General features: G+C 69.0%; 47 protein-coding genes (1 of these 47 running past the window's edge). 35 read left to right on the top strand and 12 right to left on the bottom strand.

From position 1 onward, the window contains the following. From ACILR4_RS13060 to prsR, 3 genes are all read left to right on the top strand, one after another. A protein-coding gene (locus ACILR4_RS13060) for a TIGR03013 family XrtA/PEP-CTERM system glycosyltransferase (protein WP_395701296.1) crosses the window boundary here: on the top strand, window positions 1-943 show its 3' portion. Its footprint begins 440 nt before the window's first position; 943 of the gene's 1,383 nt are visible here — the last part of the coding sequence; its start codon lies beyond the left edge, outside the window; it ends in the stop codon at window positions 941-943. Between the two features lie 85 nt (window positions 944-1,028). Further along, a complete protein-coding gene (gene prsK / locus ACILR4_RS13055) occupies window positions 1,029-3,116 on the top strand; it encodes an XrtA/PEP-CTERM system histidine kinase PrsK (protein ID WP_395701315.1) in 2,088 nt (695 codons plus the stop codon). Continuing rightward, window positions 3,113-4,492: a PEP-CTERM-box response regulator transcription factor gene (prsR, locus tag ACILR4_RS13050; RefSeq protein WP_395701295.1), complete on the top strand. Its 1,380-nt coding sequence runs from the start codon at window positions 3,113-3,115 to the stop codon at window positions 4,490-4,492. The genes prsK and prsR overlap by 4 nt, the downstream gene beginning before the upstream one ends. Window positions 4,493-4,508: 16 nt before the next feature. On the opposite strand, the gene prsT is transcribed toward prsR, so the two are convergent. Then, window positions 4,509-7,289 carry an XrtA/PEP-CTERM system TPR-repeat protein PrsT gene (prsT, locus tag ACILR4_RS13045; RefSeq protein WP_395701294.1) on the bottom strand — a complete coding sequence of 927 codons (2,781 nt, stop codon included), beginning with the start codon at window positions 7,287-7,289 and terminating at the stop codon, window positions 4,509-4,511. A gap of 437 nt (window positions 7,290-7,726) precedes the next feature. Between prsT and ACILR4_RS13040 the strand changes: the two genes are divergently transcribed. The 27 genes from ACILR4_RS13040 to ACILR4_RS12910 all read left to right on the top strand — a co-directional run bounded on the left by ACILR4_RS13040 (window position 7,727) and on the right by ACILR4_RS12910 (window position 38,537). Continuing rightward, on the top strand, window positions 7,727-8,707 hold the full coding sequence (locus tag ACILR4_RS13040; protein WP_395701293.1) for a PEP-CTERM sorting domain-containing protein: 981 nt from the start codon (window positions 7,727-7,729) through the stop codon (window positions 8,705-8,707). Between the two features lie 112 nt (window positions 8,708-8,819). Then, window positions 8,820-9,677: a ThiF family adenylyltransferase gene (locus ACILR4_RS13035; RefSeq protein ID WP_395701292.1), complete on the top strand. Its 858-nt coding sequence runs from the start codon at window positions 8,820-8,822 to the stop codon at window positions 9,675-9,677. A gap of 22 nt (window positions 9,678-9,699) precedes the next feature. Continuing rightward, entirely contained in the window at window positions 9,700-10,440 is a 741-nt protein-coding gene (locus ACILR4_RS13030) for an ABC transporter ATP-binding protein (RefSeq protein ID WP_395701291.1), read from the top strand. Continuing rightward, window positions 10,437-11,897 (top strand): ABC transporter permease, encoded by a 1,461-nt coding sequence (locus ACILR4_RS13025; protein ID WP_395701290.1) that lies wholly within the window; start codon window positions 10,437-10,439, stop codon window positions 11,895-11,897. The genes ACILR4_RS13030 and ACILR4_RS13025 overlap by 4 nt, the downstream gene beginning before the upstream one ends. After that, window positions 11,890-12,678 (top strand): outer membrane lipoprotein-sorting protein, encoded by a 789-nt coding sequence (locus tag ACILR4_RS13020; RefSeq protein WP_395701289.1) that lies wholly within the window; start codon window positions 11,890-11,892, stop codon window positions 12,676-12,678. Before ACILR4_RS13025 ends, ACILR4_RS13020 begins: the two co-directional genes overlap by 8 nt. After that, window positions 12,675-13,946: a hypothetical protein gene (locus ACILR4_RS13015; RefSeq protein WP_395701288.1), complete on the top strand. Its 1,272-nt coding sequence runs from the start codon at window positions 12,675-12,677 to the stop codon at window positions 13,944-13,946. Before ACILR4_RS13020 ends, ACILR4_RS13015 begins: the two co-directional genes overlap by 4 nt. A 269-nt stretch (window positions 13,947-14,215) precedes the next feature. Then, on the top strand, window positions 14,216-14,803 hold the full coding sequence (locus tag ACILR4_RS13010) for an XrtA/PEP-CTERM system exopolysaccharide export protein (protein ID WP_395701287.1): 588 nt from the start codon (window positions 14,216-14,218) through the stop codon (window positions 14,801-14,803). Between the two features lie 40 nt (window positions 14,804-14,843). Then, window positions 14,844-16,424 carry an XrtA system polysaccharide chain length determinant gene (locus tag ACILR4_RS13005; RefSeq protein WP_395701286.1) on the top strand — a complete coding sequence of 527 codons (1,581 nt, stop codon included), beginning with the start codon at window positions 14,844-14,846 and terminating at the stop codon, window positions 16,422-16,424. Between the two features lie 4 nt (window positions 16,425-16,428). Continuing rightward, window positions 16,429-17,418, top strand: a complete 990-nt coding sequence (locus tag ACILR4_RS13000) for an XrtA-associated tyrosine autokinase (protein WP_395701285.1) — start codon at window positions 16,429-16,431, stop codon at window positions 17,416-17,418. 12 nt (window positions 17,419-17,430) lie between these two features. Further along, window positions 17,431-18,990, top strand: a complete 1,560-nt coding sequence (locus ACILR4_RS12995) for a TIGR03016 family PEP-CTERM system-associated outer membrane protein (RefSeq protein ID WP_395701284.1) — start codon at window positions 17,431-17,433, stop codon at window positions 18,988-18,990. A 2-nt stretch (window positions 18,991-18,992) separates the two neighbouring features. Further along, a complete protein-coding gene (locus tag ACILR4_RS12990; protein WP_395701283.1) occupies window positions 18,993-20,117 on the top strand; it encodes an XrtA/PEP-CTERM system-associated ATPase in 1,125 nt (374 codons plus the stop codon). A gap of 59 nt (window positions 20,118-20,176) precedes the next feature. Continuing rightward, complete coding sequence (locus ACILR4_RS12985; RefSeq protein WP_395701314.1) at window positions 20,177-21,067, top strand: XrtA system polysaccharide deacetylase; 891 nt, start codon at window positions 20,177-20,179, stop codon at window positions 21,065-21,067. Window positions 21,068-21,115: 48 nt separating this feature from the next. Next, window positions 21,116-22,156, top strand: a complete 1,041-nt coding sequence (locus tag ACILR4_RS12980) for a FemAB family XrtA/PEP-CTERM system-associated protein (protein WP_395701282.1) — start codon at window positions 21,116-21,118, stop codon at window positions 22,154-22,156. Window positions 22,157-22,166: 10 nt separating this feature from the next. After that, window positions 22,167-23,369, top strand: a complete 1,203-nt coding sequence (locus ACILR4_RS12975; protein WP_395701281.1) for a TIGR03087 family PEP-CTERM/XrtA system glycosyltransferase — start codon at window positions 22,167-22,169, stop codon at window positions 23,367-23,369. A 13-nt stretch (window positions 23,370-23,382) separates the two neighbouring features. Next, on the top strand, window positions 23,383-24,978 hold the full coding sequence (xrtA, locus tag ACILR4_RS12970) for an exosortase A (RefSeq protein WP_395701280.1): 1,596 nt from the start codon (window positions 23,383-23,385) through the stop codon (window positions 24,976-24,978). 78 nt (window positions 24,979-25,056) lie between these two features. After that, complete coding sequence (locus ACILR4_RS12965) at window positions 25,057-26,337, top strand: nucleotide sugar dehydrogenase (RefSeq protein WP_395701279.1); 1,281 nt, start codon at window positions 25,057-25,059, stop codon at window positions 26,335-26,337. Next, window positions 26,334-27,167, top strand: coding sequence for a glycosyltransferase family 2 protein (locus tag ACILR4_RS12960; RefSeq protein WP_395701278.1), 834 nt, complete (start codon window positions 26,334-26,336; stop codon window positions 27,165-27,167). The genes ACILR4_RS12965 and ACILR4_RS12960 overlap by 4 nt, the downstream gene beginning before the upstream one ends. Beyond that, window positions 27,164-27,808: a class I SAM-dependent methyltransferase gene (locus tag ACILR4_RS12955; protein ID WP_395701277.1), complete on the top strand. Its 645-nt coding sequence runs from the start codon at window positions 27,164-27,166 to the stop codon at window positions 27,806-27,808. Before ACILR4_RS12960 ends, ACILR4_RS12955 begins: the two co-directional genes overlap by 4 nt. After that, window positions 27,805-28,218 (top strand): GtrA family protein, encoded by a 414-nt coding sequence (locus ACILR4_RS12950; RefSeq protein ID WP_395701276.1) that lies wholly within the window; start codon window positions 27,805-27,807, stop codon window positions 28,216-28,218. The genes ACILR4_RS12955 and ACILR4_RS12950 overlap by 4 nt, the downstream gene beginning before the upstream one ends. Beyond that, window positions 28,215-29,153 carry a glycosyltransferase family 2 protein gene (locus ACILR4_RS12945; protein ID WP_395701275.1) on the top strand — a complete coding sequence of 313 codons (939 nt, stop codon included), beginning with the start codon at window positions 28,215-28,217 and terminating at the stop codon, window positions 29,151-29,153. The genes ACILR4_RS12950 and ACILR4_RS12945 overlap by 4 nt, the downstream gene beginning before the upstream one ends. Before the next feature lie 5 nt (window positions 29,154-29,158). Beyond that, a complete protein-coding gene (locus tag ACILR4_RS12940; protein ID WP_395701274.1) occupies window positions 29,159-30,688 on the top strand; it encodes a hypothetical protein in 1,530 nt (509 codons plus the stop codon). Then, window positions 30,678-31,835: a TIGR03088 family PEP-CTERM/XrtA system glycosyltransferase gene (locus tag ACILR4_RS12935; protein ID WP_395701273.1), complete on the top strand. Its 1,158-nt coding sequence runs from the start codon at window positions 30,678-30,680 to the stop codon at window positions 31,833-31,835. Before ACILR4_RS12940 ends, ACILR4_RS12935 begins: the two co-directional genes overlap by 11 nt. A gap of 25 nt (window positions 31,836-31,860) precedes the next feature. Further along, on the top strand, window positions 31,861-33,789 hold the full coding sequence (locus tag ACILR4_RS12930; protein WP_395701272.1) for an XrtA/PEP-CTERM system amidotransferase: 1,929 nt from the start codon (window positions 31,861-31,863) through the stop codon (window positions 33,787-33,789). 11 nt (window positions 33,790-33,800) lie between these two features. Beyond that, on the top strand, window positions 33,801-35,006 hold the full coding sequence (locus ACILR4_RS12925) for a glycosyltransferase family 4 protein (protein ID WP_395701271.1): 1,206 nt from the start codon (window positions 33,801-33,803) through the stop codon (window positions 35,004-35,006). Beyond that, a complete protein-coding gene (locus ACILR4_RS12920) occupies window positions 35,003-36,202 on the top strand; it encodes a glycosyltransferase family 4 protein (protein WP_395701270.1) in 1,200 nt (399 codons plus the stop codon). Before ACILR4_RS12925 ends, ACILR4_RS12920 begins: the two co-directional genes overlap by 4 nt. Window positions 36,203-36,204: 2 nt before the next feature. Continuing rightward, complete coding sequence (locus ACILR4_RS12915; protein ID WP_395701269.1) at window positions 36,205-37,533, top strand: putative O-glycosylation ligase, exosortase A system-associated; 1,329 nt, start codon at window positions 36,205-36,207, stop codon at window positions 37,531-37,533. Then, complete coding sequence (locus ACILR4_RS12910; protein WP_395701268.1) at window positions 37,530-38,537, top strand: polysaccharide deacetylase family protein; 1,008 nt, start codon at window positions 37,530-37,532, stop codon at window positions 38,535-38,537. Before ACILR4_RS12915 ends, ACILR4_RS12910 begins: the two co-directional genes overlap by 4 nt. 22 nt (window positions 38,538-38,559) lie before the next feature. Here ACILR4_RS12910 and ACILR4_RS12905 read toward each other — a convergent pair whose 3' ends face one another. The 10 genes from ACILR4_RS12905 to ACILR4_RS12860 form a co-directional block, all read right to left on the bottom strand. Further along, a complete protein-coding gene (locus ACILR4_RS12905; protein ID WP_395701267.1) occupies window positions 38,560-40,353 on the bottom strand; it encodes a hypothetical protein in 1,794 nt (597 codons plus the stop codon). A gap of 60 nt (window positions 40,354-40,413) precedes the next feature. Continuing rightward, window positions 40,414-42,075: an asparagine synthetase B family protein gene (locus ACILR4_RS12900; RefSeq protein WP_395701266.1), complete on the bottom strand. Its 1,662-nt coding sequence runs from the start codon at window positions 42,073-42,075 to the stop codon at window positions 40,414-40,416. A 42-nt stretch (window positions 42,076-42,117) separates the two neighbouring features. Beyond that, on the bottom strand, window positions 42,118-43,584 hold the full coding sequence (locus ACILR4_RS12895) for an oligosaccharide flippase family protein (protein WP_395701265.1): 1,467 nt from the start codon (window positions 43,582-43,584) through the stop codon (window positions 42,118-42,120). 27 nt (window positions 43,585-43,611) lie between these two features. Beyond that, window positions 43,612-44,619 carry a glycosyltransferase family 2 protein gene (locus ACILR4_RS12890; RefSeq protein WP_395701264.1) on the bottom strand — a complete coding sequence of 336 codons (1,008 nt, stop codon included), beginning with the start codon at window positions 44,617-44,619 and terminating at the stop codon, window positions 43,612-43,614. Next, window positions 44,619-45,518 (bottom strand): hydrolase 1, exosortase A system-associated, encoded by a 900-nt coding sequence (locus ACILR4_RS12885; RefSeq protein WP_395701263.1) that lies wholly within the window; start codon window positions 45,516-45,518, stop codon window positions 44,619-44,621. Before ACILR4_RS12885 ends, ACILR4_RS12890 begins: the two co-directional genes overlap by 1 nt. After that, window positions 45,518-46,363: a hydrolase 2, exosortase A system-associated gene (locus ACILR4_RS12880; RefSeq protein ID WP_395701262.1), complete on the bottom strand. Its 846-nt coding sequence runs from the start codon at window positions 46,361-46,363 to the stop codon at window positions 45,518-45,520. The genes ACILR4_RS12885 and ACILR4_RS12880 overlap by 1 nt, the downstream gene beginning before the upstream one ends. 20 nt (window positions 46,364-46,383) lie before the next feature. Then, on the bottom strand, window positions 46,384-47,169 hold the full coding sequence (locus tag ACILR4_RS12875; RefSeq protein ID WP_395701261.1) for a sulfotransferase family protein: 786 nt from the start codon (window positions 47,167-47,169) through the stop codon (window positions 46,384-46,386). A 15-nt stretch (window positions 47,170-47,184) separates the two neighbouring features. After that, entirely contained in the window at window positions 47,185-48,945 is a 1,761-nt protein-coding gene (locus ACILR4_RS12870; RefSeq protein ID WP_395701260.1) for an ATP-grasp domain-containing protein, read from the bottom strand. A gap of 280 nt (window positions 48,946-49,225) precedes the next feature. Continuing rightward, window positions 49,226-49,876: an ABC transporter permease gene (locus ACILR4_RS12865; protein ID WP_395701259.1), complete on the bottom strand. Its 651-nt coding sequence runs from the start codon at window positions 49,874-49,876 to the stop codon at window positions 49,226-49,228. 48 nt (window positions 49,877-49,924) lie between these two features. After that, entirely contained in the window at window positions 49,925-50,176 is a 252-nt protein-coding gene (locus ACILR4_RS12860; RefSeq protein ID WP_395701258.1) for an acyl carrier protein, read from the bottom strand. A 211-nt stretch (window positions 50,177-50,387) separates the two neighbouring features. Between ACILR4_RS12860 and ACILR4_RS12855 the strand changes: the two genes are divergently transcribed. Next, window positions 50,388-52,028, top strand: a complete 1,641-nt coding sequence (locus ACILR4_RS12855) for an acyl-CoA ligase (AMP-forming), exosortase A system-associated (RefSeq protein ID WP_395701257.1) — start codon at window positions 50,388-50,390, stop codon at window positions 52,026-52,028. Window positions 52,029-52,031: 3 nt separating this feature from the next. On the opposite strand, the gene ACILR4_RS12850 is transcribed toward ACILR4_RS12855, so the two are convergent. After that, window positions 52,032-53,039 (bottom strand): NAD-dependent epimerase, encoded by a 1,008-nt coding sequence (locus tag ACILR4_RS12850; protein WP_395701256.1) that lies wholly within the window; start codon window positions 53,037-53,039, stop codon window positions 52,032-52,034. 176 nt (window positions 53,040-53,215) lie between these two features. Here ACILR4_RS12850 and ACILR4_RS12845 point away from each other — a divergent pair, with 176 nt between their 5' ends. The 4 genes from ACILR4_RS12845 to ACILR4_RS12830 form a co-directional block, all read left to right on the top strand. After that, window positions 53,216-54,574 carry a UDP-glucose dehydrogenase family protein gene (locus tag ACILR4_RS12845; protein WP_395701255.1) on the top strand — a complete coding sequence of 453 codons (1,359 nt, stop codon included), beginning with the start codon at window positions 53,216-53,218 and terminating at the stop codon, window positions 54,572-54,574. After that, complete coding sequence (locus tag ACILR4_RS12840) at window positions 54,574-55,830, top strand: pyridoxal-dependent decarboxylase, exosortase A system-associated (RefSeq protein ID WP_395701254.1); 1,257 nt, start codon at window positions 54,574-54,576, stop codon at window positions 55,828-55,830. Before ACILR4_RS12845 ends, ACILR4_RS12840 begins: the two co-directional genes overlap by 1 nt. A gap of 196 nt (window positions 55,831-56,026) precedes the next feature. Beyond that, window positions 56,027-56,575, top strand: a complete 549-nt coding sequence (locus ACILR4_RS12835; protein WP_395701253.1) for a hypothetical protein — start codon at window positions 56,027-56,029, stop codon at window positions 56,573-56,575. 266 nt (window positions 56,576-56,841) lie between these two features. Beyond that, window positions 56,842-57,149: (2Fe-2S)-binding protein (locus ACILR4_RS12830; RefSeq protein WP_395701252.1), on the top strand; the 308-nt coding region annotated here is incomplete at its 3' end.

Genomic DNA, 57,149 nt, shown 5'->3' with positions numbered 1-57,149 from the left:
CCAGGCCGCGCAGATGGTGGGGGCGACGCTGAAGAAGTCCGATCCGCTGTCCAAGATCGTCGGCTACTTCCCCGGACCGAACGAGAAGCAGCCCATGGTGCCCGAGGCAGAACGCCTGGGTGGCCAGCGCTCGCTGAGCGAGACCGCACGCCAGCTCGGCGTCGACGAGATCGTGGTGGCGCTCACCGAGCGCCGCTCCGGCAGCATGCCGATGCGCGAGCTGCTGGACTGCAAGCTGGCGGGCATCCGCGTCTTCGACATCACCACCTACTTCGAGCGCATGCTCGGCCAGATCCGCATCGACTACGTCAATGCCGGCTGGCTGATCTTCGGCGATGGCTTCAACCAGGGCCTGGCCCGCAGCCTGGTCAAGCGCATGTTCGACATCCTGTGCTCGCTGGTGCTCATCGCCGTGTCTGCGCCGGTGATGGTGCTGACCGCGATCGCCATCAAGCTCGAGAGCCGTGGCCCGGTCTTCTACCGGCAGGAACGCGTCGGGGCCAACAGCCGCGTGTTCAAGGTCACCAAGTTCCGCAGCATGCGCACCGATGCCGAGAAGGACGGCAAGCCGGTCTGGGCCTCGGCGCAGGACAGTCGCGTCACCCGCATCGGCAACATCATCCGCAAGACGCGCATCGACGAACTGCCGCAGCTGTTCAACGTGCTCAAGGGCGAGATGAGCCTGGTCGGGCCGCGCCCCGAGCGGCCGTACTTCGTCGAGCAGCTCACGCAGGAGATCCCGTACTATGCCGTTCGGCACAGCATCAAGCCGGGCGTCACGGGGTGGGCACAGGTCAAGTATCAGTATGGTTCGACGGTCGAGGACTCGGCCGAGAAGCTGCAATACGACCTGTACTACGTCAAGAACCACTCGCTGTTCCTCGACTTCGTGATCCTGTTCGAGACCGTCGGTGTGGTGCTGACGGGCAAGGGCGCCCGCTGAATCTGGCGCGTGCCGCCGCCGCGCCACGCGGCGAACGCCCTCTGAAGCGGCGGCCACCAGCCGGGAGCCAGCGCGCTTGGACGAAATGAGCAGCCTGGCGCCATGGGGCTTTGCCCTCGCGGCGGTCGCCAGCGCGATCTTTGCGTCGTACCTGCTGCGCGTCACTCCCCTGTCGGCGTGGCGTGATGCGGCGTCGGCCACCTTCCTGGCCGCGATCCTGGCTACCGCTGCCTGGGGCGTGTCCGCCGCCCTGGATGCCAGCTCGCCGTGGAAGATCAGCACCGCGATCACGGTGGCGCTGGACATGCTGCGCTACGGACTGTGGCTGGTCTTCCTGCTGCTGCAGCTTCCCGCCGGTGAGCCGGGGGGAGGCCGCTGGCGACCCGGCGTGCTGCGCCTGGTCGTCCTGCTGGTCTGGGGGTCCGCAGCGGTGTGCAGCATTGCCGCCATCTACCGGCCCGACCTGCGGACCGCGGCCGTCACGGCCGGCCTGGGCCTGGGCGTCGTCGGGTTGGTGCTGCTGGAGCAGCTGTTCCGCAACCAGTCCGAGGACGGGCGCTGGAATGCCAAGCCGGTATGCGTGGCCCTGGGCTTCAACTTCGCGTTCGACGTCTACCTGCACACCGAGGCGGTGATGTTCGGGCGGTTCGACCCGGATGCGCTGAGCTTGCGTGGCATGGTCTATGCCGCCACCCTGCCGCTGCTGTTCATCGCCTCGCGCCGCCAGTCGACCTGGATCAGCCGGCTCAAGCTCTCGCGCAGTGCGGCCTTCTACTCGGCCTCGCTGCTGCTGATCGGCGGCTATCTGCTGTTCTTCGCCGCTGTCGGCTACTACGTGCGTTATTTCGGCGGCGATTGGGGCCGCGTGATGCAGCTGGCCCTGCTGATCCTGGCCCTGCTGATGCTGGCCGTCGTGGTGCTGTCCGGCGCGGTGCGCTCGCGCCTGCGGGTCTTTCTCAGCAAGAACTTCTTCACCTATCGCTATGACTACCGTGGCGAGTGGCTGCGCGTGACGGCGATGCTGTCGAGCAAGTCGGCGCCGCAGGATGTCGGTGTGCTGGTGGTGCGCAGCCTCGCGGACCTGGTGGAATGCCCGTCGGGCAGCCTCTGGACGCTGGATCTCGACGGGGCCGCGATGGTGCCGGCCGCGCGCTGGAACGTGCCCGAGATCAGCGAGCGCGAGCCATCGGATTCGCCGTTCTGCAACTTCATGCGCGAGCACCAGTGGATCATCGACATCGACGAGTTCCGCTCGCAGCCGCGCCGCTATGGCGACCTGACGATGCCCTTGTGGCTGGTGACCAGCCCGCATGCCTGGCTCGTGATCCCGCTGCTGGTGGCCGACGAGCTGACCGGCTTCGTCGTGCTGTCCCAGCCGCGCACGCGCGTCGAGCCGAACTGGGAGGTGCGCGACCTGCTGAAGATCGCGGCGCGCCAGGCCGCGGGCTTCCTGGCGCAGATGCAGGCCACCGAGGCGCTGCTCGAGGCACGCAAGTTCGACGCCTTCAATCGCATGTCGGCCTTCGTGGTGCACGACCTGAAGAACATCGTGACCCAGCTCTCGCTGATGGTGAAGAACGCCCGGCGCTTCGGCGGCAACCCGGAGTTCCAGCAGGACATGCTGCTGACGGTCGAGAGCTCGCTCGACAAGATGCGGCAGATGATGCTGCAGCTGCGCGAAGGCGCGAAGCCGGTCGGGGCGACCTCCGGCGTCGAGCTTCAGCCGCTGTTGCAGCGCCTTGTCGACGGGGCAGCGCGCCGCGGTCGTGCCTGCGAGCTGCAGGTGATGGATCCGGTGGCCACGCGCGGCGACGAGGAGCGGCTCGAACGCGTGCTGGGCCACCTTGTGCAGAATGCCCTTGATGCCACGCCCCCTTCGGGTAAGGTCTGGGTCCGTCTCCAGCAGTCGTCCGGTCGGGCGATGATGGTGATCGGCGACACCGGCCGCGGCATGTCGCAGGAGTTCATCCAGACCCGTTTGTTCCGGCCGTTCAACACCACGAAGGAGGGCGGCATGGGGATCGGGGCCTACGAGAGCTTCCAGTACGTCAAGGAGCTGGGCGGCACCATCGATGTCCACAGCGAACCCGGCCGTGGCTCAGAGATCACCGTGCTGCTGCCCCTTCTCGATTCACGGCGGGTCACCGACCTGCAGATGACCAGCGAACAATGAGCGCCGCGAACTCCCAGCCGCTGCTGATCGTCGAGGACGATCTGGCGCTGCAAAAACAGATCAAGTGGTCGCTGGACAAGTTCGATTCGGTGACCGCCTCGGACCGCGAGAGCGCGCTGGCACAGTTCCGGCGCCACAAGCCGGCGGTCGTGACGATGGACCTCGGGCTGCCGCCGGATCCGGATTCCGTTTCCGAGGGATTCGCGCTGTTGCAGCAGATGCTGGAGCTGGACCCGGACGTCAAGGTCATCGTGCTGACGGGTCAGAACGACCAGGCCAACGCGCTGCGTGCCGTGGCACTCGGCGCCTACGACTTCTTTGCCAAGCCTTTCGAGCCTGAACTGCTCGAGCTGACCATCCAGCGCGCCTTCCGCCTGTTCGAGCTGCAGCGCGAGAACCGGCGGCTGCAGGCGCTGCATCAGCCTGATGCGCTGGCCGGCCTGATCACGCGCGACCCGGAAATGCTGCGCATCTGCCGCTTGATCGAGCGCGTGGCGGCGAGCGATGCCACGGTGCTGCTGCTCGGCGAGAGCGGTACCGGCAAGGAGGTGCTGGCGCAGGGCCTGCACCAGGCCTCCAAGCGGCAGGGCCGTTTCGTGGCCATCAACTGCGCGGCGATTCCCGAAGCGCTGCTCGAGAGCGAGCTGTTCGGCTACGAGCGCGGCGCGTTCACCGGTGCGTCGAAAACCACCGTCGGCAAGATCGAAACGGCCAACGGCGGCACGCTGATGCTCGACGAGATCGGCGACCTCCCGCAGCCCCTGCAGGCCAAGCTGCTGCGCTTCCTGCAGGAGCGCAAGATCGAGCGCATCGGCGGCCGGCAGGAAATCGCGATCGACGTGCGCGTGGTCTGCGCCACGCACCAGGACCTGAAGGCGCTGATCGCCGATGGCCGCTTTCGCGAGGACTTGTTCTATCGGCTCGCCGAGATCGTCGTCGACATTCCCCCGCTGCGCTCGCGCCAGGGCGATGCGGTGCTGCTGGCCCACGCGTTCCTCAGGCGTTATTCGCAGGAGCAGCGCCGGGGCCACATGACCTTCACCGACGAGTCACTGCGGGCCATCGAGCGCTCATCCTGGTCGGGCAATGTTCGCCAGCTCCAGAACGCTGTGAAGCGGGCCGTCATCATGGCCGAGGGCAATGTGATCGCCCTTGGCGACATCGGACTGCCGCGCGGCGATGTGGCACAGGGTGCCGAGTCAGACGGTGCCGAGTCGACCGACCTGACCTTGAGCGTGATCCGCGAGGCCGCGGAGCGCCGCGCCGTGCTGGCGGCGCTGGCGCGCACCGACGGCAACATCCTGAAGGCGGCCGAACTGCTGGGCGTGAGCCGGCCGACGCTGTACGACCTGATGCACCGGCTGTCGATCAAGTAGCCCCGCGCGGCGCGGCTCAGATCGACTTCAGCAGCGTTTCCACCTCGCCCTGGCCGCCGAATTTGTCGCCCAGTTTGGCGAGCTTCTCGAGTTCGGCGCGTGCTGCGGTCTTGTCGCCCGACTTCAGCAGGCTCTTCGCCAGGTTCAAGCGATAGCCCGGCACGTTGGGCGCGGCGTCGACCGCCTTGCGTTGCCACTCGATCGCCTGCGACAGCTTGTTCTCCTGCAGCAGCGCACTGGCCAGCGTGTCCATCACGGCAGGGCGATTCGGTGTCAGCTGGTTGGCGCGCGCCGCGAACTCCGCGGCGCCGGGCTTGCCCTGCTGCAGCAGCAGCCACGCCAGGTTGTTCAGCGCCGAGGCGTCGTCGGCGCGCAGACCCACCACGGCGCGGTAGTGCTTCTCGGCCGCCGCATAGTCGCGTTTCTCGATCGCGACGGCCCCCAAGCTGGCGAGGAAGGTCGCGTCCTGCGGCTGTTGCTTCAGCCAGTCAGCCGCAAATCGCTCAGCTTCGACCGTCTGTCCGGCCATCAGCTGCAGCGTGTAGACCTTCAACGCGATATCCGTGATGCGTTGGCGCTCCAGCGCCGCCTTCGCAGCAGCCAGTGCGGGCTGCCACTTCTGCTGCTTGGCCAGCACCTCGCTCTCGAACAGGTATCCGGCGGGGGCCTTGGGATGCTGCTTCTGCACGGTGCGCGCGATGTCCAGTGCCTGGTCCATGCGCTTGTCGGCCAGCGCCAGGGCCAGCAGCCGGCGATGGGCCTCGAGCAGCCCGGGGTAGATCTCCAGGGCCTTGTACAGCGTACGGGTGGCCGCGGGCGTGTCTTTCGCGCTGACATAGGCATCGGCCAGCGCCAGCAGCGTCTGCGTCGACTTCGGCTGAGCCGCGACCAGGCGCCCGTAGGTCGAGATGGCCTGCTGCGTGTCCCCATTGGCCAGTTCTGCCCGGCCCAGAGCAGACAGCGCGATCGGGTTGTCGCGCAACGCGGCGACCGCCTCCTGGGCGACCGTCACGGCGGCCTTGCTGTTGCCTTGCGCCAGCAGATGGTCGACCAGCAGCACGCGCGGTGCCAGTTCGGTGGCGTTCTGCCGGATGGCGTTCTGCAGCATCGCCTCGATCTCGGCGGGAGGAGCGCCGGTGCGCGTGCGCAGGGTCACCAGCGACACCAGGGCCCGCATGTTCTGCGGCTCGCGTGCCAGGACGTCCTCAAAGCGCTTGCGAGCCTGATCGGGCTTGTTCTCGACGAGGTCGATGTTGGCCAGGTCGGCCACGGCCGGAAAGAATGCCGGGTCGACCGACAGTGCCTTTTCGAAGGCCGCGCGCGCCCCGGCCCAGTCCTTGCGCTGCATCAGGATGCGACCACGCAGGTGATAGGCCGAGGGCCGATTCGGCACCTTGGCCTGCAGCTTGTCGACGGCCTGCAAGGCCGCGTCGAGTTCGTTGCGGCGCAGGCGCGCGCCGATGAGCGCGAGGTCGGCAAACGTGGTCGGGTCGTGGGCCGCCACCGTTTCGAGCTGGGCAAACCCGTTGCTGTAGTTGCCCTTGGCGATCTGCGTCAGCGCCAGGGCGGTCTGCACCTTGGAATCCGACGGATTGGCCTTGGCGGCCTCGGCGAACAAGGCCTCGGCCTTGAGCGGCTCGCCCAGCAGCAGGTTCGATTCGGCTGCCAGCGCCAGCGCCTCGGCCGGCGGATGAGCCTGCTCCAGCAGCGGACGCAGGGTGGTCAGGGCTCGGTCGGGCTGCCCGCTGCGGTTGTAGGTTTCGGCCAGCAGGCGGCGGGCAAACAGCAGCCCGGGGGCCAGCTGCAGGGCCTTGGCCAGGTGGGTCTCTGCCAACGCGGGCGAGCCGCCCGCAGCCTCGATGGCGCCGGCCAGCTGCAGCAGGCGCGGGCTGTCGGGGCCCACCCGCAGCAGCTGCTGCGAGATTTCGCGGGCACGCTTGTAGTCCTCCTCGGCCAGGGCCACCTGCGCCTCGTAAAAGCGCGTCTCGGCGTGGTCTGGCAGGGCCTTCTTCAACTCGGCGAACTGCGACTTGAAGCCGTTGACGTCGCGCCGCTGCAAATAGATGGCCAGGATGGCGGCGTGCGCCGGCAGGTACTTGGGATCGACCGCCAGCGTTTGCCGGAACGACTGGATCGCGCCTTCCCAGTCAGCCTTGCCGCTCCACAGTAATTCGCCTTGGAACTGGAGCGCCTCCCGATTCTTCGCGTCATCGGCGATGACGCCGCGAACGAGCTTCAGGGCGCCATCGAAGTCCTTGCGCTGTGCGGCAGCGCGCGCGTCCAGCAGGCGCGCCGTGGTGTTCCCGGGATCCAGCTGCAGGGCGGTCTTGACGGACGCCTGGCTCGGCTCGCGCATGCCCTGGGCGGCATAGGCCGTCGCCAGTGCGACATTCAGCTCGGCGGCCGCTCGAGGGTCTGTCAACTTGGTAGTGCCATACAGCTCGACCGCCTTCTTCGCCTGGCCGGTGGCGACCATCGACTTCACCAGGGACGGCAAGAGCGCATTCGGATCGTGCTTGAGTTCTGCGGCGCGGGCCAGCTCTTGCGCCGCGCCCGCATAGTCGCCCGACTTCAGCAGGGTATCGCCCAGGAGAAAGCGCGCCTCGGCTGACTTCGGGTCCTGCTGCAGCGCATTCTTCAACTGCACGATCGCCGTTCGGCGGTCGTTCTTCGCCAGCGCCGCTTTGGCCGCCGCGATCTGCTGATCCTTCGTTTCACTTGGGCCGCAGCCCGTGGCGAGGGTGAGCAGCACACTGGCGCTGATGGCGGCGGCGAGGCGCCAATGAGGGTTGTGCAAGATGCGAATTTCCTATTGACGACTTCCGGAGGCCGGCAAGCCTGCCGCATTCTGACCCATGCGGTGCCAAGCCCGGCGGACTTGCGGTCCGTCTGAAAGAAGGCTGAAGGCGGATCTTCCCCAGCCTGTTCGAGCAGGTCAACGTCGGGTGTCGAGGTTCCGCGGGCAGTCGTGCATTCCTCGCACATCGACCGACAGCCGGGCCACGGACGAACCGCGATGATCGGTGTCGGAGGTTTTTACAGATGCCGGGACCCATGCGCGGTGTGCCCAGATGAATCATCCTGCGACCTGGAAATTTTCATTGCAAAACAATGGCTTAGAGCTTCCTTGGGCCCGTATCCGATTGTTGGCACGGATGGTGCTATCCCAGTGTCAGGTCAGGGCAAGGTCTGACAAAGACCGGTAGCCTCACCACTTAGCAACAGGAGCCCCACATGTCCATTTCTCTGTTCAAGCGTCTCTCGGTGGTGGCCGGGATCGGCCTGCTGGGTGCATCCAGCGCCGTCCTCGCCGCGCCCACCTGCCCGGAAACGAACGATCCGTCGGCGGATTACAAGTGCGTCTTCCTCAACACCGGCGTGAACAAGTACGGCGCCGGCACCAACACGGGCGCGTTCTACGAGCTCGGCATCACCGGTACGCTGGCGACCTCGCTGTACTACCTGAACGGCCAGGGCCAGATCGGCAACGGCTCGGCGGTTGTCGACACGAATCGCCAGAGCGTCATCAACGCGGCGGGCTTCGTTGGCAACACCAACTACACCACCCTCGGCGCCACGACGACCAACATCAACGACACGGCGAGCACGCAGCAGAAGAACATCGATTCGCTGAATGCGCTGGGCGGTCCGGTGGGCAACCAGGGTCTGAACCTCGACTTCGGTCTGGGCAACGCGCTGAGCGGCTACGAACTCACCTACGACTACCAGTTCAACGGCGTCCTCGGCCCGGCCGGCCCGAGCTTCACCAGCGGCGACTTGGCGCTCTACTACAGGGACCTCCAGACCGGCGCTTCGCAGCAGGTGCTGCGCGTGAACATCAATGGTTCCGCACTGAACGCCGCGAACCTCGATCTGCTGGGCTCGATCAGCTTCGACTTCGACAACAACGGTACCAACGACTGCACGACGGCGTTCTGCCAGAACTTCTGGAACTTCCAGTCGGGCCCGCAGAACTGGTACTCGCTGGCGCAGCAAAACGTGGCGATCTCGTTCCATCTGGACACCAACGTGAATCCGCCCGTTCCGACCGCTGACCAGCTGGCGATCGGTGGCACCCCTGGCGTGTTCGCGCGTCAGACGACGCTCGACTCGAGCGTGCGCTTCAACGTGCCGGAGCCGGGCTCGCTGGCGCTGGTCGGTCTGGCGCTCGTCGGTCTGGCTGGTGGCACGCTGCGCCGCTCGCGCAAGGCCTGAAGCTTCCGATAGCGTTTCCCTCGAGCCCCTGCGGTGAAAGCCGCAGGGGCTTTTTGTTTCCTGGCCCGGTTCTCGGTGGTCCGGGCCTGGACTGATCGATACACTGCCGGCCATGTTCGAGTACGGCGATGCCTTCTCACGCAACATCGGCTGGCTGACCACTGCAGAGCAGCAGCGGATACGGAGCGCCCGCATTGCCATTGCCGGCATGGGCGGCGTCGGGGGGGCGCACCTCGTCACCTTGGCGCGGCTTGGCGTCGGTCGATTCGTGATCGCCGATTTCGATGAGTTCTCGGTCCACAACTTCAATCGGCAAGCGGGTGCGTTCCTGTCCACCGTGGGCAAACCCAAGGTGCAGGTGATGGAGCGAGTGGCCCTGGACATCAATCCCGAAGCCGAGATTCGGCGCCTGGATGACGGGGTCACGGCGCAGAACCTCGACCGGTTCCTGGACGGCGTGGATGTCTATGTCGATGGCATCGACTTCTTCGCGATCGAGGCCCGCCGCATGGTGTTCGAGGCCTGCCACCAGCGGGGCATTCCGACGCTGACGGCCGCGCCGCTGGGCATTGGTGCAGCACTGCTGTATTTCGACCCGCGCGGCATGAGCTTCGAGCGCTATTTCCAGCTGGAAGGCCGGGATCGCAATGAGCAGTTTGCGCGCTTCATTGCCGGGCTCTCCCCGGCCATGCTTCAGCGCAGCTATCTGGCGCAGCCGTCGGCAGTGAACTTCGCAGAGCGGCGTGGCCCCTCCACGGTGATGGCTTGTGACCTGTGTGCGGGCCTCATGGGCACCTCGGTGTTGAAGCTGCTGCTCGGGCGCGGTCCGCTGCGCGCAGCCCCGTGGGCGTTGCAGTTCGATGCCTACCGCCAGCAGTTGAAATGGACCTGGCGCCCCGGCGGGAATGCCAACCCGCTGCAATGGCTGCTCCTGAAATTGATTCGGCCGCGCCTGAACCTGGGCGCTTGAGGACTGCTGCTGGAGCGAGGCAATGGAACAACCCGTGGCGCTGCTGGACGGCGTCGAAAAGTCCTACCAGATGGATGACGTGCAGGTGCCCGTGCTGCGCAAGGTGGACCTGGTCATCAGGCCCGGCCTTTTCACGGTCCTGCTCGGTCCTTCCGGGAGCGGCAAGACGACGCTGCTCAACCTGCTGGGCTGCATCGACCGGCCCGACAAGGGCGATATTCAGGTCGCGGGCCAGGCCATTGACCGCCTGTCCGATGACGAGCTGTCGGACTTTCGTGGCAGCCACATTGGCTTCGTGTTCCAGAACTTCAACCTGGTGCCGGTGTTGACGGCGGCCGAGAACGTCGAATACCCGCTCGTCCTGGCCGGCATGGAGCCGGAGCGCCGGCGACGCAGAGTACGGCGGCTGCTCGACGCCGTGGGCCTGGCCGACCGCGCCAACAATCGTCCGGGGCAGCTTTCAGGCGGGCAGCGGCAGCGCGTGGCCATCGCGCGGGCGCTGGCCCGCAAACCCCGGCTGGTGCTGGCTGATGAGCCGACGGCCAACCTGGACAGCCAGACCGGCGCGGCGATCCTTGCCCTGATGCGCCAGATGCAGGAAGCCTTCAACATCTCCTTCGTGTTCTCTTCGCACGACCACAACCTGATCAATGCCGCCGACGACCTGATCATCCTGCGCGATGGCGTCATCCAGTCGATCAAGCGCAAGCCATCCGGTGCTGCGGCGTCGGTCGCAGAGGACGCAGGGAACACGCTGTCATGAGCACCAGTCGATGGCGATGGCCCACGCGCGAGGCGTTCGCGCGGTTCTGGGGCGACCTGCAGCTCGCGGCCCGCAATCTGCTGCGCAACCGGCGGCGTTCCGCGTCCACGCTGTTTGCGCTGGCCATCGGGCTGACGGCCATCCTGCTGTTTGGCGGCTTCAAGGCCAACATCCGCTACAGCATGATCACGACCCATGTGCGCGCCGGCGGCCATCTGCAGGTGCAGCATCGGGACTTCTATTTGTATGGCACCGGAAATCCCAGCGTCTACGGGATCCCGCGCTACGCCGAGCTGGTGGAAGCGATCAAGCGTGATCCACAGCTGGCGCCGATGGTGGCGGTGGTGACGCCGCGCCTTCAATTGGGCGGCGTCGCCGGCAACTTCGATGCGGGCGTCTCGTCGACAGTCTTGGGGGTCGCCTACGTGCCGGAAGACGTGAATCGCATGCGGGCCTGGAACGAGTTCTCGGTCACGCTGGCCGATCACCCGTTTCGCCTGGAAGGCGCGGCGAGCGATGCCGCCGTCATCGGGCTGGGTGTTGCCAGGGTGCTGCAACTGTGCGGGCGCCTGCAGGTGGCGAACTGCCCGCAACCGCAATCGGCAGAACCGGCCCCGACGGGCCCCGCCAAGGCGGTGCCTTCGGACATTGCCGCTCTCGCAGGCCTGGGTGCGCCGGCGTCCTCCGGCGCCGGACCCGCTGGCGCAGCGCGTATCGAGCTGCTCTCCAGCAGTGGCCGAGGCGCTCCGAACGTCGCAGCCTTGAGCGTCGTGGCGGCCGAGGATCAAGGCATCAAGGAACTCGACGAGGTGACGGTCATCCTGCAACTGCCCTTTGCACAGAGGCTGGTGTACGGGCGCAATGAACCGCGGGTCACCGCGATCATGGTGCAGCTGAAGCAGACCGCCGACATGGAGGCCGCCCAGCGCCGGCTGGAAACGCTGTTGAGCGAGCGCCCGAGCGGTGGCCCCCCGCTGGCGGTGCGGACCTTCCAGGAACTGAACCCGTTCTACGGTCAGGCCGTGCGACTGTTCGACGTGATCTTCGGCTTCATCTTCGCGCTGATCGGCGGCATCGTTCTCTTCACCGTGAGCAACACGATGAATGCCGCCGTCGTCGAACGCACGGTCGAGATCGGAACCTTGCGGGCGATCGGATTGCGCCGTGGCAGCCTGCAACGACTGTTCGTGCTGGAAGGCTGCCTGATCGGCTTCTGCGGCGCCGTCACGGGCATCGTTGCGGGGCTGGCGATTGGCTGGCTCGTGAATCACGCGGGCATCACCTGGCAGCCGCCGGCCAGTTCAGACGTCATTCCGCTGCACCTCAAGATCGCGGGCGAGAACTTGACGCTGTTCGGAACGGCTTTCGGCCTGATGATCGTGGCCATGGTGTCCGCCTGGTGGCCCTCGTACCGCGCCGCGCGGCTCAATGTGGTGGAGGCGCTCCGACATGCTTGACCTGTTCACCCGTCTCGGTCGTGCGGCCGCCGTGCTGGCGGCCGGGGCGTTCGCCTCGGCGGCGTTTGCGGCCACCGATCCACGGGCCGTGCTGGCCGCCAGCGATGCCATTCGCAATCCCGCACGGCCGTTCCGCGTCGTCGTCACGATGACCGAGTTCGAGAAGGGCCAGCAGGTCAACACCAGCACCCTGGTGAGCCATGCCCGCACCCTCGAGAAGGGCGGGCAGTTCGCGAGCGTGCTGCGCTTCACCCAGCCGGCACGGGATGCCGGCAAGGTGCTGCTCAAGAACGGCAGCGACCTGTGGTTCTACGATCCCGGCACGAAGTCGGCTGTTCGCATATCGCCGCAGCAGCGCCTCATCGGGCAGGCATCGAATGGCGATGTCGTGACGGTCAACTTCGAGCGCGACTACACCCCCGTGATCGAGGCCGAGGAGAGCATCGTCGATGGCGAGCGCAAGCAGCGTCGGTCGAAGCGCCTGAAGCTCACCGCCGCCAACGACGATGCGAGCTATGCCAGCATCGAATTGTGGGTGGACGCCGACACGTCGGCCCCGCTGAAGGCGAAGTTCTACGCCGATTCGGGGCGGCTGCTGAAGACCGCGTACTATCGCAAGTATCAGCAGCAGCTCGGCGCCGAGCGTCCCACGGAAACCGTGATCGTGGATGGGCTCGATCCTCAATCGATCACCGTCGTCCGGCTCACGGATTTCTCGGCACGCGACATCCCCGTCCAATGGTTCCAGCGCGACTACCTGCCCCGTTTCACCGCGGAATGAGTACCGAACCGTTCTTCAGAAGGCGAGGCCGCTGGATGCTGGCCGGCGCGATGCTCGTTTGCGCTGGGGTGGCCCAGGCGGCAGACGACGAACTGCCCAGCCTTCCCGATCCCAGTCCCGCCCCGGCTCCCAGCGCAGCCCCGGCCGCCTTGCGCCTGCTAGTCGAGGGCGCTGCCGGCAGCGTCGACGTCCGCGGAGACGGTCAGCAGGACTTGCGCCGGGCCGCAGTGGACCTGCGCTATGAACGAAACTGGGGCGCGTGGCGCTTTGCCTTCTCGGATCGGCTGGACGACTTTCATCCCGTGCCGGCCGGTGAGCGCTCCACGCGCAACAGCCTGCGCGAACTTCGCGCCGGGTGGAGCGGTGAGTCGATCACCGTCGAGGCCGGCCGCGTGAACCTTCGCAACGGGCCCGCGTTCGGGTACAACCCCACGGACTACTTCCGTGAATCGGCATTGCGCACGGTCACGACGGCCGACCCGGTGGCCTTGCGCGAGAACCGGCTGGGCACCGTGATGCTGACCGCCACCGTGCTTGGCAGCAGCGGCAGCGCCTCCCTCGCGCTGGCGCCGGAGATTCGGCAGACGCGCAGCGATGCGCCGATGTCGCCGGATTGGGGGCGTACCAATCACACCGACCGCGCGCTGCTCACCTTCTCTAGCGCCGCGTCGCAGCGCTTGAACGGCCAGTTGCTGGTGTTGGGGGAGCGCGGCCGGGGGACCCAGGTTGGCGTCAATGCAACGGCCCTGGTCAGTGATGCGCTGGTCGCCTATGGTGAGGCCAGCACCGGCCGAGGTCCCGATCTGCTGCAGCAGTCCCTGGGCCAGACCGGTCCGCAGCGCCGCTTGCAGCGGGCCAGCGTCGGATTCACCTACACCTTTCCGGCTCGCCTCTCGCTCACGCTCGAGGGCGAGTACAACGGCGCCGGCCTGGACCGGGCGCAGTGGACGCTGCTGAAAGGCGGCGGACCCGGCGCCTATGCCCGATTTGTCGATCTGACGCAGTCCAGCCTCGAGATCGGCTCGCGGCGCGCGTGGATTGCGCACCTGGCCCAGAAGGACGCCGGCATCAAGAATCTCGATGTGAGTGCCTTCGTTCGCGGCAACGCCGTCGACCACAGCAGGCTCATCTGGGCCGAAGCCCGGTACCACTGGAACAAGTTCGACGCCGCCTTGCAGTGGCAGCGCTTTTCCGGGCGCCAGGACAGCGAGTTCGGCGCCTATCCCTACCGGCAGGTGGTCCAGGTCATCGGCGTCTGGTACTTTTGACCGCGGTCAACCCGGCTGCGCAAGAGCGACCGCCGGCCCAGCGTTAAATTTTGCTTGCGACCCCGTGCTGCCCTGCAGCAGCGGGCCGCAAGCATGTGACTCGCTGTGTCATGATCCCAGAACTCATGCCGCTTAGCCGGCGACTTTGCCGCGCCGGGCTTGCGAATCTGTCTCGCTCCGGTGGCGCCCGAATGTGACTTCATCCCAGTCGGTAAGGGGGAGATATGCTGACTCGATCCATTGCAGGCCTGACCCGGCAACTGAGCCTGATGTGCGTGGCGGGCCTCTTGTTGCTGCTGGGCGCCTGCGCTTCGCAGAACTTCCCGCCGGCTCCGGCCAAGGCCGATGTCAACGACTACAACTATGTGATCGGCGCGGGTGACAGTGTCAGCATCAACGTCTGGCGCAACCCGGAGTTGTCGATGGCCGTGCCCGTTCGGCCCGACGGCAAGATAGCCGCGCCGCTGATCGACGAGATCGTCGCGCAGGGGAAGACGCCGGTGCAACTGGCTCGCGACGTCGAGAAGACGCTGTCGAAGTACGTGCGCGATCCCATCGTCACCGTCATCGTGACCGGATTCACCGGCCCGTACAGCGAGCAGATCCGCGTTGTCGGCGAGGCTGCCAAGCCGCAGGTCCTGGCCTTCAAGCAGAACATGACGGTGCTGGACGTGATGATCGCGGTCGGCGGCCTGACCGACTTTGCCAATGGCAACGGGGCCACCATCGTGCGCGCTTCGGAAGGCAACAAGCAGTACTCGATTCGGCTGCGTGACCTGCTCAAGCGCGGTGATGTCTCGGCCAATGTCGAAATGAAGCCGGGTGACATCCTGATCATTCCGCAGAGCCTGTTCTGAGGCCGCGGCCCGGCCTGAATCGACCCCATCGCGAGCTGTCATGGAAGAACTGATTGCGCAGCTGACCACCATCCTGCGAAGGATGTGGAAGTTCCGTTGGCCCGCGCTGCTGGCCGCATGGATCGTGAGCCTGGCGGGGGCTGTCGTCGTCTACAAGATCCCCGACCAGTACGAGGCCAGCGCGCGCATCTATGTCGACACGCAGTCGATCCTGAAGCCCCTGATGTCGGGCCTCACGGTGCAGCCGAATGTCGAGCAGCAGGTGGGCATGTTGAGCCGCACGCTGATCAGCCGGCCGAATGTCGAGAAGCTGGTGCGCATGGCCGACCTCGACCTGAAGAACACGAACAAGGCTGACCAGGAGGCCTTGATCGAGCGCCTGATGAAGACGCTGGAGGTGCGCAGCACCGGACGCGACAACCTGTACACGCTGAGCTTCCGCGATTCCGACCGCGAAAAGGCCAAACGCGTGATCCAGTCGCTGGTGTCGATCTTCGTCGAGTCCAGCCTGGGCGCCACGCGCAAGGACACCGATTCGGCCAAGGTTTTCCTGAACGAGCAGATCAAGAGCTACGAGGCCAAGCTCGAGGAGGCCGAGACGCGGCTGAAGGAATTCCGCCTGCGCAACCTGGACACGCAGTCGGCCGACGGGCGCGATTCCGCGGCGCGGCTGGGCGAGATCAGCAGGCAGCTCGAGCAGGCCCGGCTTGAGCTGCGCGAAGCCGAGAACGCGCGCGACGCGGCCCGGCAGCAGCTGAACGCCGAGAAGCAGAGCGGCTCCAGCGTGACGCAGAGCCTGCTGCAGGAATCGGCGGTCAGCATCTCGACGCCCGAGATCGACGCGCGCATCAACGAGCAGAAGCGCAACCTGGACGCCCTGCTGCAGCGCTACACCGACCAGCACCCCGACATCGTCAGCACCCGGCGCCTGATCAAGGACCTCGAGGACCAGAAGAAGAAGGAAGTCGCCGAGCAGCGCAAGCTGATGCTCAGCGCGCCCGGCGCCACGAAGTCGAGCGAAGGCGGCTTGGCCGCACAGGAGCTCAACCGCCTGCTGGCCAGCTCCGAAGTGCAGGTGGCATCGCTGAAGGCGCGCGTGGCCGAGTATTCATCGCGCTATGCCCAGGCGCGTGCGTCCCTCAAGACGGCGCCCCAGATCGAGGCCGAAGCCGCACAGCTCAACCGCGACTACGCGATCATCAAGAAGAACTACGAGGATCTGGTCTCGCGCCGGCAGTCGGCCGTGATGTCCGGCGACCTGGACGTGGCCTCCGGTGTCGCCGACTTCCGCCTGATCGATCCGCCGCGGGTCACCCCGCAGCCAGTGTCGCCGAACCGGTTCATCCTGTACCCGCTGGCCTTGTTGGCTGCCATTGGCGTGGGGGTGTTCGTTGCCTTTGCCGCCAGCCAGCTCAGGCCTGTCTACGACGCAGCCTATGAACTGCGCGCGAAGACCGGCTTGCCCGTGCTGGGAGTGGTTTCGCTGGTGCTGAGCGACGACGACGACCGGCGCAGGCGCATGGACCGCCTGCGCTTTCTGGCGGGCTCGGGCAGCCTGGTCGGCCTTTTCGGCCTGGGCATGGTCGTGTTGACCGTCTTGATGAACCGGCAGGTGGGTTAGCCTTATGAGCAGCTTGATCGAGCAGGCCGCCCAACGGCTGGCCCAATTGCGCGAGGCGGGGATCGAGATCCCCGGCGAAGCGCCTGCATCCCCGGCCGTGGCCAGGCCGGAGTCGAGCCCGGCGGCGGCGCCCACTGCTGCGGTGCCGACAGCCGTGGCAGAGAAGCCTGCGGCAGCGGAACCGGTCGTCGCGCCGCCGCCCAGGCCGCTGCGTGCGCTCGATGAATCGCATGTGTCGTCGCGCCGTGTCGAACTGGACCTCGAGGCACTCACCGCGGCCGGCATCGTGACGCCCAGCGCGCCGCGAACCAACATTGCCGACCAGTACCGGGTGATCAAGCGCCCGCTGATCCAGAACGCCGTCGGCAAGGGCGCCGTGCCGGTGAACCATGGCAACCTGATCATGGTGACCAGCGCCTTGTCCGGCGAAGGCAAGAGCTATACCTCGGTCAACCTGGCAATGAGCATTGCCGCCGAACTCGACCACACGGTGATGCTGGTCGACGCGGACGTGGCCCGGCCCTCGGTGCTGCGCATGCTCGGGCTGCCACCCGGCCCCGGCCTGCTGGAACTGCTCGAAGGTCGAGCCGAGATGTCCAGCGTGCTGCTGCGCACCAACATCGACAAGCTGACCATCCTGCCCAGCGGCTCGCCGCATCCGCGCGCCACTGAACTGCTGGCCAGCGACGCGATGCGCCAGTTGCTCGACGACATGGCCACGCGGTACTCCGACCGCATCATCATCTTCGATTCGCCGCCGCTGCTGCTGACGACCGAGTCGCGCGTGCTCGCCTCGCACATGGGCCAGATCGTCGTCGTGGTCCACGCCGGCAAGACGCTGCAGGCCGACGTGCAGCATGCGCTGTCGACGATCGAAAGCTGCCCGGTGCGGCTGATGCTGCTGAACAAGGCGCAGAGCAACGCGCACGGCGCCTACGGCTATGGCTACGGCTATGGCTATGGTTACGGCGCGCAGGAACAGCAGTCGAGCTGAACGGCACCTGCGATGCCTGTGCCGACCCCGTTCCCGCCGGATCCCCGCGCCCTGACACTTCGGCCGCACAGCGCCGGACTGGCCTGCGCGCTGCTGGCGGGTCTGGCGCCGGCCTGGGCGCAGGACGCCGGTGCCAGCCGCATGGTCACCATCAGCCCGACGCTGTCGATCAGCGAGACGCTGACCGACAACGTTCAACTGAGCGACACCGACCGCCGGTCCGATGCGGTCACGCAGCTAACGGCCGGTGTGAGCGTCGCAGCCAACCGGGGCCGCGTCCGCGGATCGCTGGACTACCAGCTCACCGGGTCGATCCACGCCCGTGAATCGAGCACCAACAGCCACGCCAATGCCTTGCGGGCCGCGCTGCAGGCCGACGTGATCGAGAACTTCCTGTCGATCGATGCCAACGCCTCGATCTCCCAGCAGCTGATTTCGCCGTTCGGCAAGCAGAGCGTCGATCCGACCGGGGCCACCGGCAACCGTACCGAGGTGCGCACCCTCGCCGTGTCCCCGGCCATCCAGAGCCGCCTGGGCGGCTGGGCCCTGTTCAGTGCGCGCGCCACCCGTTCGCAGACCAGCAGCGTGTCCACGTCTGCTGGCGACCTGACGTCCGACTCGTTCAACGCCTCGCTCGTCTCGGCGAGCCCCACGGCCGTCGGTTGGTCGGCGACGCTGTCGCACCAGGCCAGCGATTTCGACGTCGGCCGCCGGACGACGACCGACTCGGCGAACGTCGGACTCTCGTACCGGCCCGACCCCGACCTGTCCTTCACGGCCACCGTCGGCCGCGAGCGCAGCAACCTCACCTCGCTGGACAGTCGCGAGACCCACGGCACCTGGGGCGTCGGCGCGACCTGGACGCCCAGCGATCGCACCCGCCTGAGCCTGCAGCGCGACAGCCGGTTCTTCGGCGACACGCACAGCGTGAGCTTCGAGCACCGGATGGCGCGCAGCAACTGGCGCATTTCGAGTTCGCGAGACCTGACGACGGGCACGCCGGCCGCGGGCAGCAGCAGCATGCTGACGCTGTACGACCTGCTCTATGCGAACCGTGCGGCGCAGATCCCGGATCCGGCGCTGCGGCGCCAGGCCGTGCTCGACGAAATCCGCCTGATGGGTCGCAGCCCGACCGACCTGGTCGCCGGCGGTGGCTTTGTCAGCAGTGCGGTGACCCTGGGCAGCCGGCAGGACATCTCGGTGGCCCTGCAGGGCATTCGCACCACGCTGACGCTCGGCGTGTACCGCAGCGACAGCCGTCGCATCGACGCCGCCGGCGCGGCCACCGACGGCCTGGGTGCGAGTGGCCAGGTGCGCCAGCAGGGCTTGAACGTCAACGTCGGCCACCGGCTGACCCCGAGCAGCGAACTGAATCTGACGCTGTCCCAGGGCCGCTCGCGCAGCGGCAACGGCCTCGAATCGTCCGACTTGCGGTCCGTCACGCTGGCCTGGACCAGCCAACTCGGGGCGCGCACCAACTTCTCGCTCGGCGCCCGACATGTCAGCTTCGACAGCACCACCTCGCCGTATGTCGAGAGTGCGCTGACCGCGACCCTCGCCATCAGGCTCTAGCCATGTACGAAGCCTTCTACGGGCTCACCAACAAGCCCTTCCAGCTCAACCCCGATCCGAGCTTCTACTTCGGTAGCAAGCAGCATCGGCGCGCCAAGGCCTATCTCGACTACGGCGTCTCGCGCAACGAGGGCTTCATCGTCATCACCGGCGAGATCGGTGCCGGCAAGACCACGCTGCTGCGGGCCCTGATCGACGGCCTGCACGGCACCAACGTGATCGTCGGCCACCTCGTCACCACCCAGCTGGGCGCCGAGGACACGCTGCGCATGGTGGGGGCCGCGTTCGGCTTCCGCGTCAAGGACGTGCCCAAGAGCGAGCTGCTCATCACGCTCGAGGCCTTCCTGATCAGCCAGACCAGCAAGGGCAAGCGCTGCCTGCTGATCGTCGACGAGGCGCAGAACCTGACGCCGCGTGCGGTCGAGGAGCTGCGCATGCTGTCGAACTTCCAGTTCGGCAACCAGGCGCTGATGCAGAGCTTCCTGGTCGGCCAGCCCGAGTTCCGCGAAATCCTTCAGCGGCCCGAAATGGAGCAGTTCCGCCAGCGCGTGGCGGCCACCTGCCACATCGGCCCGCTCGACCTGGAAGAGACCCAACGCTACATCGAGCACCGGCTGAAGTGCGCCGGCGCCGATGGCAAGCCGACCTTCGATCCCGACACCTTCGAGGCCGTCTTCAAGGCCAGCAACGGCATCCCGCGGCGCATCAACTCGGTCTGCGATCGCCTGCTGCTGCTGGGCTTCCTGGCCGGCAAGACCCACCTGACGCGCGCCGACGTCGAGGAGGTGGTGCGCGAGTTCCAGCAGGAAGCGCACGTGCCGGCCTCGCGGCCGTCGGCCCTGCCTTCGGCCCGGGCAGCGGGCGCGCCGGTCGCCGGCGATGCCGTGGTGGAGCTCGATCTCGACCTGTCGCAGCTCAAGCTCGATGCCGACACGGCCGGTGCCATGTCGCGCCAGCTCGCCAACCTGACGGCCGAGCAGCGTGGCGACCAGCTGCAACGGCTCGAGCGCGGCCTGCTGCGGCTGGAGCGCACGAACCTGCAGATCCTGGCCCTGCTGCAGAAGGTGGTGGATGCGGCGGCCCGGCCGCGCGCCGAGCCGCCGGCAGGCGACGAAAGCAAGCCATGAGCACCGTCCTCTCCGGCACCACCGCACCGGCCCGCCCGCTGCTGAGGGATCGCGAAGAGGTGCTCCCGCCCTCGACGATCACCAATGCCTTGACGATCGACGTCGAGGACTACTTCCAGGTCTCCGCCTTCGCGCCCTACATCCGCCGGGGCGACTGGGATGCGCGCGAGTGCCGGGTCGAGCGCAACGTGCATCGCATCCTCGAGCTGCTCGACGAGGCGCAGGCCAAGGCCACCTTCTTCACGCTGGGCTGGATCGCCGAGCGCTACCCGCAACTGGTGCGCGAAATCGTCGCCCGCGGCCACGAGCTGGCCAGCCACGGCTATGGCCACGAGCGGGCCAGCGATCTGGACGAAGCCGCCTTCCTGCTCGACGTGCGTCGCGCCAAGGAGATCCTCGAGGACCTGGGCGGCGTCGAGGTCAAGGGCTACCGCGCACCGAGCTTCTCCATCGGCACCGGCAACCTCTGGGCGTTCGCGACGCTGGCCCGGGCCGGCTACCGCTACAGCTCGAGCATCTACCCGATCCAGCACGATCACTACGGCATGCCCGATTCGCCGCGCTTCGCGTACCGCGTGAACGAGCAGCTCGTCGAGATTCCGGTCACCACGCTGCGGCTGGGACGGCGCAACCTGCCCTCCAGCGGCGGCGGCTACTTCCGGCTGCTGCCCTATGCGCTGTCGCGCTGGATGCTGCAGCGGGTCAACCGGGGCGACGGCGAGCCGGCCATCTTCTACTTCCACCCCTGGGAGATCGACGCGCAGCAGCCGCGCATCGATGGCATCGACCTCAAGACCCGTTTCCGCCACTACGTCAACATCTCGCGCATGGAGCGGCGGTTGCAGCAACTGCTGGCCGACTTCCGCTGGGGCCGCATGGACGACGTGTTCCTCGGGCGCGCCCCGGCCCCGGCGAGCCTGGTGCGCGACACCGCGCCGATGCCGATCTGACGCGTGCCGATCTGACGCGTGCCGACCTGACCCGTGCCCACCTGACCCGTGCCGACGATACGCCGCCTCACGCCGCAGGACACCGCCGAAGCCGCCCGCTGGGATGCCTTCGTGCTGGCCTGTCCGCAAGCCACCTTCTTCCACCGTGCCGGCTGGCAGACCGTCCTCGAGGAGGTCTTCCGCCACCAGACCCACTTCCTGTACGCCGAGTCGACGGACGGGCGCATCACCGGCGTGCTGCCGCTCGCCCACGTGCGCAGCCTGCTGTTCGGCAGTGCGCTGACCAGCCTGCCGTTCGCCGTGTACGGCGGCGTGGCGGCCGAGGACGCCGAGACGGCGGCCGCGCTCGAGGCCGAGGCCCAGGCCCTGGCCAAGCGGCTCGGCGTGCCGCACCTCGAGATGCGCAACGTGCAGCGGCGCCATGAGGCGTGGCCGCTGCAGGACCTGTACGTCACCTTCCGCAAGGAAATCCTGCCGGACGAAGAGGCCAACATGCTGGCCATCCCGCGCAAGCAGCGCGCGATGGTGCGCAAGGGCATCAAGAACGGGCTGACCAGCCAGATCGACGAAGGCGTCGACCGCTTCTTCGCGCTCTATGCCGACAACGTGCATCGCCACGGCACCCCCGCGATGCCCAAGCGCTACTTCCAGAAGCTGCGCGAGGTGTTCGGCCCCGACTGCGAAGTGCTGACGGTCTGCAGTGCCGAGGGCAAGCCGGTCTCCAGCGTGCTGAGCTTCTACTTCCGCGACGAGGTGCTGCCGTACTACGCCGGCGACGACACCGCCGCGCGCGAGCTGGCCGGCAACGACTTCAAGTACTGGGAGCTGATGCGCCGCGCCTGCGCCCGCGGGCTCAAGGTCTTCGACTACGGCCGCAGCAAGCAGGGCACGGGCTCCTATTCGTTCAAGAAGAACTGGGGCTTCGAGCCGACACCGCTGCACTACGAGTACTGCCTCTACAAGCGCGAGAGCGTGCCGCAGAACAACCCGAACAATGCCAAGTTCAAGCTGCTGATCGAGACTTGGCGCCGCCTGCCGATCGGCGTGGCCAACTGGCTCGGGCCCTTCATCGTGCGCAGCCTGGGGTGAGGCGCTGGCGATGGCGAACCTGCTGTACCTGGTGCACCGGCTGCCGTATCCGCCCAACAAGGGCGACAAGGTGCGCTCGTACCACCTGCTCAAGCACCTGGCGGCGCGCCACCGCGTCTTCCTCGGCACCTTCGTCGACGATCCCGAAGACGAGGTCCACCTCGACACCGTGCGCAGCCTGTGCGCGGGCTTCCATGCGGCGCGCCTGTCGCCGCGCGGCGCCCGCATCGCCAGCCTGTCGGGCCTGTTGAGCGGCGAGGCACTGACCCTGCGCTACTACCGCGATGCCGGCCTCGCACGCTGGGTGGGCGACGTGCTGGCGCGCGAGGCCATCGACGCGGCCGTCGTCTTCTCGTCGTCGATGGCGCAGTACGCGGAAGCCCACGCCGGCCTGCCGATGCTGGTCGACTTCGTCGACGTCGACTCGGCCAAGTGGTCCGAATACGCCGGCCAGCATGCCTGGCCGATGTCCTGGCTGTACCGACGCGAGGGCGAGCGCCTGCTGGCCTACGAACGGGCCGTCGCGGTGCAGGCGCGCCGATCGTTCTTCGTCACCGACAAGGAAACGGCACTGTTCCATCGCCTGGCGCCGGAGAGCGCGGTGACGGTCGAGCCGCTGTGCAACGGGGTTGATGCCGCGTACTTCACGCCCGACGCCGCCCTGCCGACGCCTTACCGTGCCGACGAATGCCCGCTGGTCTTCACCGGCGCGATGGACTACTGGCCCAACGTCGATGCGGTGAGCTGGTTCGTGGCCGAGGTGCTGCCGGCCCTGCGCGCGCGCCGGCCCGAACTGCGGCTGCACATCGTCGGCCGCAGCCCGACGGCGGCGGTGCAGGCCCTGGCCGGCGACGCGGTCAGCGTCTCCGGCACGGTGCCCGACGTGCGGCCCTACCTGCAGCACGCGCGCGTCGTCGTGGCACCGCTGCGGCTGGCGCGTGGCATCCAGAACAAGGTGCTCGAGGCGATGGCGATGGCCCGCCCGGTGGTGGCGGCCGACAGCTGTGTCGGCGCGATCGAGGCCACGCCCGGCAGTGACCTGCTGGCGGCCGGCGATGCGGCCGGCTATGTCTCGCAGATCGAGGCCCTGCTGGCCGACCCGGCCCGTGCCGATGCCATCGGCCGCGCTGGCCGCGAAGCCGTGCTGCGGCGCTACAACTGGACGGCGCGGCTGGCCCCGCTCGATGCCGTTCTCGAAGACGTGGTGGGCTAGCAGGATGAGCGCCATGCTGACGGACACCCTCGGCGGTACCCCCGCGAACACACGCTGGCGCGCGCCGCTGATCGGCTGGCTGGCCGTGCTGGCGGTGATGGTGGCGGTGATGTGGGAGCCGCTGGCCGGCATGGTCGCCATCTGGGAGCGCAGCCAGACCTTCGCGCATGCCTACGTGGTGGCCCCCATCGCGGCCTGGCTGGTGTGGCGCATGCGCGCCGAGGTGGCGGTCCTGGTGCCGGCGCCCACGCCCAGCGTGGCGGCCTGGCTCGTGCTGCCGGCACTGCTGTGGCACGTCGGCACGCTGACGCAGGTGAATGCGCTGCAGCACTTCATGGTCGTCACCATCCTCGTGCTCAGCGTGCCGGCGATGTTCGGCTGGCAGGTCGCGCGCGCGCTGATGTTCCCGCTGGGCTTCCTGTACTTCATGGTGCCCTTCGGCGAGTTCCTGACACCGATGCTGGTGGACATGACGGCCGACTTCGCCGCCGCCGCGATCCGGCTGAGCGGCGTGCCGATCTACCGCGAAGCCAACCAGTTCGTGATTCCCTCGGGCCGCTGGTCGGTGGTGGATGCCTGCAGCGGCATCCGCTACCTGATGGCCTCGCTGATGGTGGGCACGCTGTTCGCCTACCTGAACTACAGCAGCCTGAAGCGGCGCTGGATGTTCGTCGGCGTCGCGATCGTCGTGCCGATCGTCGCCAACTGGCTGCGCGCCTACATGATCGTGATGATCGGCCACCTGTCGAACAACCAGCTGGCCACCGGCGTCGACCATATCGTCTACGGCTGGGTGTTCTTCGGCATCGTCGTGCTGCTGATGTTCATGATCGGCGCGCGCTGGGCCGACGCACCCTTGCCCGGCGGCGTGGCGCGCGTCGCCGAAGGCACTCCGGGGCAGCCCGCCGATGGCCCTTCGGCCACGCGCGTGCTGACCGTCGCCGCCAGCGTGATGGCCGGCATCGTGGTGTTCGGTGCCTTGCCCGATGTGTGGCTGTCGCGCGGCAGTGCGGCCGAGGACCAGGCCGCCGCCAGCTGCAGGCCCCTGCCGCCCACGCTCTCCGCGGGCTGGGGGCGGGTGGACACGGCGCCGCCGATCAGCCTGAAGCCCGAGGGCGCGAGCCAGATCGAACAGGCGGCCTACACCCAGGGCGGCGCCACCGTCTGGGTCTCGGTCGCGGACTTCTCCGGCAGCAAGGCCGGGCGACTGGTGTCCTCGGTGCACAAGATCGGCTATGCGGTCTGGCCGCACTGGAACCCGGTCGAGGACGACATTCGCAGTCTCGCGGCCGGCGACGCACCGCTCGAAGTGCGGCGTACGGTGCTGGTGTCCACCGCCGAACAGGGCTTCCAGCCGCGCAAGGTGCACGACCTGCGGCTGTACTGGATCGACGGCGGCCACCCCACCACCAGCGATGCCGGCGCCAAGCTGCAGCAGTTGAGCCAGCGCATCCGCGGCAGTTCGGGCCAGGGCAAGATCATCGACATCATGGTGCTCGACAGTGAAGCGCGGCCCGCCGACGCGGTGCTGCAGCGCTTCGCCGCCGAAGCCTACCCGCCGTTCGCGCGCTGGCTTGCCACCTGCTCGTACGGTGGGGCCGGCCGCTAGCGTCACCGCCGCCGCGCCCGAAGGGACGCGACTGATAACCCCGGATATACACAGCCAGCTCCGCAGGAGGAAAACATCATGACAACCATCGCCGTGATCGGATTGGGCTACGTCGGGCTGCCGCTGGTGGTCGAGTTCGCCAAGCATGGCCGCACGATCGGCTTCGACATCCACGAGGGCAAGGTCGCCGCGTGCAAGGCCGGCACCGACCCTTCGCGCGAACTCACCGATGCCCAGATGGCCGAAGGCGTGCATGCCGTCTACACCAGCGACGGCGCGATGCTCTCGGAGGCCGACGTCATCATCGTGGCCGTACCCACGCCGGTGGACGAGGCCCACATCCCCGACTTCCGGCCACTGGTCGGTGCTTCCACCAGCGCCGGCAAGTACATGAAGAAGGGCGCGATCGTGGTCTTCGAATCCACGGTCTACCCCGGTGCCACCGAAGAGGTCTGCATCCCGGTGCTCGAAAAGCACTCGGGCATGAAGTGGAAGCAGGACTTCTTCGTCGGCTACAGCCCCGAGCGCATCAACCCGGGTGACAAGGAGCACACGCTGACCAAGATCCTCAAGATCGTCAGCGGCGACACGCCGGAGACGCTGGAGAAGGTGGCCCAGGTCTACGAGCGCATCATCGAGCCCGGTGTGCACCGTGCCTCGTCGATCAAGGCGGCCGAGGCGGCCAAGGTGATCGAGAACACGCAGCGCGACCTCAACATCGCGCTGATGAACGAGCTGGCCATCATCTTCGACAAGATCGGCATCGACACGTCGGAAGTGCTGCAGGCCGCCGGCACCAAGTGGAACTTCCTGAAGTTCAAGCCCGGCCTGGTGGGCGGGCATTGCATCGGCGTCGACCCCTACTACCTGACGCACAAGGCCGAGATGCTGGGCTACCACCCGCAGGTCATCCTGGCGGGTCGGCGCATCAACGACAGCATGGGCAAGTTCATCGCCGAGCAGACCATCAAGCACATGATCGCCTCGGGCAGCTACATCAAGGGCGCCCGCGTCAACGTGCTGGGCCTGACCTTCAAGGAGAACTGCGGCGACCTGCGCAACAGCAAGGTGATCGACATCATCAACGAGCTGCGCAGCTACGGCGTCGAGGTCTTCGTCACCGACGCGCAGGCCGCGGCCGACGAAGCGATGCACGAGTACGGCGTGCGCCTGCTGCCGTTCGAGGAACTGCCGCGCGCCGACGCCATCGTCGCCGCGGTGGCGCACCGCGAGTACGCCGGCCTGACGCTGGAGGACATCGGCCGCAAGCTGGTGAAGGGCGGCGCCTTCATCGACGTGAAGGCCGCGTTCGACGAGCCGGCCATCACCGCCGCGGGCTACCGGCTCTGGCGATTGTGAGCGCGCCCGTCCCCCGCGTCTCGGTCTGCATTCCCACCTACAAGGGTGCGCAGACCATCGGCGCGGCCATCGCGTCGGTGCTGGCGCAGACCTTCACCGACTTCGAGCTGCTGGTCATCGACGACGGCTCGCCGGACGCGACCGCGGAGGTGGTCGCGGGCTTCTCCGACCCGCGCCTGCGCTACCTGCGCAACACCACCAACCTCGGCCCGGAAGGCAACTGGAACCGGTGCCTGGCCGAGGCGCGCGGGCGCTACTTCAAGCTGTTGCCGCATGACGATGTGCTGGCACCGCAATGCCTCGCGCGCCAGTCGGCCGTGCTCGACGCCGATCGCGACGATCGCATCGCGCTGGTGTTCTCTGCCCGCGAAGTGATCGGGCCCGACGACCGGGTGCTGACGCGCCGCGGCTATCCGGGCGCGCGCGAAGGGCGGCTGCCCGCAGGCCAGGTGCTGCGCCAGTGCGTGCGGCGCGGCACCAACCTGCTCGGCGAGCCGGGCGCCGTGCTGTTCCGCCGCGCGCTGGCGCAGCGCGTGGGTGCCTTCGATGCCCGTCAACCCTACGTGATCGACCTGGACTACTGGTTCCGCCTGCTGGCGCACGGCGACGCCTATTACTGCGACGAAGTCCTGGCCTCCTTCCGCGTCTCGGCTTCGCAGTGGAGCGTTGCGCTGGGTCGCCAGCAAAGCCAGGACTTCCGCGCGTTCGTCGCCCGCCACGATGCCGAAGGGGGCCTGGCCCTGAGCTTGCTCGACCGTGGACTGGGCCGTGTCACGCCGGCGCTGAACAATCTGGCGCGGCGCGTCTTCTACCAGGTGTATTTGCGATGAACCCAGTTGCTCCAACGGACGCCGGTGGCTTCGACAAGGGCTACGCGGACGAGCAGATCCGTCGCAGCCGTCATCCGCTGCGCCGCTTCATCAAGGGCTTCTACCTGCGCAGCGTGATGGCGCACATCGATGGCCCGACGATCGACTACGGATGCGGTGCGGGCCAGCTGCTGGCGCGCCTGCCCGCCGGCTCGGTCGGGCTGGAGCTCAACCCGCATCTCATTGCCGCGCTGACGGCCAGGGGCCAGTCGGCGCGGCAGTGGCGGGCCGATGACGAGGGCTTCGACCTGCCCGGGCTGGAGCCGGGCCTCTACCGCAACCTGGTGATCTCGCATGTGCTGGAACACTTGCCCGATCCAACCGCTTCGCTCAAGCGCCTGCTGCGCGCCTGCCGGCGCATCGGTGTGCGCCGCCTGATCGCCATCGTGCCGGGGGCCAAGGGCTATGCCTCGGATGCCACGCACCGCAGCTTCATCGATTCACGCTACGTCGCCGAGCATGGCTGGCAATCGCTGGAGGGCTTTCGCCTGGCCTCCAGGCGCTTCTTTCCGATGCCTTGGGAAGTGGGCGGCCAATGGTTCGTCTACAACGAGATGCAGCTGGTGTTCGAACTGGCGGCGGAGCCTGGCGCAGCGCGATGAAGTCCTTGCTGCGCCATGAGTTCCTGCGCTTCGTGCTGGTGGGCTGCCTCAACACGGGGTTCAGCTACAGCCTCTACGCGCTGTTCCTCTGGCTCGGCCTGAACTTCGCGCTGGCCAACCTGCTGGCATTCGTGATCAGCCTGCTGTTCAGCTTCCGCACCCAGGGCAGCCTGGTGTTTCGCCACCACGACTGGCGCCTGCTGTGGCGCTTCGTGGCGGCCTGGAGCCTGATCTACCTGTTCAATGTCGGCCTGATCGCCGTGCTGGTGCGCATGCACCTGTCCGCCTACCTGGCGGGCGCGTTGGCCCTGGTGCCGGTGACCCTGCTGTCCTACCTGGTTCAGAAATTCGTCGTCTTCGGCGCATCCCGTTCGCGCGCCGATGCCCGTTCCGTGAGACCTACACCATGAGCGTCCGACTCGCGATCGTCGTCCCCTGCTACAACGAAGAAGAGGTTCTGCCCGAGACCACCAAGCGCCTGCTGGCGCTGCTGGACCGCATGGCGCAGCAGGGCCTGGTGTCCGAGGGCACCGGCGTGTACTACGTCGACGACGGCAGTCGCGACCGCACCTGGTCGCTGATCGAGTCGCTGTCGCGCCAGGACCCGCGCATCCATGGCCTGAAACTCTCGCGCAACCGCGGCCACCAGGCCGCCCTGATGGCCGGCCTGATGACAGTCGAGGGCGACGCGCTCGTCAGCATCGACGCCGACCTGCAGGACGACGTCAACGTCATCGAGGCGATGGTGCGCGAGTTCATCGCCGGCCACGAGGTGGTCTATGGCGTGCGCGACTCGCGCGCCACCGACACCGCGTTCAAGCGCAACACCGCGCTGGCCTACTACGGCCTGCTGCGCCGCATGGGTGTGGACCTGGTCCACAACCATGCCGACTTCCGGCTGATGGGCCGGCGCGCGATCGAGGCACTGCGTGAGTACGGCGAAGTCAACCTGTTCCTGCGCGGCGTGGTGCCGCTGATCGGCTACAAGGCCACGACGGTCAAGTACGACCGCGCCGAACGCTTTGCCGGCGTCTCGAAGTACCCGCTGCGCAAGATGCTGGCGTTCGCGCTCGAAGGGATCACCTCGTTCAGCATCGTGCCGTTGCGGCTGATCACGATGGTCGGTCTGCTGATCTCGGTGCTGAGCTTCGCGATGATCGTGTTCATCCTGTACGGCACGCTGGTGATGAAGGCGGTGATCCCCGGTTGGGCCTCCTCGGTGGTGCCAATCTACTTCCTCGGCGGCATCCAGCTGCTGTCGCTGGGCATCATCGGCGAGTACGTCTCCAAGATCTACATGGAGACCAAGCGCCGGCCGCGCTACTTCATCGAAACCCAGGTCTGAAGGCGATGTCGGTGCAACGAACGGGGGGCTGGCTGCCGGGCCTGGCAGCCCTGGCGCTGCTGATCGGCCTGGCCGCGGCGGTCTATGGCTTCATCGGCCGCAGCGGTTTCAACGAGGACGAGTTCTTTCAGCTCACTTTCGTGCACGAGCCCTTGAGCAGCTTCCTGCTGCTGTTCCTGCGGCTTGACCAGCATCCGCCCTTCCATTTTCTGCAGTTGATGCCCTGGGCCGCGATCTCGGAGAACGATCACTGGATGCTGGCCAATTCGCTGCTGTGGCACGGCATCAGCTGCGCGGTGATCTGGGCTGTCGGCCGCGCCTGGCTGGGCCGCACGGCAGGCTGGCTGGCGGTGGCCTTCTTCGCGCTGATGCCGCAGGCCATCAGTGCCTCCAACACGCTGCGCTTCTACGCGATGATCCCGGCGCTCGCGCTGCTGGCCTGGTGGCTGCACGTCTGGCTGCTGTCGGACCGGCAGCGGCCCGCGCGCTGGTGGTGGGCGCTGGGCCTGGTGCAGCTGGCCCTGGGCTACAGCCACGCCATCGCGTTCTACTTCGTGTTCTGGATCGCACTGGCCGCTGCGCTGCAGCGGCGCTTCGGTGCGGACCCCGCCCCGGCACCGTGGCGACGCTGGTTCGCGGTGCAGGGGATCACGCTGCTGCTGCTGGTGCCGCAGGTGCTGCTGACCGCGGGCCGGGCCTACATGGCGCGCGGCGCCGGTGGCGACGGCAATCAGGATCCCGGCGGCCTGATCGACCACTTCGGCGGCATGACGGCAGGCTGGGGCATGCAATGGGGCGAAGCGCGACTGGCCGGTGCCTTGCTGTTCGCCGCGGCGCTGCTGCTGGGCCTGCGCGAGCGTCGCACGCGCTGGCTTGCGCTGGTGATGCTGGTCGGGCCTTACGGCGGCTCGCTGCTGATCGGGCTGGTGCTGGCGCCGATGTTCAAGACCCCGGTGTACTCGGCCATGCTGCTGCCCTTCGCCTGCCTGTGCCTGGCCGGTGGCCTGCTGGCGCTGGGCGAGCGTGCGGGCGCCTGGGCTTCGGCCGCCGTGCTGGCGGCGATGGCGGCCTTCGTATTCCCGGCCACCGCGCACCTGAACCGAGGCATCAGCCCCTATGTGCCGATGGCCGCCGAGCTCAAGCGCGTGCTGCGCCCCGGCGACGTGGTGGTGGTGCCCAAGCTCTATCTGTACTGGGCCACGCTGCGCTATGCGGTGCAGCCGAACTGGGGCGCACCGCTGGCGGTGCTGCCGGACCTGTCGAGCAGCTGGCAGTCGCTGGCCAAGCGCCTGGGCCCGGCCTGGTCCGAACGCTTGCGCCTGCTGCCGCGCACCAACCACATCCAGCACCAGGGCGTGACGTATGTGGTCGGCGAAGACGCGCGGCGCGAGTCCGCGGGTGCCCAGCGCGTGTGGGTGCTGGAGCGCAAGCAGTACCCGAGCCAGGTGCAGCTCGATCCCGGCCTGCAGTCGCGCGGCGTGGTGTACCGCGTCGGACAGCCGGAGCTGCTGGAGCTGCAGCTGCATGAACGCTGACGCGCAGCCCCCGCTGGTGATGCACCTGGTCCACCGGTTCGACACCGGGGGCCTCGAGAACGGCATCGTCAACCTGATCAACCACATGCCCGAAGGCGCCTACCGGCATGCGGTGGTCGCGATGACCGAGGCCGAACCGAACTTCGTGCAGCGCATCCGGCGTCCCGACGTCGCGGTCCACGCGCTGCACAAGCCGCAGGGCCACGGCGCGCGGGTCTATCCGGGCCTGGCGCGACTGGTCCGGGCGCTGCGCCCGAGCGTGCTGCACTCGCGCAACCTCGGCACGCTGGAGTGCCAGGTGGTCGGCTGGTGGACCGGTGTGCCGGTGCGCATCCACGGCGAGCATGGCCGGGATGTCGGCGACCTCGACGGCAGCAACCGCAAGCACCAGTGGCTGCGCCGCGCCTATCGGCCCTTCGTGCAGCGCTACGTCGCGCTGTCGGGCGACCTCGGCGACTACCTGCAGCAGCGCGTCGGCGTGCCGGCTGCGCGCATCGCCCGCATCTACAACGGTGTCGACATCTCGCGTTTCCAGCCGGCCGGCGCCACGCGGGTGCCGCTGGCAGGCAGCCCGTTCAATGCGCCCGGCCTGTTCGTCGCGGGCACCGTGGGCCGCATGCAGCCGGTGAAGGCCCAGACCCTGCTGGCCGAGGCCTTCATCGAGGCCCTGCGCCGCGCGCCGGCGCTGGCCGCGCGCCTGCGCCTGGTGATGATCGGCGACGGTCCGCTGCGGGCGCAGGCGCAGGCGATGCTGGACCAGGCCGGCCTGGCGCACCTGGCCTGGCTGCCCGGCGAACGTCGTGATGTGCCGGATGTCATGCGACACCTCGATTGTTTCGTGCTGCCCTCGTTGGCCGAAGGTATCTCCAATACCATTCTGGAGGCGATGGCCAGCGGCTTGCCGGTGGTGGCCACGGCCGTGGGTGGCAATGGCGACCTCGTGCAGCAGGGCGTGACCGGCGAACTGGTGCCTTCGGCCGACCCGGCGGCGCTGGCCGCGGCGCTGGCGGCGCTGGCCGATGCGCCGGACCGGGCCGCCGCCTGGGGCTGGGCAGGGCGCCAGCGTGTCGAGCAGGTCTTCAGCCTCGACGCGATGGTGGCCGCCTACCGGGCGCTGTACGACGACATGCTGGCACGCCGGCGCTGAGCAATCCTTCGGGAAGGAACGACACATGTGCGGGATCACGGGCATCTTCGACACGCGCGGCAGCCGCGACATCGACGTAGCGGCCCTGCAGCGCATGAACGACTCGCAGCACCACCGCGGCCCGGACGAAGGCAGCGTGCATGTCGAGCCGGGCGTGGGCTTCGGTCACCGCCGCCTGTCGATCATCGACGTGGCCACCGGCCAGCAACCGCTGTTCAACGAGGATGGCTCGGTGGCCATCGTCTACAACGGCGAGGTCTACAACTACCAGCCGCTGATGGCCGAGCTGCAGGCGCTGGGCCATGTGTTCCACACCAAGAGCGACACCGAAGTCATCGTCCACGCCTGGGAGCAGTGGGGCGAGGACTGCGTCAAGCGCCTGCGCGGCATGTTCGCGTTCGCGATCTGGGACCGCAACCGGCAGACCCTGTTCCTGGCGCGCGACCGCCTCGGCGTCAAGCCGATGTTCTACGCGGTGCTGGACGACGGTACGCTGCTGTTCGGCAGCGAGCTGAAGTCGGTGATGGCCTACCACAGCGGCGGGCGGCAGCTCTCGCGCGACATCGACCCGCTGGCGCTGGAGGAGTACTTCGCGCTCGGCTACGTGGCCGAGCCGCGCACCATCTACCGCCAGGCGCGCAAGCTGCCGCCGGCACACACGCTGGCGGTGCGCCGCGGCGAGCCGGTGGGCGAGCCGCGCGAGTACTGGGACGTGCAGTTCACGCTGAACAACACCATCAGCGAACAGGACGCCTGCGAGGAATTGCGCCAGCGCCTGCGTGAATCGGTGCGGCTGCGCATGATCGCCGAGGTGCCGCTGGGCGCCTTCCTGTCCGGCGGGGTCGATTCCAGCGCGGTGGTGCAGGCGATGGCCGGACTGTCGCAGGGGCCGGTCAACACCTGCAGCATTGCCTTCGACGATCCGAAGTTCAACGAAAGCGAGTTCGCGCTGCAGGTGGCCGAGCGCTACCGCACCAACCACCGCGTCGAGACGGTGCGCAGCGACGACTTCGACCTGATCGACCGCCTGGCCCAGCTGTACGACGAGCCCTATGCCGACAGCTCGGCCATCCCCACCTACCGCGTGTGCGAGCTGGCACGCAAGCATGTCACGGTGGCCCTGTCGGGCGACGGCGGGGACGAGACCTTCGGGGGTTATCGGCGCTACCAGTTCCACCTGATGGAGGAACGCATGCGCGCGGCGCTGCCCGAAGGCTTCCGCCGCCCGGTCTTCGGCCTCCTCGGCCGCCTGTACCCCAAGGCCGACTGGGCGCCGCGCGTGTTCCGCGCCAAGACCACCTTCCAGGGCATGGCGCGCAATGCGGTCGAGGCCTACTTCCACAGCATGAGCTTCGTGCGCGAGCCGCTGCGCTCGCAGCTGTACAGCCCCTCGCTGAAGGCCCGGCTCGGCGGCTACAGCGCGCAGCAGGTGTTCGATCGCCATGCGCGCAAGGCCGGCACCGACGATCCGCTGGCGCTGATCCAGTACATCGACATGCACACCTACCTGGTGGGCGACATCAACACCAAGGTCGACCGCGCGAGCATGGCCCATTCGCTCGAGGTGCGCGAGCCGCTGATGGACCACGAGCTGGTCGAATGGGTCGCCACGCTGCCTTCGTCGCTGAAGCTGCGCGGCGACAACGGCAAGGCATTCTTCAAGAAGGCGATGGAGCCGCAGTTGCCGAACGACGTGCTGTACCGGCCCAAGATGGGCTTCTCGGTGCCGCTGGCGCGCTGGTTCCGCGGCCCCTTGCGCCAGCGCCTGCGCAGCGCGCTGCTGCAGGGGCCGATCCTCGATGGCGGCTGGCTCAATGCCGGCGCGGTGCGCCAGCTGGTCGAGCAGCACGAGTCGGGCCTGGCCGACCACAGCACGCCGCTGTGGACGCTGCTGATGTTCGACGCCTTCCTGCGCAACAGCGCCGGCGAAACCACCCTGGCGCAAGCCGCCTGAAGGCTTCAGTCTTGAAGATCCTGTACCACCACCGCACCGCCTCCAAGGACGGCCAGGCCGTCCACATCGAGGAGATGATCGAGGCGCTGCGCGCGCAGGGCCACGAGGTGCGCGTGGTGGCGCCCGAGATGCCGGCCGCCGACGGCGGCGCCCAGCTGGGCACCGATGTCGGCTGGGTGCAGCGCCTGCGCGCGCGCCTGCCCAAGGCGCTGTACGAACTGCTCGAACTCGGCTACTCGCTGGTCGCGTACCGCAAGCTTGCCCGCGCGGTGCGCGAGTTCCGGCCCGACGCGGTGTACGAGCGCTACAACCTCTACCTGCTGGCCGGGCTGATGATCAAGCGCCGCTTCGGGCTGCCGCTGCTGCTGGAGGTGAATGCGCCGCTGGTGGAGGAGCGCATGAAGTTCGGCGGGCTCGGGCTGCCCTGGCTCGGCCGCTGGGCCGAGGGGGTGGTCTGGCGTGGCGCCGACGTGGTGCTGCCGGTCACCGGCGTGCTCGGCAGCCATGTGCGCGCCCGCGGCGTGCCGGCCGAGCGCATCGTGGTCGTGCCCAATGGCATCAACGAGGCCCACTTCGCGCAGGCGCCCACGCCCGCGCAGGCCAAGGCTGCGCTGGGCTGGAGCGACGCGCTGATCCTCGGCTTCACCGGCTTCGTGCGCGACTGGCATGGCGTGGACCGCGTGCTGCACTGGCTGGCCGGTCCCGACGCGCCGCCGCAGGCGCGGCTGCTGGTGGTGGGCGACGGGCCGGCGCGTGCCGACCTGGAAGCGCTGTCGCGCCGGCTCGACATCCAGTCGCGCGTGCGCTTCACCGGGCTGGTGCCGCGCCACGACGTGCCGGCGCACGTGGCCGCCTTCGATATCGCGCTGCAGCCGGCGGTGGTGGCCTATGCCTCGCCGCTGAAGCTGTTCGAGTACCTCGCGCTGGGCAAGGCCGTGGTCGGCCCGCGCCAGCCCAACCTCGAAGAGGTGCTGACCGATGGCGACAACGCGCTGCTGTTCGACCCGCAGCGCCCTGGTGGCCTGGAGGCCGCACTCACGGCCTTGAGCCGCGACGATGCGCTGCGCGAGCGCATCGCCGCCGGCTCGGCGCGCACCATCGCCCGGCTCGGCCTCACCTGGCACGCCAATGCAGCCTGCGCCGTGCGCCTGGCCGCCGCGCTGAAGCGGGGCGAGCCGCCGCTGTCGGCGCTCAAGGGTGCGGCCCCGCAGCCATGAGCCGGCCGGTGCGCACGCTGCTGTTCTCGACGCTGTACCCCAGCGCCGAGCGGCCGACGCATGGCATCTTTGTCGAGACGCGGCTGAGCCAGCTGCTGCGCGCCGGCCAGGTCGAGACCCGCGTGGTGGCGCCGGTGCCCTGGTTCCCCTCGACCAGTGCGCGCTGGGGCAGCTATGCGCGCTTCGCTCGCACGCCACGCCGCGAACAGCGCGCCGGCGTCGAGGTCTACCACCCGCGCTACCTGCTGCCGCCCAAGGTGGGCATGTCCCTGGCGCCGTTCCTGCTGGCGCTGGGCGCGCGCGGCACCGTGCGCCGGCTGATCGCCGAAGGCTTCGATTTCGACGTGATCGATGCCCACTACTACTACCCCGACGGCGTGGCCGCCGCGCTGCTGGGCGCGCACTTCGGCAAGCCGGTCACGGTGACGGCGCGCGGCAGCGACATCAACCAGATCCCGCAGCACTGGTGGCCGCGGCGGCTGATCCGCTGGGCCGGTGCGCGCGCGGCGGCTTCCATCGGCGTGTCCGCGGCGCTGGTGCAGCGCATGCGCGGCCTGGGGCTCGATCCGGCGCGGCTGCAGGTGATGCCCAATGGCGTCGACATGGAACGCTTCTCGGCCCACGACCCGGCGGCGATGCGGCAGGCCCTGGGCATTGCCGCTGGTCCGGTGCTGCTGACCGTGGGCAACCTGCATGAGCACAAGGGCCAGTGGCTGGCGATCGAGGCGCTGGCGCGGCTGCGCCTGCGGCGGCCCGCGGCCCAGCTGCTCGTCATCGGCGCCGGGCCGGACGAGGCGCTGCTGCGCGAGCGTGCCCGCGCCTTGAAGGTCGAAGACGCGGTGCGCTGGGTCGGCACGGTGCCGAACGAGACGCTGGCGCGCTGGTACAGCGCGGCCGACGTGCTGATCCTCGGCTCCAGCCGTGAAGGCTGGCCCAACGTGCTGCTCGAGGCCATGGCCTGCGGCACGCCCGTGGTGGCCAGCGATGTCGGTGGCGTGCGCGAGATCGTGCAGGCGCCCGAGGCCGGGCGCGTGGTGGCCGAACGCACGCCGCAGGCCTTCGAGCAGGCCATCGAGTCCGTGCTCGCAGCGCCGCCGGCACGGGCGGACGTTCGGCGCTATGCCGCCGGCTTCGGCTGGGACCGCACCAGTGCGGCGCAGCAGGCCTTGTTCGAACGGCTCGCCAGCCGGCACTGATCATGCGCGACATCGTCCTCGTCCTGGTGCTTATCTACCTGATGATCAAGGCGCTGCGCCACCTGGAATACGGCGCCTACCTGTGGACCTGGCTGTCGCTGATGAATCCGCACCGCATGACCTACGGGTTCGCGTTCTCGGTGCCCTGGGCCATGATCTCGGCGGCCATCTCGCTGATCACCTTGCCGCTGTCGAAGGAGCGCAAGCCGTTGCCGATCAACGGCGGGGTGGTGACGCTGATGCTGCTGTGGGCCTGGATGTCGGTGACCTCGATCTTCTCGATCAACCCGCCAGACCTGGTGCTGGAGCGCTGGATCTTCGTCTCGAAGATCATCCTGATGCTGCTGCTGATGATGATGATGCTGCGCGGCCGCGAGCAGATCGACCGGCTGGTGTGGGTGGTGGTGCTGTCGGTGGGATTCTTCGCGGTGAAGGGCGGCATCTTCACCATCGCCACCGGCGGCAGCAGCAAGGTCTGGGGCCCGCCCGGCAGCATGCTCGAGGAGAACAACGCGCTGGCGGTCGCGACCATCATGCTGCTGCCGCTGGTGTACTACCTGCGCGAGACGGCCGCGCGCAGGTGGGTGCGGCTGCTGCTGGGCACCTGCATGGTGCTGATGATCGCGTCGGCGCTGGGCTCGCAGTCGCGCGGCGCGCTGATCGCGCTGCTGGCGATGGCACTGTTCCTCGGCGCCAAGAGCAAGCATCCGTTCCGGTTCACCCTCGGCCTGGTGCTGGTGCTGGCAGTGGCCATCGCCTTCATGCCCGACTCCTGGACCGCGCGCATGGAAACCATCCGCGACCACCAGGAGGAAGGCTCGGCGATGTCGCGCATCTACACCTGGCGCACGCTGTTGAACGTGGCGATGGACCGCCCGCTGGTGGGGGCCGGCTTCCGTGCCGACAACCTCGAGGTGTTTGCGCGCTATGCACCGCAGGATCCGCAGTTCGCCGGTTTCGCGGGGCTGGCGTGGGTCGCCCACAGCATCTACATGCAGGCGCTGGGCGAGCATGGCTTCGTCGGGCTGGCGCTGTTCGTGTCGATCTGGATCTGGCTGTGGTTCGCCGCGTCGCGCATGGCGCGCGAAGCGGCGGAAGTGCCCGAGCTGAAGGACTGGATGCCGCTGCTGCTGCGCATGTGCCAGGTGTCGACCATCGGTTACTGCGTCGGGGGCGCGTTCCTGTCGCTGATGAACGTGGACCTGCCGTACTACCTGCTGATCTTCGTCACGCTGTGCCGTTGCCAGCTGCAGGATTCCAAGGCCAGGGCCGCGTCCCCGGCTCGTCGGGCCGCGGACGGGCGGGCGCTGGGCCTGTCCGGCGTGAAATGAAGCTGGTCGATGCGGTCCTGGCCGTCGGCGGGCGTTGGGCCGCCCAGGCCCTGTCGGTCGTCAGCGGGCCCAGCCTGTCGATCCTCACCTTCCACCGCGTGCTGGCCCGTCCCGACCCGATCTTCCCGGCCGAGGTCGATGCGGCGCGATTCGACCGCCTGATGGCGCTGGTGGCGCGCAGCTTCGAGGTGCTGCCCCTGCAACAGGCGGTGCGCCTGCTGCAGCAGGGTGCGTTGCCGCCGCGTGCGCTGGCGATCACCTTCGACGACGGCTACGCCGACAACCACGACATCGCCTTGCCCATCCTGCAGCGGCACGGCCTGCGGGCCTGCTTCTTCGTCGCGACAGGCTTCCTGGATGGCGGCCGCATGTTCAACGACACGGTGATCGAGTGCATCCGCCGCAGCCCCTTGCCCGAGGTCGACCTCGGTGTGCTCGGGCTCGGCCGGCTCCCGCTCGGCAGCCCGGCGCAACGCGCGGCGGCCATCGAGAAGGTGATCCCGGTCGTCAAGTTCCGCAGCACCGAGCAGCGCGCGCCCCTGTTGGCCCAACTGCAGCGGCAGTGCCAGCCGTCGAGCCTGCCCGACGACCTGATGATGTCGCGCCGGCAGCTGCAGGCGCTGGGCGCCGCGGGCATGGAGATCGGTGCGCACACCGTGCACCATCCGATCCTCTGCCAGTTGAGCGATGCGCAGGCCGAGGCCGAACTGCGGGACGGACGCGACGAACTGCGGCGCCTGACCGGCCAGCCCGTGACGCTGCTGGCCTACCCGAACGGCCTGCCCGATCGGGACTACGACCTGCGCCATGTCGCGATGGCACGGCGGCTCGGGTTCGAGGCCGCTGTGACCACCGCCTCGGGCGTTGCGCGCCCCGGGCAGGACCCGTTCCAGCTGCCGCGCTACACGCCGTGGAACCCGTCGCCGTGGTCCTGGCTGCCCTCGCTGGCGGCGAAGCGCCGGACGCGGAATTTCCGCACCGCGCTGCAGTCCGGCGGCGCCTGAGGCCGGCGCGCCTGGCCGCGGCTCACAAGGGTCGTGGCGGCCAGGTGTCCAGCAGCCGGCGCGTGCGCGACAGCGACATCAGGCGGCCGAACACCTGCGGCTGGCTGGCCAGTCCGCCGGGCTGGGTGAGGCCGGCGATGGCTTCGTCGAGCAGCACCGGCGCCAGCGTCTGTTCCCAGCCTGGCCACAGCAGCTGCGTGGCGCTGGCGGCCACCGGGCTGGCCGGCACGCGGCCCAGGCGCACCGCCACGCGGCTGGCGTAGTAGCGCATCCGGGTCGGCAGGCCGGCCAGCACGTCCATCACCCCCGGTCCGGCCGGCGCGCCTCGCGACACGACCACGCGGCCCAGGCCCGGGTGCAGCGCCTTCAGCAGCACGCGGCTGAGCATCTGGTGGTCACGCTCGCGCCAGCCCGGGCACAGCATGGCCTCGACCACGCGGCGGTTGACGAAGGGCGAGAAGCTGGCGCGGTAGCGGTTGGTCGAGCTGGCGATGCGGCCTTGCCAGAACTGCATGCGCATGCGCAGGTACAGGATGTCCAGGCGCGCGTAGACCGGCAGCTCGGGCCGGTCGTGCAGCGCGATGCGTTCGCGCATGTGCTGCTCCCATTGCGCGATAGGCAGCCCGGGCCGGCCCATCGCCGCGGGAATCAGGCTGCGGAAGCGCTGTGCGATCAGCGGCTCGACGATCAGTCCGCCTTCCGGGCCACCATTGCAGAACTCGGGGCGCAGCAGGTAGTTGCGGGCGATGTCGCCGATGGAGCCATGAATGCTGGGCTGGCGCAGCTGGTCGAAGCGTGTCTGCGCGTGGTAGATGCGCGCGTACTCGACGATGTCGTACTCGAGGTCGGTGGCCAGCGTCGCGGCATCGAGCCGGGCGGCCCAGTGGCCATCGTCGTCGGCCGGCGGCGCGATCACCGTGTGCTTCAGGCCGAGCTGCCGCGCCAGCTGCGACGACAGCACCACGTCCTCGTCCTGCGGCGTGCCCGACACGGTGGTTTCGAAGCGCTTGAGCTTGCGCAGCGCGAAGCCGAGGTTGGTGCGCGAGTCGTAGCCACCGGTCAGGTCGGCGATGAAGTGGCGCCCGGTGGCGTCCAGCGTCGCGAAGTCCTCGTCGAGCTCGGCGATGATCTGGTCACGGGCCTGCTGCAGCGACAGGCTGCCGAAGGGCAGCGCATGCAGCGGCCAGTACGCCTCGCCGGCCGGCCCGGCGCTGCCGGCGCCGAAGACCAGCACGCTCGCGGGCGGCAGGCTCTGCACGCCGGCGTACAGCGCGCGGTTGCCGTAGATCGAGCCACTGGCCAGGAATTCGGAAGCCGCGACCGGATCGACCGCGCAGCGGGCCAGGCGCGCCAGCATCAGCGATGCGTTGGACACCAGCAGCCAGCGGCCGCTGCGCACCCAGTACACCGCCGTGGAGGCGAGGGCGTCGGTGCGCACCTGCAGCGTGTGCGTGTCGGCGCGGTAGCTCACGCACACCGCCGAGTCCAGCAGGCGCGAGGCCTCGCGCGCGGCCTTCAGCTGCTCGGCCGGCTGGTGGCTGGCGGGCGCCGCGAGCAGCGCGGGGGGCGTCAGGTCGACGCGTGGACCGGTCCACAGCGTGAGCGCGCCCGGCCCCACGACGAGGTGCTGGTTGAAGTCTGCCGGCACCACCGCGTCGCTGCCGTAGCGGTAGACGCTGCAGGCGGGCAGCTGCGCGTGCAGCAGCTGCCCGGCGGGGCTGGCCTCGGTCCACTGCCGCAGGCGCTGCAGCAGCGGGTCGTCCGCGGGCCGTGCTGCCTGGGGTTCGGTATCGAACAGAACGATGAATCCGCGCATGGGGCTTCTCGGAGGCTGCAGGTCGGGGAAAGGGAAGCAGGCAGGGCGCCGTCGGCAGGCTCAGCGGTCGCAGCGCCAGTCGGGCGCATGCCGGCGCAGCCAGTGCTCCAGCATGATCAGGATCCAGGCCATCGTGCCGTAGTAGTGCGGGTACGCCGGCAGCAGCGAATCGAGCAACTGCCTGCCGAACTCCGGCCGCACCAGGCCCCGCGCCACCAGCGACGACAGCGCGTCTGCGGCCAGGCGCTTGAGCCCTTCGTGCTGCACCATCCACACGCCGAAGGGCAGGCCGAAGCCCTGCTTCTTCTTCGTGATCACGCCGTCGGGCAGGAAGCCGCGCAGCGCTTCCTTGAAGAACCAGCGCAGCGCCGGGCCGCGGACCTTGTAGTCGGGCGGCAGCCGCATCGAGAAGGCCAGCAGCGCGTCGTCGAGCATCGGGAAGCCGACCGAGACGCCGGCCATGGTCGCGGTGCCGACGACCTTGGGCAGGTCGCATTCGGCCAGCGTGAAGCGCCAGTCGAAGGCCAGGTGGCGGTCGATCTCGTCGGCGCTCTCGGCCTGCGCCCAGACCTGGCGCAGCTGCTCGTCGATGCTGGCGCTGCGCACCTGGGCCATGAAGTCGCGCGACAGCACGGTGTCGTAGCCGATGCGGCGCATCAGGTTGTAGTCCTGCGCGCGGTCGGGCAGCGGCGTGTTGGCCTGGCGGATGTAGCTGCTGCCCTTCTTGAGCCCCGGCGTGGCGGCCACCAGCGACAGGCCGAAGAAGGGCTCCAGCAGGCCGCGGCGGATCAAGCCGGGCACCCGCTGGTAGTGGCCGAACAGGCGCTGTGTCGCATAGCGCGAGTTGCCGCCGAAGAGCTCGTCGCCGCCGTCGCCGGCCAGCAGGCGGGTCACGCCGTCGGCGCGTGCCGTCTTCGTGCAGTGGAAGGCCGGCAAGGCCGACGAGTTGCCGAAGGGCTGGTCGTACCAGCCGGCCACCTCGGGGATGTCGCGTTGCAGATCCTCGGGCGTGTAGTAGATCTGCCGGTGCTCGCAGCCGAAGTGCCGGGCCGCGAGCTGCGCGTAGGCCATCTCGTCGTACCCTTCTGCCTCGAAGCCGATCGAGTAGCACACGGCCGGCTGTCCGGCCGCTTCGCCGATCATGCCGGCGACGGTGGAGCTGTCGGTGCCGCCGCTGAGGAAGCAGGCGGGCTTGCTGCCGTCGAGCTGGCGCTGCACGGCCTGGCGCAGCAGGCCGCGGAACTCGTCGCGCAGCGCGCCGAAGTCGGGCTTGTCCGTCGGCGAGAAGCGCGGCACCCAGAAGGGCTGCACCGACAGCCGGCCGTCGCGCCACAGGCCCACATGGCCGGGCGGCAGCCGCAGCACGTCGGCGAACACGGTCTGCGGCGAGGGCACGACGTGCAGGTAGAGGTAGTCGAACAGCGCCTGCGGCGCCAGATCGGCGCCTGCGCCCGCCAGAGCATCGGCGCGGGCAGCCCATTCGATGGCCACGCCTTTCGTGCGATAGCACAGCGTGCGCACCGCGAAGCGGTCCACCGCCAGGAAGGCACTGCCGTCGTCGAGCGTCAGCGCGACCGCGAAGTCGCCTTCGACCAGCGCGGGCGCGGCCTGCGGGCCGTGGCGGGCGATCAGCGCGCGCCAGCGCGCGGCGTCGTCGCCGAGCGCGGCGACTTCTGCGGGGAAGCGGGGCGAGCCGAGGCAGAGGGTCGGGGAGGTCGTCATCGTCGGGGTGGCGGCGGATGGCCTTGGCGAAGAGGGGCGGTGTCAGTCGGTGGTGGCCGGGCGGCGCAGCAGGCGCCGCAGCGCCGGCGCGGCCACGGTGTCGATCTCGGTCCACAGCGGGTGGCCGCTGGCGCGCAGCACCCACAGCCAGACCACGATGGTGCAGGCAGCGCCCAGCAGCATCTGGCGCAGGTAGTTGGCCTCGGTGCCGGGCCACAGGGCTTCCAGCAGCGCCATCGGCGCCAGCGCGGCGGCGCTGACCACCAGGCTTTCGCGGCAAGCCTGCCACAGCTGCCGCAGGCGCCACTGCGTGCCCACGTGCATGTGCCACTGGGCCAGCACCAGCCCGACCAGCTGCGAGGCCAGCAGGCCCCAGCAGGCGCCGGGCAGGCCGAAAGGAATCACCGCGGCCAGACCGATCAGCTGCACCGCCTGTTGCAGCGCCTGCAGGCGGCTGGCGAGCTTGACGCCGCCTTGCACCATCAGCGCCTCCTTGGACAACTGGTGCACCAGTTCGATCGCGCCGGCCACGCACAGCACGCGCGCCAGCGGCACCGCGGCGGTCCACTGGTCGCCATAGACGATACGGATGGCCGGGAAGGCCGCCAGCGCGAGGAAGCCGAGGAAGGTCCAGCCGATCACGGTGAAGATCGCCATGCCGCGCAGGTACGCCTGGTTCACGTTGCCTTCCTCGCGCACCGACTTCGCGAAGTAGGGCATGCACACGGGCATGATGGCCCGCAGCACCATCTGGCGGAACAGCTGCACCAGGCCGCCGGCGCGGCTGAAGATCGCGACGTCGGCCACGCCCTGTACGCGGCCGATCACCAGCTCGGGCGCGCTGCGGCCGAACTGGGCCAGCAGGTAGATGCCGCTGGCGAAGCCGCCGAACTGCAGCACTTCGCGAATGCCCTTGAAGCCCGGCAGGCGCGGAAAGTGCGCGGGGCGGAAGTACACCGAGATCAGCACCGTCGTGGCATTGGAGGCGAACGAGGCCCAGGCCAGGCTCATCGCGCCATGGCCGCGCAGCGCCAGCAGCACCGCCAGGGCGAGCGACACGCTGTCGGACAGCACGCCGGCCACGAACTGCGGCTTGAAGTTCATCTCGCGTCGGAACCAGGCCATGTTGATGGCGCCGAACGGGATCACGAAGAAGTTCATGGCCTGCACGCGCATCACGTCGGCGACCACGGCCGAGTGATAGAACTCGCCCACCCAGCCCGATCCGGCGAACAGCAGCAGCGCCATCGCCCAGGACATGAAGATGTTCACCGCGAAGGCCGCGCGGATCTGCTGCTCGCCGAGCTCGCGCGCCTGGATCAGGTACTCGGCGATGCCGAAGTCGCGGAAGTTGGTGGCCAGCGCCGCGAACGCGGTGGCCACGGCGAACACGCCCACCTCGGCCGGCGTGAGGATGCGCGACAGCGCCATCGTCGACAGCAGCTGCAGCGCGACGCCGATGTAGCTTTGCGCGGCAGACAGTGCGATCGAGCGCCGGAGTGCAGCCATGGCTTGGTGTCGTTGCGCGGGCGGCGCTCAGGCCCGCGCGAAGCGGCTGCGCAGAACGCAGCGCAGCCAGAAGGCGGCCCACTTGAGGCCGGGCGTGGCGCCCAGCGCCTGGCCGGCGTAGTAGCGCGCGCCGGTCCAGTCGCCGACACCGGCCAGCTCCTGCGCGATGCGCTTGAGCGCGTAGCCCTTGTGCTCGCGCGCGTGGCGGCGGATGGCCGGATGGCGGGCCCGCACCATCGCCCGGTCGAGCACGATGCTCTGCAGCAGCCGCTTCTCGACCATGCCCAGCGCGGTGGTCATGTTGTTGCTCTTGGTCGGGTCGGGCACGCGGTGGTAGGCCATCACCTGCGGGTGGTGCAGCATCAGCCCGGCCGCGTCGATCAGCTTCAGGTACAGGTCGCGGTCGCACTCCCAGCGGATGCCTTCGTCCATGCCGCCGACCTGCTCGAACAGCGCGCGCCGCACGGTCAGGCAGTTCAGGTGGCAGAAGCCGGTCGAGGCCATCAGGTCCTCGACGCTCACCTCGTAGCAGCCTGACGCGTCAGGTGAGCGGCCACGGGCCTGCAGCTCGGACGCCAGGGTGCCCAGCCACAGCGTGCCGACGTGCCGCTCGCCGGTGGCCCAGGCGTCCTGGTTGGCCATGTACAGGTCGACCGTGCGACCCTGCGCCGCGGCGGCGTCGATCGCGGCGGCCACGCGCGACAGGTGCTCCGGGTCGGTCCACTTGTCGTCGTCGTCGAGGAAGCAGACGTAGTCGCCGCGGGCCTGCGCGGTGCCGTAGTTCAGCGAGTAGCTCTGGCCGTGGCCCTTGGGGCGGCGCACCAGGCAGTGGGCATTGAAGCGCTCGCCCAGGCGCGCACGCGCGGCGTCCCAGACCGGCTGGTAGAGCGCCAGCTGCTCGGGGCTGGAACCGTCGCTGACGACGACGATCTCGAGCTTGTCGTAGCGCTGGCCCAGCACGGAGTCGAGCGCCTCCTGGAACAGTCCGGCGCGGTCGCGCGTGGCCAGCACGACGGAGATCAGCGGCTTGGGCATCAAGGCTCCTTGGACGTGACCGCAGCGCGCTGCATCCAGGCCAGCACGAGCTGGTTGACTTCGCGACGTGTCTGGAGGGCGGAGAAGGCCTGGTCCGCCTCCGGCAGTTCGTGGCGCTGCAAGCTGCGCGGGCTGCGCAGGGCCTGCTGCCAGTCCGGCCGGCTGGCGACGAGCTCGTCGAACTCCTTGCTCAGCAGGCTGCGGCCGCTCATCAGCATCATCACGTCGCCGCGGAAGCGGGCCAGGCCCCGGCACATGCGCTGCTCGAAGGGCAGGTGCAGGTCATCGGCCTCGCGCTGCGGCGCAGCGCCAGCCGGCCTGGGCGCCACGAGCCGGCGCACCCGGGCCAGCGCGGCCCGGACGAGCGTGACGACGGCCGGCCAGGGGTTGTATTGGCCGCGCAGCAGCTTGAGCCAGAAGTCCTTGTCCTGCAGGCGGCGGCCGTAGTGCTTGACGGTGACCGCGTCGCTGGTTTCGGTGGAGTGCACCCAGGGGTTGCCAAGCACCAGCCCGGTCACGCCCTCGAGGTGCCAGCCGTTGATCATCGCGGCCGAGGCGGCATCGCAGCCGCCGAACAGCGCCACTTCCTCGAGCTCGGGCACCTGGGCGCGGAAGGTCTCGACGGCGGCCTTCAGGTCGGCGCCCACGTGCTGGAAGCCGCGGAAGCTGCCCTCGCTGTCGCCCATGCCACGGTAGTCGAAGCGCATCACCGGGACACCGGCATCGGCCAGGTCGCGTGCCAGCTGCACCTGCATGCGGCAGACGCCGCCACGGTACTGCGGGCCGCCCGCCACCACGGTGAGCAGGCCGCGGCGCCGCGGCTGGTCGGGCCGGTGGACCATGCCCACCAGCTCCTGGCCCTCGCAAGGGAAGACGACGGGGATTTCTGTGACGGCCATCAGGCGTCTCCGGCTTCGCCCAGCAGCGCGAGGCTGGCCTGCAGCAGTGCCGAGGCATCGGCCGGCTCCTGCAGTTGCCAGATCATCGGGCAGGCGACGGTGGCGGTGTTGACGGTGGCGCCGGCCTGGCGCAGCTGGTCGACCAGCTTCTGGCTGGGCAGCGCCAGCCCCTGTTCGGCGTTGGAGACGATCTCCAGCCAGTCGATGCGGCGCGGCGCGAGCGCCGCGGTCCAGTCGGCCAGGCGGCGGGCCGACAGGCCCTCGGCCATCCGGCCCGTGAGCGGGTAGCCCGCGATCTCGATGTCCTCGCCCGCGGCCAGGCGTTGGCGGATGCCCTCGGTGGTCTCGCGCACGGTGTCGTGCACCAGCTGCGAGGCGATGCGCAGCCGCAGGTGCTGGTTGATGAACAGCTTGCCATCCAGCACCGGCTGCTGCAGCAGCAGGTGCTGCACCTGCTGCAGGCCCTGGGCCACCGCATCGGCGGCGAGCAGTGCACCGGTGCGGATGCCCCACAGCATCGGCACATGCCCGCTGTGCTGGGCGAGCCACTGCGCGGCGGCCTGGGCGTCGTCGCGCCACAGCGCCCAGTCGCCGTCCTCGATGCGGCCGGTGCTTTCGCCCGTGCCGTAGGCGTCCAGCAGCATCACGTGCCAGCCGCGTGCGGCCAGCGCGCGGGCCTGCCCGGCCACGCTGACGCGGCAGCGGTTCATTTCCTCGGCGAACGGCGGCAGGTACAGCGCCGAGGCGCGCACCGGACCGGTGGGCAGCATCTGCATCGTGAACAGGCGCCGCCCGTTGAGTTCGATGAACTGCGGACGGGCGATCGAGCGGCGAGGGTTGTCCATGGGCATCGGCGGGATCGTCGTCAGGGCCGGTGGGTGGCGGGCGGGGCCACCACGTGACGCTGGCTGAGCTGGATCAGCTGGGCACGCTGCTGGCGGTAGGTGGCGTCGGCCTCGGCCATCAGCGCCTCGGGCACCTCGATCTCGCCATAGTCATTGCTCTGCGCGCTGACCTTGCCGGACTTCAGCCGGTCCGAAGTGTCGCCAGCGCCGCCACGTCCGGTGTTGTTGAAGGTGGTGTACTCGGTCGGGATCGGCGTGGGCAGCCGCAGCCAGTCGGACAGCGCCTGCAGGGTCGGCGCGGTATCGCGCACCAGGCATTCCGCGTCGAGGTAGAAGTAGCGTTGCGGCAGTTGGGCGGCCATGCGGCCCAGCGTGTTGAGCCGGTCGATGTAGTAGCGCGCCGCACCCTCGGGTTGCGCCTCGGGCAGTTGCGGGCTGGTGCCGCGGTACAGCACGACCAGGCTCTTGATCGACTGCGCGGGCGAGCGCAGCATCATGATCGTGTGGCTGTCGGGCCGCTGCAGCAGGGGCAGCGCCACGGCATGGCCGTCGTGCAGCACCTTGTCGAACATGTAACGGGCCTCGGGCTTGGCGTCATGGGTCGCGAAGTGCCGCAGCTTCTGGCGCCAGAGGCTCTTCCAGCTGTAGTAGCCCATGTGCATCTCGTAGTAGCCCTCGATCTGCGGATGGCTGCCCAGCAGGTGGCCGAACAGGCTGGTGTTGGCCCGCATGTGGCTGAGCAGGAAGATGTTGCGGTGCTTCAGCACCAGGCGCGGGTTGTGCAGCAGGGCGTGCAGGAACGACATGGGGGCGGTAGCGGTTCAGGCCAGCGGCGGGGCTGGCGGCCGTTGCGGTGAGGCGGCGCCGCCGAACCAGCGGTCGACGGCCGCGAGCACCTGGCGGCTGACGCGCTCGTAGGTCTCGCGCGGCTGGCCGTAGGGGTCGGGCACCTCCGGCCCGCTGGCCACCGGCGCGCCGAGCAGGAAGGCCTTGCCGCGGGCCTGCGGAAACGCCGCGTGCAGCCGGTCCAGGTGGGCCAGCTCCATCACCAGGATCACATCGGCCTGGTCGACCATGGTGCGATCCAGCGTGCACGAGCGCCAGCCCGAGAGGTCGACCCCTGCGGCCGAGGCCACTTCGACCATCACCGGATCGGCCGGCCGGCCCGCGGTGGCATGGAAACCGGCCGAGGCGAAGCGCCAGCGCGCGCCGCCGCGGCGCGCTGCGGCGGCACAGGCCAGCGCGCTGCGGTTGATGTTGCCGTAGCAGACGAACAGCACTTCGCCGCCCTCTGCCAGGCGCCGTTGCGCACGACCGCCCGGCCGGGCCGCGTGTCGCGCGGTCGCCAGGCGCCAGCGCCGCACCAGTTGCTCGCGCACCCGGCCGGCCTGGTGGCGCAGCAGTCGCCACAGGTCCACCAGGCCCGGCCAGGGGTCGGTCCAGGACTGGATGTCGAAGCGATGGCGTGGCGACAACACCAGCAGCGAGTCGCGCAGCACCTGGCCGGCGCTGGGCAGCGTGGCGAGCCCTTCAGGCGCCGCCTTGCGCAGCACGTGCTCGAGCCAGTTCACGTCGCGCGCCAGCTGGCGGCAGACGATGCCGTCGCGCGCGGCCGGCCAGTCGCCCATGCGCCCGGTGCTGAGCAGTTCGTGCAGCATCGCCGGGAAGTCTGCCCCGGCCGCCAGCGCCAGCGGCAGCGAACCCCAGAAGCGGCCGTTGATCTCGATCAGCCGGAAGGCTTGGCGCGCGGCGTCGTACTTGAACTCGACCATCGCGACGCCATGCCAGCCGAGCGCCTTCATCAGCTGCTCGGCCGCCTCGCGCAGCGCCGGCACCACCGGCTCGCTGCAGCGCAGGCTGCTGCCGCCACCGGTGAGCGGCACCTCGTGCAGGCGCCGATGCTGGAAGGCGTAGCGCACCTTGCCGTGGTCGACGATGACCTCGATGCCCACGCCGTCACCGCGAAAGTACTCCTGCAGGATCACGCCGCCGAAGCGCAGCGCATGCTGCACCTGGGTGGCGAGTTCGGCCGGCTGGCGGGCATAGCTCACGGTCAAGGGCACGCGCTGGTGCGCGTCCTGCCCGACCGAGCGGGCCGGCTTGACGACGACGGGAAAGCCCAGCGCCGCGCCGGCCGTCGCGGCCTCGGCGAGATCCCTCACCGCGATCGAGCGCGGCACCGGGATGCCCAGGGTCTGCGCCAGGCGCACCGTGCGGTCCTTGTCCAGCACCTGCTCCAGCGCCGCCGTGGGTGCAATGGCGAGCTGCGACTCGGCGAATCGCTCGCGCTGCCGCATCAAGGGCACCAGGGTGCGTTCGGTGACCGGGATGACCAAGGTGTCCGGCGCGTCGCGCAGGCGCTCGGCCACCCAGTCGACGAAGGCCGGGGCGTCGGTCAGCGGATCGGGGTAGCGCAGGGACGCCTGCACGTGGCGCGACAGGCCCGCGAGCGGGCGGTCCTCGTCGCTGCCGACCAGCACCCGCAGCCCGCGCCGGCCCAGCGAGCGGGCGACGGCCAGCGCCGACCCCTGGTCGCCATCGAGCACCAGCACGGATCCTGCCCGCGGCGCGGTCGCGGTCATGACCGCGCTCCGCGGCCGCCACGGCTTGCCCGTGGCAGTGCACTGCGCTGGCGATGGGGATTCCTGCAGGGGACAACGGCGATGGGCACGGACTGAGGTTCGCAGGCGAAGCGGCAGCGGCGGATGCGAGGCTTGGGGACCTGGCCCGCCAAAGCCAACGATTGTTGTCCGGATTGGTGAAACGCCCGCGTCCGCGTGGTGGCAAAGGCGTGGCGTCCGGCACGGAAGGCAATCGCGCCAGCGAGGCCCCCCGCGATCGAGGGGCTGGCGCCCGCCGCGCTCAGCGCGAGGCGGCGCTGGCCGCGCTCGGCGCCGAGGCAGCCGCGCTGCCCGGTTCGGCCTCGTCGCGCCAGGCGCCCTGGGCGCGCAGCTGATCGATCAGGTCGGTGCGCGGATAGCCGAGCTCGCGCGCCTTGCGGGCCTGTGCCGCCGCTTCTTCCAGGCGTCCGAGCTTCAGGTACAGCAGCCCGGCGTTGTGGTAGGTCAGCGGGTTGTCGCCGCCGTTCTCCACCACGAAGGCCAGTTGCACCGCCGCCTCGTCGGGCGAACCCATCTTGATCAGGTAATCCGCATGCAGCATGCGCACGATCACGTCATCGGGGCGCCAGCGGATCGCGCGCTCGAAGTAGCAGTCGATCGAACGGTCCATCCGCGGCGGCCTGCGCGCATGGGTGCGCTCGGCCAGCTTGATCAGGGCTGCCAAGGCCCGGTGATGGTTCGGGAAGGCGTTCAACGTGTAGATCAGGTCGCCCTCGAAGTACGCGTTGCTCTCGCCGCGCAGCAGCATCTCGACCTGCGGCGTGAAGTGATGGTGTTCGACGATCGGCAGCTTGGTGCGGTCGGTACGGTAGTCGAAAGGTCCGTAGTTGTTGACCAGCGAGCCGCACGCGTCGTCGGCCAAGGCCGGCGTCGACGCGAGGGCCATGGCCATGGCCAACCCCATGGCCGCGAGCGCCGCCTGCGGCTGCCGCATGACGCGTCAGGCCGCGAGCTTCGCGTCGACGAAGCGCACCAGGCTGCCGACGGTCTCGAAGGTTTCGCCGCTGATGTCGTCGTCGGCAATGCTGACGCCCAGGCGCTCTTCGAGCGTGCCGATCAGCGTCACCACGGCCATGCTGTCCAGCTCGGGCAGCGCGCCCAGCAGGGCCGTCCCGGCGTCGAAGCGCTTTGCGCGACCGCCAAGGCTCAGCACGTCATCGAGGATATTGAGAACTTCGGTATGGGTGTTCACGCGAATACATTGTCCGCTGCCCGGAGGCGACGCGCGAAATTATAGGAAGCGGTCCTCTGGCGGCCGGGCCGAGGGTCTGGCCGGTCGTGGTGTTGTTAACGCTGCCCGGATCCGCGTGGGTCCCGGTCCATGGTCGGGTCGCCTGCGCGGGCGGGCCCTGGCCTACAGTCGGTGCCATTGATCGATGCACCCCGCATCGGGGCGCCCTTGCATGAACCCACATCCCATCGAAGCCGTGCTGCTGCACGAGCTGATTGATCGCGCCGCCACGCGCGCGCCCGGCGCCACGGCCTTGACTCACGGCGGCGAAGGCAGGACCTACGAGCAGCTGGCGGCCCAGGTGGCCGCCTGTGCAGCGGGCCTGGTGCAGGCGGGCCTGACGCGCACGGGCCGCGTCGGCATCTGGCTGGAGAAACGGTTCGAAACCGTCGTCGCCAGCTTCGCCGCCGCCGCGGCGGGGGGCGCGATGGTGCCGATGAATCCGCTGCTCAAGCCCGAACAGGTGGGCTACATCGCGCGCGACTGCGACGTGCAGGTGCTGATCACCTCGCCGGAGCGATTCCTGCTGCTCGGTCCGCTGCTGGGCGAGCTGCCGGCACTGCGCCGGGTGGTGCTGACCGGCGCGCCGGCACAGGCTGCGACCTTGCCGGCCGGTGTGGCGGTGCAGACCTGGGGTGAGTTGCTGGACGCGCCGCCCGCGCCCGGCCACCGGGTGATCGACACCGACCTCTGCGCCATCCTGTACACCAGCGGTTCCACCGGCAAGCCCAAGGGCGTGGTGCTGAGCCACCGCAACATGGTGGCCGGCGCCAAGAGCGTCGCCAGCTACCTGGGCAACGGGCCGCAGGACACGCTGCTCGCGGCGTTGCCGCTGAGCTTCGATGCCGGCTTCAGCCAGCTGACGACCGCCTTCCATGCCGGCGCCCGCGTGGTGCTGCTGAACTACCTGCTGCCCGGCGACGTGCTGCGGGCCCTGGCGCGCGAGAAGGTCACCGGCCTGACGGCGGTGCCGCCGCTGTACATGCAGCTGCTGCAGCAGCAGCAATGGCCGGCCGGCATCGACGAACACCTGCGCTACTTCGCCAACACCGGCGGGCGCATGCCGCGCGAGACGCTGATGGCGCTGCGGGCCCGCGTGCCCCATGCCAGGCCGTTCCTGATGTACGGGCTGACCGAGGCCTTCCGCTCCACCTACCTGCCGCCGGAGGAGGTCGACCGCCGGCCCGATTCGATCGGCAAGGCGATCCCGAACGCGGAGATCCTGGTGCTGCGCGAGGACGGCACCGAGTGTGCCGCCGACGAGCCGGGCGAACTGGTGCACCGCGGCGCGCTGGTCGGCCTGGGCTACTGGAACGACGCGGCGAAGACCGCCGAGCGCTATCGCCTGATGCCGGTGGGGGTGGCCGGCCGCGAGGCGGGCCTGCAGCTGCCGGAATACGCGGTGTTCTCGGGCGACACGGTGCGCCGGGACGCGGAAGGCTTCCTGTACTTCATCGGCCGGCGCGACGAGATGATCAAGACCTCGGGCTACCGGGTGAGCCCCACCGAGGTCGAAGAGGTGCTGTATGCCACCGGCCTGATCGGCGAGTGCGCGGCCTTCGGGGTCGAGCATGCCGCGCTCGGGCAGGCGATCCAGGTCATCGTCACGCCGCCGGCCGGCGGCCAGGTGGTGGAGGTGCAGGCGCTGCTGGCACAGTGCAAGCAGCGCATGCCGGCGTACATGGTGCCGCACGGCGTCGAGGTCGTGCCCGGACCGCTGCCGCGCAACCCGAACGGCAAGATCGATCGCAAGGCGCTGTCGACCGGCTGGGGCGAGGCGCGGGCCACCGCCGCGGCGGCCGAGGCCTCGTAGCGCTCAGACCCGGTAGTAGTCGCGGTACCAGGCGACGAAGCGGCCGACGCCCACGTCGATGGGCGTGTCCGGCTGGAAGCCGGTCCAGTCGCGCAGCTTGGCGACGTCGGCATGCGTGGCGGGTACGTCGCCCGGCTGCAGCTCGCGCAGCTCGCGAATCGCGGTCTTGCCGGTGTGCCGCTCGATGGCGGCAATGAAGTCCAGCAGTTGCACCGGCTGGTGGTTGCCGATGTTGAACACCCGGTAGGGCGCCCAGCTGGTGGCAGGGTCGGCCGCCTGCCTGTCGTAGTCCGGGTCGGGCTGCGGCGGCCGGTCCAGCGTGTGCACGACGCCGGCGGCGATGTCGTCGATGTAGGTGAAGTCGCGCACCATGCGGCCGTGGTTGAACACCTGGATCGGTTCGCCGGCGAGGATGGCGCGGGTGAACAGGAACAGCGCCATGTCCGGCCGGCCCCAGGGTCCGTACACCGTGAAGAAGCGCAGGCCGGTGGTCGGCAGCCCGAACAGGTGGCTGTAGGTGTGGGCCATCAGCTCGTTGGCCTTCTTGGTGGCCGCGTACAGGCTGGCAGGATGGTCCACGCCGTGACTCTCCGAAAACGGCATCGCGACGTTGCCCCCATAGACACTGGAGCTCGAGGCATAGACCAGATGCCGCACGCCATGGTGGCGGCAGCCTTCCAGGATGTTGGTGAAGCCGACGATGTTGCTGTCGATGTAGGCATGCGGGTCGACCAGCGAATGCCGCACGCCGGCCTGAGCGGCCAGGTGCAGCACGCGATCGAAGCGCTGGCGTTCGAACAGCGCGGCCATGCCGGTCCGGTCCGCCACGTCCATCTGCACGAACGAGAAGCCCTCCCGGCCCTGCAGGCGCGCCAGTCGGTCCTGCTTGAGCCGCGGGTCGTAGTAGGCGTTGAGGTTGTCCAGCCCGAAGACCTGTTCGCCGCGATCGAGCAGCAGCTGCGCGACATGCGAGCCGATGAAGCCGGCGGCGCCGGTGAGGAGGATGGCCATGGGTCGATGCGTGGTCTTGGCGAGCGCCATTCTGGTCGACCTGCGGCGGCGCGGCGCCGCGGCATCCGTGTCAGGTGTCACTCTCCGGCCCGGCCGTGTGACCGCGCTGACATCGTCCGAAGGCAGAATCCGCGATCTTCCGTGGACAGCGAGACCGCGCGTGGAGGCGCGCTGCGATGAAGATCACCGTGGTCGGTGCCGGCTATGTGGGTTTGGTGACGGGCGCGTGCCTGTCCGAGATGGGCAACCACGTGATCTGCCTGGATGTGGATGCCCGCAAGATCGAGATGCTGCAGCGGGGCGAGATCCCCATCCACGAGCCCGGGCTGGACGCGATCGTGCGCCGCAATGCCGCGGCCGGAAGGCTGCAGTTCACGACGGACGTGGCCGCTGCGGTCGGCCACGGCACGATCCAGTTCATCGGTGTCGGCACGCCGCCGGACGAGGACGGTTCGGCAGACCTGAAGTACGTGCTGGCGGCTGCGCGGAACATCGGCCGCCACATGACCGACTACAAGGTGATTGTCGACAAGAGCACGGTGCCGGTCGGCACGGCCGACAAGGTGCGCGAGGTGATCCGCGAGACGCTGGCCGAGCGCGGTGTGGCGCTCGACTATGCGGTGGTGAGCAATCCCGAATTCCTGAAAGAGGGTGCTGCGGTCGATGACTTCATGCGGCCTGACCGCATCATCCTCGGCAGCGAGGACGAGCGCGCCACCTGGCTGATGCGCGCGGTGTACTCGCCTTTCATGCGCAACCACGATCGCCTGATCGTGATGGACGTGCGCAGTGCCGAATTCACGAAGTACGCGGCCAACGCGATGCTGGCCACCCGCATCAGCTTCATGAACGAACTCGCATTGCTGGCCGACCGCGTGGGCGCCGACATCGAGTGGGTGCGGCGGGGCATCGGCAGCGACCCGCGCATCGGTTCGCATTTCCTGTACGCCGGCACCGGCTATGGCGGCTCGTGCTTTCCGAAGGACGTGAAAGCCCTGATCCGCACGGGAGACGAGCAAGGCCTGCGGCTGGGTGTGCTGCATGCAGTGGAGGATGCGAACGATCGGCAGAAGCACGTGCTGGTCGAGCGCGTGGTCGCACGTTTCGGCGACAACCTCGCGGGGCGCACCTTTGCCGTCTGGGGCCTGGCCTTCAAGCCCAATACCGACGACATGCGGGAGGCGCCGAGCCGGGTCGTCATCGCCGAACTCTCCCGACGCGGCGCCGCGATCCAGGCCTACGATCCCGTGGCGGCCGACGAAGCGCGCCGTACCCTGGAAGGCACGCCGGGCCTGCGCTTTGCCGCCAACCAGACCGAAGCGTTGACCGGTGCCGATGCGTTGCTGATCGTCACCGAGTGGAAGGAATTCCGGAATCCGGACTTCCCGACCATCGCTGCCACCCTGCGACAACCGGTGGTATTCGATGGCCGCAACCTGTATGACCCCGAGCTGGTGCGCAGCTTCGGCATCGAGTACGTCGGCATCGGCCGCGGCAGCCGTGCCAGCGCTTCCAGCCCGCAGAAGGCCAGCTGATGAGCGACCTGAACGAGGCCGCGCCGAGCCAAGCGCCGCGCCATGTGCCCATGGACCAGTTCGAGGTCTGCAGCGGCGAGCTGCTGATCAATGGCCAGCCGATCACGCGCTTGGCGGCCCGGGTGGGCCAGACGCCGTTCTATGCCTACGACCGCAGCCTGCTGGATCGTCGCGTCGGCGAACTGCGGGCTGCCCTGCCGGCTGGCCTGCGCCTGCATTACGCGATGAAGGCCAACCCGATGCCGGCACTGGTGGGCCACATGGTCGGCCTGGTCGATGGCATCGACGTGGCCTCGGCCGGCGAGCTGAAGGTGGCGCTCGACGCCGGTGCCGACGTGGCCGAAGTGAGTTTCGCCGGGCCGGGCAAGCGTGACATCGAGCTGCAGCAGGCCGTCGCGGCCGGGGTGCTCGTCAACGTGGAGTCCTTCCGCGAGATCGACGTGCTGGCCGATGCCGCCCAGCGCCTGGGCCTGCCGGCCCGCGTGGCGGTACGCGTGAATCCCGATTTCGAGCTGAAGGGCTCGGGCATGCGCATGGGGGGCGGCCCCAAGCAGTTCGGCGTCGATGTCGAGGAGGTGCCGACCCTGCTCGCCCGCATCGGCGCCGCTGGCCTGGCCTTCGAAGGATTCCACCTGTTCGCCGGCTCGCAGAACCTGCGTGCCGAGTCGATCTGCGAGGCGCAGCAGAAGGCCTATGAACTGGCCCTGCGCCTGGCCGAGGCGGCACCTGCGCCGATCCGTGCGTTGAACCTGGGCGGCGGTTTCGGGATTCCGTATTTCCCGGGCGAGCAGCGGCTGACCCTGGCCCCGATCGGCGAGAACCTGGCGCGGTTGCAGCAGCGCGCGCAGCAGGATCTGCCCGGTGCCGCGCTGACGATCGAACTGGGCCGCTACCTGGTGGGCGAAGCCGGCCTGTATGTCTGCCGCATCGTCGACCGCAAGGTCTCGCGCGGCCAGGTCTTCCTCGTGTCCGACGGCGGGCTGCACCACCATCTCTCGGCCTCGGGCAACTTCGGCCAGGTGGTGCGCAAGAACTACCCGGTGGCCATCGGCAACCGCATGGGGGGCGAAGCCACTGAACGGGCTTCGGTGGTCGGCCCGCTGTGCACGCCGCTGGACCTGCTGGCCGACCGCATGGTGCTGCCGCAGGCCCAGGTCGGTGACCTGGTCGTGGTGTTCCAGTCGGGCGCCTATGGCGCCAGCGCCAGTCCGCAGGCCTTCCTGGGCCACCCGCATTGCGTGGAGGTGCTGGTCTGACCTTGCAGTCCCCCGTCCTCGGTGGGTGACAGCGGGGCATGCTGCCGGGATACTTCGGGGCGTGCAGTCGGGATACTTCGGAACCATGATCGGGCGGTATGTGTGCTGGGTGGCGGTGGCCTTGGCCGGGACCAGCGTTTGGGCAGGCGAACCCACGGCCACGGCCGAGCCGGCGTCGGCCGCCAGCTATGAGAGCGTGAGCACTGGCAATCGGGCCATCGACTTGCTGATCGATTCGCCGCCGCTCGCGGCGAGCGCCCCGGTCCCGGCGGCCAGCATGCCCGAGCGGGACAGGCGCGCCAAGGCCGCGTCCGGCAAGGCCTCCGGCGCCGGTGCCGACGACCCTGAAGCGGAGAATCTGCGTGACGCCCTGCTGCGGGATGCCGCAGCCCTTGCCATTGCCGAGCAAAAGCGTGTTCGCACAGCGGCAGAGCAAGCGATTGCGGAAGCCGAGCCGGAAACCCTGCAGGCGGTGGCAGATGGCCGGTCTGCCGCGGATGGGGCGCGCGGCCGAGACGAGGCGGCTGCGGGCGGCCTGCTGGCCCGCCTGACGTCGGTCATCGGCCTGTTGCGGGAATACCGCCGATGGCTCTTGGCTGTCGCGCTTGCCGCGGTCGGGCTGGCTGTTGCCATTTCCTTCTCGCGCGGAACGCACGGCCATGGCCGACGCCATCGCCTGGCCGGCCAGGTGCCGACCACCGACGACGCGCTGATCCCCGCCCGTCGCCCGCGCGGCAAGCGCTGAGCCGGGCGGCGAAGGCTGGAGTGGCTCCAGCAGGGCTGGACGGGATGCACTGATCGGGGCCCTGGTGGCGGCGCGGTGGCCCGCGCGGGGCCAGCCCGACCCTGCGCACGCCGGCAGCCCCGCTGACCGCGACAGCCTGGATCCTGCCCCTTCGGCGCGCTGATGGCCCGACGTCATCGTCGGATGCAGCCCTCGCGCTACCATCGATCGGAACGGCCTCGCGTTGTGGGCCGTGGCAGACAACCGAAGAACGAAGGGCCCCCCCGATGGTGAACGTGAAACTGCAAGTCAACGGCCGCGCCGTTGGCGCCGACGTCGAACCCGCCACCTTGCTAATCGACCTGCTGCGCGGCCCGCTCGGCCTGACCGGCACCCACCAGGGCTGCGACACCACGCAGTGCGGCGCCTGCACCGTGCACCTGGACGGCGAGGCCGTGAAAAGCTGCAGCGTGCTGGCGGTGCAGGCCAACGGCCGCTCGGTGACGACGGTCGAGGGGCTGGCGCGTGAGGGGCAATTGCATCCGGTGCAGCAGGCCTTCATCGCCTGCCATGGCCTGCAGTGCGGCTTCTGCAC

Origin of the sequence: Aquabacterium sp. (genome assembly GCF_044226965.1) — a bacterium.
In the GTDB taxonomy this organism is placed as follows: domain Bacteria; phylum Pseudomonadota; class Gammaproteobacteria; order Burkholderiales; family Burkholderiaceae_C; genus Pseudaquabacterium.
Note: the sequence above shows the minus strand (reverse complement) of the source record. Positions and strands in the feature narration are given on the sequence as shown.

What these genes read in the sequence shown, in the direction of transcription:
- ACILR4_RS12900 (WP_395701266.1), bottom strand. Translation starts at nt 42,075, where the DNA reads ATGACGACCTCCCCGACCCTCTGCCTCGGCTCGCCCCGCTTCCCCGCA.
- ACILR4_RS12915 (WP_395701269.1), top strand. Translation starts at nt 36,205, where the DNA reads ATGCGCGACATCGTCCTCGTCCTGGTGCTTATCTACCTGATGATCAAG.
- ACILR4_RS12990 (WP_395701283.1), top strand. Translation starts at nt 18,993, where the DNA reads ATGTACGAAGCCTTCTACGGGCTCACCAACAAGCCCTTCCAGCTCAAC.
- ACILR4_RS13015 (WP_395701288.1), top strand. Translation starts at nt 12,675, where the DNA reads ATGAGTACCGAACCGTTCTTCAGAAGGCGAGGCCGCTGGATGCTGGCC.
- ACILR4_RS12910 (WP_395701268.1), top strand. Translation starts at nt 37,530, where the DNA reads ATGAAGCTGGTCGATGCGGTCCTGGCCGTCGGCGGGCGTTGGGCCGCC.
- ACILR4_RS13000 (WP_395701285.1), top strand. Translation starts at nt 16,429, where the DNA reads ATGAGCAGCTTGATCGAGCAGGCCGCCCAACGGCTGGCCCAATTGCGC.
- ACILR4_RS12875 (WP_395701261.1), bottom strand. Translation starts at nt 47,169, where the DNA reads ATGTCGTTCCTGCACGCCCTGCTGCACAACCCGCGCCTGGTGCTGAAG.
- ACILR4_RS12870 (WP_395701260.1), bottom strand. Translation starts at nt 48,945, where the DNA reads ATGACCGCGACCGCGCCGCGGGCAGGATCCGTGCTGGTGCTCGATGGC.
- ACILR4_RS13035 (WP_395701292.1), top strand. Translation starts at nt 8,820, where the DNA reads ATGTTCGAGTACGGCGATGCCTTCTCACGCAACATCGGCTGGCTGACC.
- ACILR4_RS12845 (WP_395701255.1), top strand. Translation starts at nt 53,216, where the DNA reads ATGAAGATCACCGTGGTCGGTGCCGGCTATGTGGGTTTGGTGACGGGC.
- ACILR4_RS12940 (WP_395701274.1), top strand. Translation starts at nt 29,159, where the DNA reads ATGTCGGTGCAACGAACGGGGGGCTGGCTGCCGGGCCTGGCAGCCCTG.
- ACILR4_RS12890 (WP_395701264.1), bottom strand. Translation starts at nt 44,619, where the DNA reads ATGCCCAAGCCGCTGATCTCCGTCGTGCTGGCCACGCGCGACCGCGCC.
- prsR (WP_395701295.1), top strand. Translation starts at nt 3,113, where the DNA reads ATGAGCGCCGCGAACTCCCAGCCGCTGCTGATCGTCGAGGACGATCTG.
- ACILR4_RS12965 (WP_395701279.1), top strand. Translation starts at nt 25,057, where the DNA reads ATGACAACCATCGCCGTGATCGGATTGGGCTACGTCGGGCTGCCGCTG.
- ACILR4_RS13025 (WP_395701290.1), top strand. Translation starts at nt 10,437, where the DNA reads ATGAGCACCAGTCGATGGCGATGGCCCACGCGCGAGGCGTTCGCGCGG.
- ACILR4_RS12905 (WP_395701267.1), bottom strand. Translation starts at nt 40,353, where the DNA reads ATGCGCGGATTCATCGTTCTGTTCGATACCGAACCCCAGGCAGCACGG.
- ACILR4_RS12945 (WP_395701275.1), top strand. Translation starts at nt 28,215, where the DNA reads ATGAGCGTCCGACTCGCGATCGTCGTCCCCTGCTACAACGAAGAAGAG.
- ACILR4_RS12975 (WP_395701281.1), top strand. Translation starts at nt 22,167, where the DNA reads ATGGCGAACCTGCTGTACCTGGTGCACCGGCTGCCGTATCCGCCCAAC.
- ACILR4_RS12855 (WP_395701257.1), top strand. Translation starts at nt 50,388, where the DNA reads ATGAACCCACATCCCATCGAAGCCGTGCTGCTGCACGAGCTGATTGAT.
- ACILR4_RS13030 (WP_395701291.1), top strand. Translation starts at nt 9,700, where the DNA reads ATGGAACAACCCGTGGCGCTGCTGGACGGCGTCGAAAAGTCCTACCAG.
- ACILR4_RS13010 (WP_395701287.1), top strand. Translation starts at nt 14,216, where the DNA reads ATGTGCGTGGCGGGCCTCTTGTTGCTGCTGGGCGCCTGCGCTTCGCAG.
- ACILR4_RS12880 (WP_395701262.1), bottom strand. Translation starts at nt 46,363, where the DNA reads ATGGACAACCCTCGCCGCTCGATCGCCCGTCCGCAGTTCATCGAACTC.
- ACILR4_RS12950 (WP_395701276.1), top strand. Translation starts at nt 27,805, where the DNA reads ATGAAGTCCTTGCTGCGCCATGAGTTCCTGCGCTTCGTGCTGGTGGGC.
- ACILR4_RS13040 (WP_395701293.1), top strand. Translation starts at nt 7,727, where the DNA reads ATGTCCATTTCTCTGTTCAAGCGTCTCTCGGTGGTGGCCGGGATCGGC.
- ACILR4_RS12865 (WP_395701259.1), bottom strand. Translation starts at nt 49,876, where the DNA reads ATGGCCATGGCCCTCGCGTCGACGCCGGCCTTGGCCGACGACGCGTGC.
- ACILR4_RS13020 (WP_395701289.1), top strand. Translation starts at nt 11,890, where the DNA reads ATGCTTGACCTGTTCACCCGTCTCGGTCGTGCGGCCGCCGTGCTGGCG.
- ACILR4_RS12850 (WP_395701256.1), bottom strand. Translation starts at nt 53,039, where the DNA reads ATGGCCATCCTCCTCACCGGCGCCGCCGGCTTCATCGGCTCGCATGTC.
- ACILR4_RS12895 (WP_395701265.1), bottom strand. Translation starts at nt 43,584, where the DNA reads ATGGCTGCACTCCGGCGCTCGATCGCACTGTCTGCCGCGCAAAGCTAC.
- ACILR4_RS12930 (WP_395701272.1), top strand. Translation starts at nt 31,861, where the DNA reads ATGTGCGGGATCACGGGCATCTTCGACACGCGCGGCAGCCGCGACATC.
- ACILR4_RS12935 (WP_395701273.1), top strand. Translation starts at nt 30,678, where the DNA reads ATGAACGCTGACGCGCAGCCCCCGCTGGTGATGCACCTGGTCCACCGG.
- ACILR4_RS13005 (WP_395701286.1), top strand. Translation starts at nt 14,844, where the DNA reads ATGGAAGAACTGATTGCGCAGCTGACCACCATCCTGCGAAGGATGTGG.
- ACILR4_RS12840 (WP_395701254.1), top strand. Translation starts at nt 54,574, where the DNA reads ATGAGCGACCTGAACGAGGCCGCGCCGAGCCAAGCGCCGCGCCATGTG.
- xrtA (WP_395701280.1), top strand. Translation starts at nt 23,383, where the DNA reads ATGCTGACGGACACCCTCGGCGGTACCCCCGCGAACACACGCTGGCGC.
- prsK (WP_395701315.1), top strand. Translation starts at nt 1,029, where the DNA reads ATGAGCAGCCTGGCGCCATGGGGCTTTGCCCTCGCGGCGGTCGCCAGC.
- ACILR4_RS12920 (WP_395701270.1), top strand. Translation starts at nt 35,003, where the DNA reads ATGAGCCGGCCGGTGCGCACGCTGCTGTTCTCGACGCTGTACCCCAGC.
- ACILR4_RS12885 (WP_395701263.1), bottom strand. Translation starts at nt 45,518, where the DNA reads ATGGCCGTCACAGAAATCCCCGTCGTCTTCCCTTGCGAGGGCCAGGAG.
- ACILR4_RS12995 (WP_395701284.1), top strand. Translation starts at nt 17,431, where the DNA reads ATGCCTGTGCCGACCCCGTTCCCGCCGGATCCCCGCGCCCTGACACTT.
- ACILR4_RS12955 (WP_395701277.1), top strand. Translation starts at nt 27,164, where the DNA reads ATGAACCCAGTTGCTCCAACGGACGCCGGTGGCTTCGACAAGGGCTAC.